The sequence below is a fragment of the Virgibacillus profundi genome (assembly GCF_002287375.1).
GTDB lineage: Bacteria > Bacillota > Bacilli > Bacillales > Amphibacillaceae > Virgibacillus_K > Virgibacillus_K profundi.
Genome location: NZ_NPOA01000003.1, coordinates 172,738 through 230,408 on the forward strand (window position 1 = coordinate 172,738; position 57,671 = coordinate 230,408).

The 57,671-nt window shown below is 38.0% G+C and carries 61 protein-coding genes and 1 other annotated feature (2 of these 62 only partly in view); of the genes, 49 read left to right on the forward strand and 12 right to left on the reverse strand.

Going from position 1 to position 57,671, the window contains the following annotated elements; all coding sequences use genetic code 11:
- Positions 1-930 carry the 5' portion of an ROK family transcriptional regulator gene (locus CIL05_RS05780; protein ID WP_095654575.1) on the reverse strand. Its footprint begins 270 nt before the window's first position, so only the first 930 of its 1,200 coding nucleotides appear in the window; the start codon lies at positions 928-930; its stop codon lies beyond the left edge, outside the window.
- Positions 931-1,129: 199 nt separating this feature from the next.
- On the opposite strand from CIL05_RS05780, the gene larC reads away from it, so the two are divergent.
- The 13 genes from larC (at position 1,130) to CIL05_RS05845 (ending at position 15,175) form a co-directional block, all read left to right on the forward strand.
- Positions 1,130-1,933 (forward strand): nickel pincer cofactor biosynthesis protein LarC, encoded by an 804-nt coding sequence (gene larC / locus CIL05_RS05785; protein WP_095654576.1) that lies wholly within the window; start codon positions 1,130-1,132, stop codon positions 1,931-1,933.
- Positions 1,934-1,957: 24 nt separating this feature from the next.
- Positions 1,958-2,368, forward strand: coding sequence for a methylglyoxal synthase (gene mgsA, locus CIL05_RS05790; RefSeq protein ID WP_095654577.1), 411 nt, complete (start codon positions 1,958-1,960; stop codon positions 2,366-2,368).
- 247 nt (positions 2,369-2,615) lie between these two features.
- Positions 2,616-3,764 carry a Gfo/Idh/MocA family protein gene (locus CIL05_RS05795; RefSeq protein ID WP_206207750.1) on the forward strand — a complete coding sequence of 383 codons (1,149 nt, stop codon included), beginning with the start codon at positions 2,616-2,618 and terminating at the stop codon, positions 3,762-3,764.
- Positions 3,765-3,837: 73 nt separating this feature from the next.
- Positions 3,838-4,848: a Gfo/Idh/MocA family protein gene (locus tag CIL05_RS05800; RefSeq protein ID WP_095654578.1), complete on the forward strand. Its 1,011-nt coding sequence runs from the start codon at positions 3,838-3,840 to the stop codon at positions 4,846-4,848.
- Positions 4,845-5,705 (forward strand): sugar phosphate isomerase/epimerase family protein, encoded by an 861-nt coding sequence (locus tag CIL05_RS05805; RefSeq protein WP_095654579.1) that lies wholly within the window; start codon positions 4,845-4,847, stop codon positions 5,703-5,705. The genes CIL05_RS05800 and CIL05_RS05805 overlap by 4 nt, the downstream gene beginning before the upstream one ends.
- Before the next feature lie 28 nt (positions 5,706-5,733).
- Complete coding sequence (locus CIL05_RS05810; RefSeq protein WP_095654580.1) at positions 5,734-6,807, forward strand: Gfo/Idh/MocA family protein; 1,074 nt, start codon at positions 5,734-5,736, stop codon at positions 6,805-6,807.
- Positions 6,808-6,887: 80 nt separating this feature from the next.
- A complete protein-coding gene (locus CIL05_RS05815) occupies positions 6,888-7,811 on the forward strand; it encodes an AEC family transporter (RefSeq protein WP_095654581.1) in 924 nt (307 codons plus the stop codon).
- A 231-nt stretch (positions 7,812-8,042) separates the two neighbouring features.
- Positions 8,043-9,311: a nickel pincer cofactor-dependent isomerase, group 22 gene (locus CIL05_RS05820; RefSeq protein WP_095654582.1), complete on the forward strand. Its 1,269-nt coding sequence runs from the start codon at positions 8,043-8,045 to the stop codon at positions 9,309-9,311.
- Between the two features lie 26 nt (positions 9,312-9,337).
- Entirely contained in the window at positions 9,338-10,108 is a 771-nt protein-coding gene (locus tag CIL05_RS05825; protein WP_095654583.1) for an SDR family oxidoreductase, read from the forward strand.
- Between the two features lie 228 nt (positions 10,109-10,336).
- Positions 10,337-11,812 (forward strand): gluconokinase, encoded by a 1,476-nt coding sequence (locus CIL05_RS05830; RefSeq protein ID WP_095654584.1) that lies wholly within the window; start codon positions 10,337-10,339, stop codon positions 11,810-11,812.
- A 237-nt stretch (positions 11,813-12,049) separates the two neighbouring features.
- Entirely contained in the window at positions 12,050-12,796 is a 747-nt protein-coding gene (gene larB, locus CIL05_RS05835; protein ID WP_095654585.1) for a nickel pincer cofactor biosynthesis protein LarB, read from the forward strand.
- A gap of 28 nt (positions 12,797-12,824) precedes the next feature.
- Positions 12,825-13,295, forward strand: coding sequence for a nickel pincer cofactor biosynthesis protein LarC2 (gene larC2, locus CIL05_RS05840; protein ID WP_095654586.1), 471 nt, complete (start codon positions 12,825-12,827; stop codon positions 13,293-13,295).
- A gap of 386 nt (positions 13,296-13,681) precedes the next feature.
- Positions 13,682-15,175: an MFS transporter gene (locus tag CIL05_RS05845; RefSeq protein WP_095654587.1), complete on the forward strand. Its 1,494-nt coding sequence runs from the start codon at positions 13,682-13,684 to the stop codon at positions 15,173-15,175.
- Between the two features lie 79 nt (positions 15,176-15,254).
- Here CIL05_RS05845 and CIL05_RS05850 read toward each other — a convergent pair whose 3' ends face one another.
- Complete coding sequence (locus CIL05_RS05850) at positions 15,255-16,460, reverse strand: helix-turn-helix domain-containing protein (RefSeq protein WP_095654588.1); 1,206 nt, start codon at positions 16,458-16,460, stop codon at positions 15,255-15,257.
- Between the two features lie 318 nt (positions 16,461-16,778).
- Here CIL05_RS05850 and CIL05_RS05855 point away from each other — a divergent pair, with 318 nt between their 5' ends.
- The 8 genes from CIL05_RS05855 to proS all read left to right on the forward strand — a co-directional run bounded on the left by CIL05_RS05855 (position 16,779) and on the right by proS (position 22,558).
- A complete protein-coding gene (locus tag CIL05_RS05855) occupies positions 16,779-17,147 on the forward strand; it encodes a zinc ribbon domain-containing protein (protein WP_095654589.1) in 369 nt (122 codons plus the stop codon).
- 61 nt (positions 17,148-17,208) lie between these two features.
- Entirely contained in the window at positions 17,209-17,823 is a 615-nt protein-coding gene (locus tag CIL05_RS05860; protein ID WP_095654590.1) for a glycerol-3-phosphate acyltransferase, read from the forward strand.
- A 23-nt stretch (positions 17,824-17,846) separates the two neighbouring features.
- The gene (locus tag CIL05_RS05865; protein WP_095654591.1) at positions 17,847-18,332 is read left to right on the forward strand and encodes a DUF456 domain-containing protein; all 486 of its coding nucleotides are present in this window, start codon (positions 17,847-17,849) and stop codon (positions 18,330-18,332) included.
- 30 nt (positions 18,333-18,362) lie between these two features.
- The gene (gene thiD, locus CIL05_RS05870) at positions 18,363-19,196 is read left to right on the forward strand and encodes a bifunctional hydroxymethylpyrimidine kinase/phosphomethylpyrimidine kinase (protein WP_095654592.1); all 834 of its coding nucleotides are present in this window, start codon (positions 18,363-18,365) and stop codon (positions 19,194-19,196) included.
- A 70-nt stretch (positions 19,197-19,266) separates the two neighbouring features.
- On the forward strand, positions 19,267-19,557 hold the full coding sequence (locus CIL05_RS05875; RefSeq protein WP_095654593.1) for a hypothetical protein: 291 nt from the start codon (positions 19,267-19,269) through the stop codon (positions 19,555-19,557).
- Between the two features lie 11 nt (positions 19,558-19,568).
- Positions 19,569-20,120 (forward strand): cysteine hydrolase family protein, encoded by a 552-nt coding sequence (locus tag CIL05_RS05880; protein ID WP_095654594.1) that lies wholly within the window; start codon positions 19,569-19,571, stop codon positions 20,118-20,120.
- 134 nt (positions 20,121-20,254) lie between these two features.
- A complete protein-coding gene (locus tag CIL05_RS05885) occupies positions 20,255-20,785 on the forward strand; it encodes a GNAT family N-acetyltransferase (protein WP_240510127.1) in 531 nt (176 codons plus the stop codon).
- Positions 20,786-20,832: 47 nt separating this feature from the next.
- Positions 20,833-21,060 (forward strand) — a binding site (T-box leader).
- Positions 21,061-21,118: 58 nt separating this feature from the next.
- Entirely contained in the window at positions 21,119-22,558 is a 1,440-nt protein-coding gene (proS, locus tag CIL05_RS05890; RefSeq protein ID WP_095654595.1) for a proline--tRNA ligase, read from the forward strand.
- A gap of 249 nt (positions 22,559-22,807) precedes the next feature.
- On the opposite strand, the gene CIL05_RS05895 is transcribed toward proS, so the two are convergent.
- The gene (locus CIL05_RS05895; protein WP_095654596.1) at positions 22,808-23,287 is read right to left on the reverse strand and encodes a glutathione peroxidase; all 480 of its coding nucleotides are present in this window, start codon (positions 23,285-23,287) and stop codon (positions 22,808-22,810) included.
- 88 nt (positions 23,288-23,375) lie between these two features.
- Positions 23,376-24,347, reverse strand: a complete 972-nt coding sequence (trhO, locus tag CIL05_RS05900) for an oxygen-dependent tRNA uridine(34) hydroxylase TrhO (protein ID WP_095654597.1) — start codon at positions 24,345-24,347, stop codon at positions 23,376-23,378.
- Positions 24,348-24,646: 299 nt separating this feature from the next.
- On the opposite strand from trhO, the gene CIL05_RS05905 reads away from it, so the two are divergent.
- From CIL05_RS05905 to yxiS, 5 genes are all read left to right on the forward strand, one after another.
- A complete protein-coding gene (locus CIL05_RS05905; protein WP_095654598.1) occupies positions 24,647-25,807 on the forward strand; it encodes a hypothetical protein in 1,161 nt (386 codons plus the stop codon).
- Positions 25,808-25,833: 26 nt separating this feature from the next.
- The gene (locus CIL05_RS05910) at positions 25,834-26,958 is read left to right on the forward strand and encodes a 5,10-methylene-tetrahydrofolate dehydrogenase (protein WP_095654599.1); all 1,125 of its coding nucleotides are present in this window, start codon (positions 25,834-25,836) and stop codon (positions 26,956-26,958) included.
- Positions 26,959-27,179: 221 nt separating this feature from the next.
- Positions 27,180-27,377: a cold shock domain-containing protein gene (locus CIL05_RS05915; protein WP_095654600.1), complete on the forward strand. Its 198-nt coding sequence runs from the start codon at positions 27,180-27,182 to the stop codon at positions 27,375-27,377.
- A 113-nt stretch (positions 27,378-27,490) separates the two neighbouring features.
- Complete coding sequence (locus CIL05_RS05920) at positions 27,491-28,177, forward strand: class I SAM-dependent methyltransferase (RefSeq protein WP_095654601.1); 687 nt, start codon at positions 27,491-27,493, stop codon at positions 28,175-28,177.
- Between the two features lies 1 nt (position 28,178).
- On the forward strand, positions 28,179-28,478 hold the full coding sequence (gene yxiS, locus CIL05_RS05925; protein WP_095654602.1) for a protein YxiS: 300 nt from the start codon (positions 28,179-28,181) through the stop codon (positions 28,476-28,478).
- Positions 28,479-28,750: 272 nt separating this feature from the next.
- Here yxiS and CIL05_RS05930 read toward each other — a convergent pair whose 3' ends face one another.
- Complete coding sequence (locus CIL05_RS05930) at positions 28,751-29,626, reverse strand: NAD(P)-dependent oxidoreductase (protein WP_095654603.1); 876 nt, start codon at positions 29,624-29,626, stop codon at positions 28,751-28,753.
- A gap of 274 nt (positions 29,627-29,900) precedes the next feature.
- On the opposite strand from CIL05_RS05930, the gene CIL05_RS05935 reads away from it, so the two are divergent.
- The 3 genes from CIL05_RS05935 to CIL05_RS05945 all read left to right on the forward strand — a co-directional run bounded on the left by CIL05_RS05935 (position 29,901) and on the right by CIL05_RS05945 (position 31,309).
- Entirely contained in the window at positions 29,901-30,254 is a 354-nt protein-coding gene (locus tag CIL05_RS05935; RefSeq protein WP_338066924.1) for a GNAT family N-acetyltransferase, read from the forward strand.
- Positions 30,255-30,322: 68 nt separating this feature from the next.
- Entirely contained in the window at positions 30,323-30,997 is a 675-nt protein-coding gene (locus CIL05_RS05940) for a TraR/DksA C4-type zinc finger protein (protein WP_095654604.1), read from the forward strand.
- Positions 30,998-31,102: 105 nt separating this feature from the next.
- Positions 31,103-31,309 carry a zinc ribbon domain-containing protein gene (locus CIL05_RS05945; protein ID WP_095654605.1) on the forward strand — a complete coding sequence of 69 codons (207 nt, stop codon included), beginning with the start codon at positions 31,103-31,105 and terminating at the stop codon, positions 31,307-31,309.
- A 279-nt stretch (positions 31,310-31,588) separates the two neighbouring features.
- On the opposite strand, the gene CIL05_RS05950 is transcribed toward CIL05_RS05945, so the two are convergent.
- Both CIL05_RS05950 and CIL05_RS05955 read right to left on the reverse strand, forming a co-directional pair.
- Positions 31,589-32,365, reverse strand: coding sequence for a zinc ribbon domain-containing protein (locus tag CIL05_RS05950; protein ID WP_095654606.1), 777 nt, complete (start codon positions 32,363-32,365; stop codon positions 31,589-31,591).
- Between the two features lie 200 nt (positions 32,366-32,565).
- Complete coding sequence (locus tag CIL05_RS05955; protein ID WP_095654607.1) at positions 32,566-33,855, reverse strand: S1C family serine protease; 1,290 nt, start codon at positions 33,853-33,855, stop codon at positions 32,566-32,568.
- Positions 33,856-34,194: 339 nt separating this feature from the next.
- On the opposite strand from CIL05_RS05955, the gene CIL05_RS05960 reads away from it, so the two are divergent.
- From CIL05_RS05960 to CIL05_RS06040, 17 genes are all read left to right on the forward strand, one after another.
- Positions 34,195-34,881, forward strand: a complete 687-nt coding sequence (locus tag CIL05_RS05960; RefSeq protein WP_095654608.1) for a response regulator transcription factor — start codon at positions 34,195-34,197, stop codon at positions 34,879-34,881.
- Positions 34,881-36,224: a sensor histidine kinase gene (locus CIL05_RS05965; RefSeq protein ID WP_095654609.1), complete on the forward strand. Its 1,344-nt coding sequence runs from the start codon at positions 34,881-34,883 to the stop codon at positions 36,222-36,224. The genes CIL05_RS05960 and CIL05_RS05965 overlap by 1 nt, the downstream gene beginning before the upstream one ends.
- A gap of 112 nt (positions 36,225-36,336) precedes the next feature.
- Positions 36,337-38,166, forward strand: a complete 1,830-nt coding sequence (gene typA, locus CIL05_RS05970; RefSeq protein WP_095654610.1) for a translational GTPase TypA — start codon at positions 36,337-36,339, stop codon at positions 38,164-38,166.
- A 695-nt stretch (positions 38,167-38,861) separates the two neighbouring features.
- Positions 38,862-39,164 carry an urease subunit gamma gene (locus CIL05_RS05975; RefSeq protein ID WP_095654611.1) on the forward strand — a complete coding sequence of 101 codons (303 nt, stop codon included), beginning with the start codon at positions 38,862-38,864 and terminating at the stop codon, positions 39,162-39,164.
- Between the two features lie 116 nt (positions 39,165-39,280).
- A complete protein-coding gene (locus tag CIL05_RS05980) occupies positions 39,281-39,601 on the forward strand; it encodes an urease subunit beta (protein ID WP_095654612.1) in 321 nt (106 codons plus the stop codon).
- Positions 39,598-41,316 (forward strand): urease subunit alpha, encoded by a 1,719-nt coding sequence (gene ureC / locus CIL05_RS05985; protein ID WP_095654613.1) that lies wholly within the window; start codon positions 39,598-39,600, stop codon positions 41,314-41,316. The genes CIL05_RS05980 and ureC overlap by 4 nt, the downstream gene beginning before the upstream one ends.
- A gap of 10 nt (positions 41,317-41,326) precedes the next feature.
- A complete protein-coding gene (gene ureE, locus CIL05_RS05990; RefSeq protein WP_095654614.1) occupies positions 41,327-41,782 on the forward strand; it encodes an urease accessory protein UreE in 456 nt (151 codons plus the stop codon).
- A complete protein-coding gene (locus tag CIL05_RS05995) occupies positions 41,775-42,461 on the forward strand; it encodes an urease accessory protein UreF (protein ID WP_095654615.1) in 687 nt (228 codons plus the stop codon). Before ureE ends, CIL05_RS05995 begins: the two co-directional genes overlap by 8 nt.
- A gap of 637 nt (positions 42,462-43,098) precedes the next feature.
- Positions 43,099-43,719, forward strand: coding sequence for an urease accessory protein UreG (ureG, locus tag CIL05_RS06000; protein ID WP_095654616.1), 621 nt, complete (start codon positions 43,099-43,101; stop codon positions 43,717-43,719).
- Positions 43,712-44,536: an urease accessory protein UreD gene (locus CIL05_RS06005; protein WP_095654617.1), complete on the forward strand. Its 825-nt coding sequence runs from the start codon at positions 43,712-43,714 to the stop codon at positions 44,534-44,536. The genes ureG and CIL05_RS06005 overlap by 8 nt, the downstream gene beginning before the upstream one ends.
- Positions 44,537-44,627: 91 nt before the next feature.
- Positions 44,628-46,232, forward strand: a complete 1,605-nt coding sequence (locus tag CIL05_RS06010; protein ID WP_095654618.1) for an ABC transporter substrate-binding protein — start codon at positions 44,628-44,630, stop codon at positions 46,230-46,232.
- A gap of 15 nt (positions 46,233-46,247) precedes the next feature.
- Positions 46,248-47,240 (forward strand): ABC transporter permease, encoded by a 993-nt coding sequence (locus CIL05_RS06015; protein WP_095654619.1) that lies wholly within the window; start codon positions 46,248-46,250, stop codon positions 47,238-47,240.
- Positions 47,237-48,085, forward strand: coding sequence for an ABC transporter permease (locus CIL05_RS06020; RefSeq protein ID WP_095654620.1), 849 nt, complete (start codon positions 47,237-47,239; stop codon positions 48,083-48,085). Before CIL05_RS06015 ends, CIL05_RS06020 begins: the two co-directional genes overlap by 4 nt.
- A gap of 26 nt (positions 48,086-48,111) precedes the next feature.
- A complete protein-coding gene (locus CIL05_RS06025) occupies positions 48,112-49,098 on the forward strand; it encodes an ABC transporter ATP-binding protein (RefSeq protein WP_240510128.1) in 987 nt (328 codons plus the stop codon).
- A complete protein-coding gene (locus CIL05_RS06030) occupies positions 49,091-49,705 on the forward strand; it encodes an ABC transporter ATP-binding protein (protein ID WP_095654622.1) in 615 nt (204 codons plus the stop codon). Before CIL05_RS06025 ends, CIL05_RS06030 begins: the two co-directional genes overlap by 8 nt.
- Before the next feature lie 166 nt (positions 49,706-49,871).
- A complete protein-coding gene (locus CIL05_RS06035; protein WP_439144826.1) occupies positions 49,872-50,309 on the forward strand; it encodes a DUF5342 family protein in 438 nt (145 codons plus the stop codon).
- A gap of 190 nt (positions 50,310-50,499) precedes the next feature.
- Positions 50,500-51,732, forward strand: a complete 1,233-nt coding sequence (locus tag CIL05_RS06040) for a PQQ-dependent sugar dehydrogenase (RefSeq protein ID WP_240510134.1) — start codon at positions 50,500-50,502, stop codon at positions 51,730-51,732.
- A gap of 177 nt (positions 51,733-51,909) precedes the next feature.
- Here CIL05_RS06040 and CIL05_RS06045 read toward each other — a convergent pair whose 3' ends face one another.
- The 5 genes from CIL05_RS06045 to CIL05_RS06065 all read right to left on the reverse strand — a co-directional run bounded on the left by CIL05_RS06045 (position 51,910) and on the right by CIL05_RS06065 (position 55,096).
- Entirely contained in the window at positions 51,910-52,389 is a 480-nt protein-coding gene (locus tag CIL05_RS06045) for an SRPBCC family protein (RefSeq protein ID WP_095654624.1), read from the reverse strand.
- Between the two features lie 305 nt (positions 52,390-52,694).
- Positions 52,695-52,874 carry a hypothetical protein gene (locus CIL05_RS06050; protein WP_095654625.1) on the reverse strand — a complete coding sequence of 60 codons (180 nt, stop codon included), beginning with the start codon at positions 52,872-52,874 and terminating at the stop codon, positions 52,695-52,697.
- Between the two features lie 76 nt (positions 52,875-52,950).
- Entirely contained in the window at positions 52,951-53,904 is a 954-nt protein-coding gene (locus CIL05_RS06055) for an ABC transporter permease (RefSeq protein WP_095654626.1), read from the reverse strand.
- On the reverse strand, positions 53,897-54,823 hold the full coding sequence (locus tag CIL05_RS06060; RefSeq protein WP_095654627.1) for an ABC transporter ATP-binding protein: 927 nt from the start codon (positions 54,821-54,823) through the stop codon (positions 53,897-53,899). The genes CIL05_RS06055 and CIL05_RS06060 overlap by 8 nt, the downstream gene beginning before the upstream one ends.
- A 117-nt stretch (positions 54,824-54,940) precedes the next feature.
- Positions 54,941-55,096, reverse strand: coding sequence for a YfhE family protein (locus CIL05_RS06065; RefSeq protein WP_095654628.1), 156 nt, complete (start codon positions 55,094-55,096; stop codon positions 54,941-54,943).
- A gap of 290 nt (positions 55,097-55,386) precedes the next feature.
- Between CIL05_RS06065 and CIL05_RS06070 the strand changes: the two genes are divergently transcribed.
- The 3 genes in view from CIL05_RS06070 to CIL05_RS06080 are tightly spaced (at most 12 nt apart) and all read left to right on the forward strand, a layout consistent with a single transcriptional unit that may run on beyond the window.
- Positions 55,387-56,538 carry a thiolase family protein gene (locus CIL05_RS06070; protein ID WP_095654629.1) on the forward strand — a complete coding sequence of 384 codons (1,152 nt, stop codon included), beginning with the start codon at positions 55,387-55,389 and terminating at the stop codon, positions 56,536-56,538.
- An 11-nt stretch (positions 56,539-56,549) separates the two neighbouring features.
- Entirely contained in the window at positions 56,550-57,320 is a 771-nt protein-coding gene (locus CIL05_RS06075) for an SDR family NAD(P)-dependent oxidoreductase (RefSeq protein ID WP_095654630.1), read from the forward strand.
- 12 nt (positions 57,321-57,332) lie between these two features.
- Positions 57,333-57,671, forward strand: the beginning of a protein-coding gene (locus CIL05_RS06080) for an acyl-CoA dehydrogenase family protein (RefSeq protein WP_095654631.1). It continues 810 nt past the right edge of the window; the window shows 339 of its 1,149 coding nt (coding positions 1-339); its start codon is at positions 57,333-57,335; the stop codon falls past the right edge of the window.

Below are 57,671 nucleotides of genomic sequence, written 5' to 3' on the forward strand. Positions count from 1 at the left end.
TAATCCGATTGCCAGGTATTCGATATATTGTTTTAAATAAGCACAAGTCACAGTGTCTTGTTCATCTATTAAAGTTTTCAGGTCATCGAAGTTCAGGTCTGGCATATTCAGCTGTTTTGATAATTGTTCAAATAACGACGGCTCAGAAGCATAGCGTTCCCAGCAACCATTATTGCCGCATTTGCAAGCTTTGCCATCTGGAGAAATAATCATGTGACCCATCTCTCCGGCATAGCCGTGGTAGCCTTTGTGAATTTCGCCGTCAATCATAATACCTGCACCAATCCCGGAGCTTAAGATAATGTTTAATAAATTATCACTATTATGATACTTAAATACTCTTTCCGCATAGGAAGACAGGTTAGCATTATTTTCGATTGCAATATTGATATTTAATTCTTTTTGCAAATCCGCTTTTAAATTTTTATGATGCCACTGATATTTAGGTACGAATAAAATACTTTCATCTTTATTAACTGTTCCATGAATACCGATAACGACATTTACAAGGCCATAACGGCTGTTTGAACATTGGGCATTATATTTCTGAATTTCCTTAATCAGCATTTGAACGATAACATCATAATCATGATTTTCCAGTTTAATCGTATCACTTTGAACAGATTCACCCTGTAAATTGGATAATGTATATTGGACATGGTGGTAATCAAAATCTATTCCTAATACATATCCTGCTTTACTATTTAAGGTAAGCATGATTGGTTTTCTGCCAACGGAATTATGTTCATGCTGGGTTTCATAGATCAATTCTTCTTCTAATAGATTTGCAACCTGAACGGAAATAGTTGCTTTATTTAATCCAGTAATTTTTGATAAATCAGCACGTGAAATCAGACCATGTTCAATAATCTTTTGCAGGAGTAAGCTTCTATTTATTTTTTTTATGTAAGCACCGTCACCTGTAACCATGTAAATCCCCCTTTAATCTAATGGAATGCTTAAATAATTTGTTAACAGAACAAACTAAACAAAAAGTCTAAAAAGTAGATCCAGTTGAAATACTGAAAGTGTTTTCATTATTAATTAAATGAAAGATCCAAGGAACTGGCAGATTTAGAAATTACATTCCATATATAATTACATTATAGCAAAAAAAGGAGCTGATGAAATGAAAATTCTATATTTTGATTGTTTTTCAGGAATTAGCGGGGATATGGTTATAGGTGCTTTAATCGATGCAGGTGGTGATCCTGCTCATTTGGAAGAAGAATTAAAAAAGTTACATATGGATGATGAGTATAAATTAGAATGGTACAAAGTTGTGAAAAATGGAATCACAAGTACAAAGTTTAATGTTTTATTAACGAATGAAGAACAGCAACACCATACTCATGCGCACGATCATCACACACATGACCATCATTCACATGATCATACCCATAGTCACCATCATCATGGACATGACCACCGTTCTTACCAAGATATTGTGAGGCTTATTGAATCTTCTGATCTTAGTGATGTTGTGAAAAAAAACGCATTAAATATCTTTAAGAAAATTGGTGAAGCAGAAGGCAAAATTCATGGAGTTCCTTTGGATGACGTTCATTTTCATGAGGTGGGGGCAGTTGATTCGATTATAGACATAATAGGTGCTGCAATACTAATAGATCAGTTGGAAATTGAAATGATCAAATCATCGCCTATTCCGGTAGGTGGAGGAAAAATTCATATTGACCACGGTGTTTACCCAGTGCCGGCACCTGCCACGCTGGATATTTTAAAAGGTGTTCCTATTGCAGAGAGTGAGTTAAAAGCAGAATTAACTACACCAACAGGAGCTGCTATAGCGGCAGTACTTGCTGAAGAATTTAGTTCATTGCCTGCTATGAAAGTAACCGCTGTCGGTTATGGTGCTGGAACGAAGACATTCAAGGATCACCCTAATGTTCTGCGTGTAATTATTGGTGAATGATTTTTACAGGAAAGGAAGAAAAGTATGAAAATTGCTTTGATAGCTCATGATCTCAAGAAAGATGATATGGTTCGGTTTGCCCAGGCTTATAAATATAGCCTAAAAAAACACGAACTCTATGCTACAGGAACGACTGGTCTGAGAATAGCTGAAAATACCGGTTTATCACTTTATCGATTTCAATCAGGTCCACTTGGTGGAGATCAGCAAATCGGTGCTTTGATTGCTGAGAATAAAATGGATATGATTATTTTTTTCCGTGATCCATTAACTGCACAGCCACATGAACCGGACATCTCGGCATTGATGCGTCTTTGTGATGTTTATTCTATACCTTTGGCAACAAATATGGGTTCAGCAGAAATTTTTATACATGCACTGGAACGTGGGGATTTGAAGTGGCGTGATATTATTCATGATCTTGAAAAGGAATAAAACATGTTAAATTAATCCTAACTATGCTATTATAATCCTTTTTAATCTAGATGTAAGCGTTTATAATTTTATATGCAAGCACTTACATTAGAAAGTAGGGAAGCTGCTTACTAAAATATCATCTATGAGTAAGGCAAAAGGAATATGGAATTGAAAGCGTTCCCCATTTCAGTCAGTATTTCGGAATGCAACAGTATGGAAATTTCGCCTTACAAGGCAAAAATATATGTAGTGAGGAGAATTGATTATGAAAAAGGTTAGATTAGGTATTGTAGGCTTAGGTGCACAAGGTGGCGCTTATGCAGAATTCATCAAAGAGGGAAGAGTAAATAATATGGAGGTCGGAGCAATTTGCGACGTTGATCCAGAGAAGAAAGCAGTTGCAGAAGAAAAGTATCCGGATGTTCCATTTTATGATAATTATATTGAAATGATGGAAAGTGGAAATGTGGATGCAATTGTTACATGTGTCCCACATTATCTACACCCAGAGATGGGCATTGAAGCATTAAAGAGAGACATTCATGCGTTAGTAGAAAAGCCTGCCGGTGTTTATACGAAACAGGTTAAAGAACTAAATAAATTTGCAGCAACCAAGCCTGAAGTAACGTTTGGAATTATGTTCAATCAAAGAACCAATGAACTTTATCAAAAGGTAAAAGAAATTATTGATAATGGTGAAATTGGTGAAATTCGTCGTACAAATTGGATTATTACAACATGGTGGAGACCACAGGGCTACTATGACCAAAGTGCATGGAGAGCAACATGGGAAGGTGAAGGTGGCGGTGTACTTGTTAACCAGGCACCACATCAGCTTGACCTGCTTCAATGGATTGCAGGAATGCCGAAAAAGGTTTATTCCAATGTGAAATATGGTTATCAAAGAGATATTGCAGTAGAAGATGAAGTTACGGCAATGTTTGATTATGGCAATGGTGCTACTGGAGTATTCATTACCGCTACACATGACGTGATGGGAACTGACAGATTCGAAATTCTAGGTGACAATGGAAAAATTGTGGTTGATGATAGTAAAACTGTTACGATAAAACGCCTGAAAAAACCTGAATCTGAAATGAGTGCAACAATGAGTATGCAGGATGTAATGGAGATCTTTATGGGCAAAGGTCCTGGAGAAATGTATGATGAGGAAGTTATTGAATTTGAAAGTGTATGGGGCGCACAGCATACAGCTGTAATGGAAAACTTTGCAGCTAATGTATTGGATGGAACGCCATTACTTGCACCAGGCAGTGATGGTATTAATGGTGTAGCACTTGCAAATGCCATCCATTTATCAAGCTGGTTAGGCAAAGAGGTAGAACTTCCACTTGATGAAGATTTATATTTGGCAGAGTTAAATAAAAAAATCAAAGAAGAAAAATCTGAATAAACAGATCAAGCTAACCCAGTTCATTTGAAATGGGTTAGCTTTTAGAACATCCATTTTAAGGGAGGTTGGACCAATGTTAAAAATTGCGGTTATCGGCCTTGGTGATATATCGAAAATTCATATCCCGGTCATTCAGGATAATCCAAATGCAGAGCTAGTTGCAGTTTGTGATATTGATGAAACATTAAAGGATACCGTGTCTGATGCAACTTTTTATACTGATTATCTTGAAATGCTGGAAAAAGAAGCATTGGATTGTGTTCATATTTGCCTGCCACACTATCTTCATTACGCTGCGACCAAAGCTTGTGTTGAAAGAGGAGTGCACGTATTTCTGGAGAAACCATTGGCCAGAAGCGCGGAAGAAGGTATGTTTTTAGTTGATTTGGAAGAAACGTATAAAGACATTAAAATATGCGTTTCATTTCAAAACCGCCTAAATGAAACCTTTGAAAAGTTGCTGGAAGTTGTTGAAAGTGGAGAATATGGTAAGGTCACCGGCTTAAAAGGACTGGTTACATGGTTCAGACCAAAATCCTATTATGATGAAAAGCCATGGCGAGGAACGATGAAACAGGCCGGTGGTGGTGTTGTGATCAACCAAGCAATCCACACCCTGGATCAAATGCAGTTGATCGGTGGGGAAATTAATACTATTAGAGGATCGATTGATAATCTATTTGACTATGGTTATGAAGTAGAGGATACTGCTACAGCAAATATTCAGTTTCAAAATGGTGCAACTGGTTTATTTTTTGCAACGGTAACAAATGCAACAAACTCATCTGTAGAATTTCAGGTTATCCTGGAAAAAGGCAAATTAACCATAAAAGATAGTATTTTGACGAAAACAAATGATAAAGGTGAGAAGGAAAGAGTTATTGAAGATGCAAAGCTTCCCGGAGCAAAATTCTATTACGGGGCAAGCCACTCTAAACTAATCAATCATTTTTATACATGTATCGAAAATAATAGCCAGGATTATATCCATACAAGGGATGCGCAAAAATCTATGGAAATTATCAGTGCAATTCGTAGATCTTCTGAAATAAAAAAAGAAATCAAAATGGAGGTATATCAATGAATAAAGGTAAAATCGGCGTGCAAATGATGATGCTTAAAGGAAAAGTGGAAGAACTAGGAGCATATGAAACAATGAAAAAGCTGCATGAATTGGGGTATGGTGCGGTAGAGGTCTCACAAATTCCTATGACTGAAGAGAATGTTGCTGAATTAAAAAGAGCCAGCAAAGATTTTGAAATTAAAATCGCAGCAATGTCAGCACCATTAGAACCAATGCTTCCAGGAGCTCCAGGCGAAACGCTAACAGATGATTTCGATAAGATTGTTAATGATTGTAAAACACTTGATTGTAATTTCTTGCGTATTGGTATGCTTCCATTAAATGTGATGGGTGATAAAGAGCAAATCATGGCATTTATCGAAAGAGCAGAAGCAATGGCAGATAAGTTGTTCGAGCATGGAATCGAGCTCTACTATCATACACACCATATCGAATTCCAAAAGTATGATGGTGAATATTTACTGGACATCATAAAAAATAATACTTCCAAGCTCGGCTTTGAATTGGATGTTCACTGGATCCAACGAGCTGGGGTGAATCCAGTTGAATTTATAAAAGAGTATAAGGGACGCATTTCTCTGTTACATTTAAAAGACTATCGTATTGGCAAACTGGATATTAAAGAAGAAGATTTGAAAGATATGGGTAAATTCTTTGGAAAGTTCACGAACTTAATCGAGTTTGCTGAGGTTGGAGAAGGAAACTTAGATATGAAAGCAATTATTGAAGCGGGCCTTGAAAGTGGTGCACAATACTTCCTTATCGAACAAGATGATACGTACGGAAAAGATCCATTTGATTGTTTGGAAACATCGGCAGATAACTTAAGAAAATTAGGATATGCAGACTGGTTTTAATCAAAATTAATGGAACGGGGTGATAGTGATGAGCAAGGATGGAATGACATATGCGCCAAAGGGTAAGCCAAACCCAGTAGTAAAAGAAGGTGAATTTCCAATTGCAGCAGTTGCACTTGATCATGGTCATATTAATGGCATGTGTAATGGATTACTCGAAGCTGGAGCTACACTAAAATGGGTTTATGACCCAGATCAGCAAAAGGTTAAGGATTTCATTGAACAATTTCCAGGCGTTCGGCCTGCAGAATCATTAGAGCAGGCTTTAAGTGATGAATCAATCAAGTTGGTAGCAGCGGCTGCAATCCCTTCAGAACGAAGTGCATTAGGGAACAAGGTAATGGAAGCTGGAAAAGATTACTTTACAGATAAAACACCTTTTACAACGAAGGAGCAATTGGAAGAAACAAAACGTGTTGTAGAAAAAACTGGACAAAAATATATGGTATATTTCAGTGAACGGCTACATGTTGAAGGAGCGGTATTCGCAGGAGATCTTATTAAAGATGGGGCAATTGGCAGCGTTATTCAGGTTACCGGTTTTGGCCCACACCGTTTAAATGCTCCAAGTCGCCCGGATTGGTTCTTTAATAAAGAACAGTATGGTGGTATTTTATGTGATATCGGGAGTCATCAGATTGAACAGTTCCTATATTATGCAGGTTGTGAGGATGCAGAAATCCTTCACAGCAAAGTGGGGAATTATAATAATCCTGAACATCCCGAGCTTGAAGATTATGGTGATGCAACTTTACGGGGTGATAATGGTGCAACGCAAATCTTTAAAGTGGATTGGTTCACACCAGATGGATTAAGTACCTGGGGGGATGGACGTACATTTATTACCGGAACAGAGGGAACAATAGAAATTCGTAAATATGTAGACGTAGCCCGGGAAGAAACAGGCGATCATTTATTTCTGGTAAACAAGGATGGCGAGAAGCACTATAAGCTGTCAGGAGAAGTAGGCTTTCCTTTCTTCGGTGAATTTATAAAAGATTGTATAAATCGCACAGAGAATGCAATGACACAGGCACATGCATTTAAAGCTGCTGAATTATGTTTGAAAGCACAGGAACAGGCAGTAGTGGTTTCAAAATAAGAAATTCCCATGCTGTCTAGGAGCTCAGTAACTGACTGGTCCCCAGACAGCATTTTTGTCTTTGGAAAGGAGGATACGGCTTGACTGAGTTATTCACGATTCTTAAAGATATTATTCTACCAATCTTTATCATCATGGCTATCGGGTTTTTTATGCAGAAAAAATTTGACTTGCATATTCCGACATTGGCGAAATTGAATATTTATTTTCTTGTTCCAGGCTTTATATTTGTTAAATTATACAGTACGGCCTTTTCAGCCAATTTATTTATGAAGATATTATTCTTTTTCTTATTATATGTTGCTGTTCTCTACGTTTTATCTATTATCGTGGCAAAATGGATAGGATTAGATAAAAGGAAAAAGATTACTTTTTCAAATAGTGTCATGTTTTTTAACTCAGGAAATTATGGTGTACCGGTAAATGATTTAGTTTTCAAGAGTGATCCGTTTGCGATGTCAATTCAGGTTATTGTATTAACCCTGCAAAATATATTTACATTTTCTTATGGTATTTTCTCTTTACAGTCTGTAAATATAGGAAAGCTAAAGGCGTTGCTCGGTTACTTTAAAATGCCAGTATTATATGCCATGCTGTCAGGGATTCTGTTAAATATATTTCAAGTTCCGATTCCAAATTTCATCTGGGTTCCAGCCAATTATATTGCAGATGCCATGATCTCGCTAGCCCTATTGACACTCGGTGCCCAAGTTGCAAATATTAAATTTAAGTCCGGGCTATCTTCTGTATATTCCAGTATCATAATCCGACTATTAATAGGTCCTATTATTGCTATAGGAATAATTTTTATATTTGGAGTGGAAGGGATTGCGGCACAGGCATTATTAATCGCCTCAGCAATGCCAACATCTGTAAACAGTGCGGTTATTGCACAGGAATATGATAATCATCCTAATTTTGCAGCTCAAATTGTCTTGTTTTCAACGTTAGTAAGTGCCTTTACAGTAACAATTGTAATCTATTTGGGCAGGGTTTTATTTTAGGTGTGATTTACCCTCAATACGACAGCGCTTTCACTTGACGAAAAATACGTAAGCTGATATTCTTAAAGTAATAATTTGTTTAGTAAACAAATTAAAAGGAAATGCATGTTATTTATACGCAATTACTGTTATAAACAGGTTGTTAAGAAGAATTTTTAAAGGAAACAATAATATAATCATGTGTTAAAAAAGAACTGAAAATTTTAGTATAGAAAAGGAGTGAGATAATTCATGGGTATTCTTCAGGAATTATTACGGGATATTCCCGTTCCTAAAATGGCGAATGTGAGACAAACATTTGATGCTACCGAGGTAGAGGATTTTGCTTTGGGTTTACAGACTGAATTGGAGAAAGAACATATAAAGAAAACGGTTAAGCCTGGTATGAGTATTGCAGTGGCAGTAGGTAGCCGAGGGGTAGATCGTCTGGTAGAAATGACAGCGATTACTGTAAAGTATCTGCAGGATCTAGGTGCAAAGCCATTTATTGTACCTTCGATGGGAAGTCATGGTGGTGCAACTGGCGAAGGGCAAAAAGCAGTACTGGAACATCTCGGTGTAACTGCGGAGAGTGTTGGTGCAGAGATCCTTTCTTCCATGGAAGTTGTTAAAGTTGGAGAATTACCAAATGGCTTGCCTGTATACATTGATAAATATGCCTCAGAAGCCGATGGTATCGTAGTTATTAATCGGGTAAAGCCACATACTGCTTTTCGTGGGCCAGTAGAGAGTGGAATCATGAAAATGATTAGTATCGGGCTGGGCAAGCAAAAGGGTGCTGAAGCATGCCATCAATTAGGATTTAAACATATGGCAGAGCATGTTCCGGCAATGGCGAATCTGACGATGGAGAAGATGCCGATTCTTTTTGGCGTTGCAACGGTGGAAAATGCATTCGATAAAGTAGCAAAGGTAGAAGTACTTGCACCAGAAGAAATAATGGAAAGAGAAACAGAATTGCAAAAACTGGCGAAACAGTGTTTGCCAAAACTTCATTTCGAACAAATTGATGTTCTGATCATTGATCAAATCGGCAAGAACATCAGTGGGGATGGAATGGATCCTAACATTACAGGACGTTACCCAACACCATATGCTTATGGAGGACCTGAAGTAGTCAAGATGGTTGTGCTTGATTTAACGCCGGAAACAGAAGGAAATGCGAACGGTGTTGGAACAGCTGATTTCACAACGAAACGTCTTGAGGATAAGATGGACCGCGCGGCAACCTATGCAAACGGATTAACATCAACTGTTGTAGGGCCAACACATATATCAACAACATTGCCAAATGATAAAGAGGCAATCCAAGCAGCTATTAAAACCTGCAATATACTCGATTTCACACAGGCGAAAGTAGTTCGAATTAAAAACACACTGGAATTAAGTGAAATTGAAGTTTCTGAGGCCTTACTGGATTATGTAAAAGAACATCCAAGTATTGAACAGACTTCAGAGCTTTATGATATTAACTTTAATAAAAATGGAAACTTATTTTAAATATAACTTACACGGGGGAAGTAAACATGACAAATTTATTCGATTTAAAAGGAAAAACAGCAGTAGCAATTGGTGGTAATAGTGTATTAGGCGGTTCAATGGCAAAAGGGCTTGCCGCGCAAGGTGCAAAGGTAGCAATTGTTGGGCGAAATATGGAAAAAGCAGAAGAGGTAACAAAGGAGATTGAGGCTAACGGTGGTACAGCAAAATCCTTCGTGGCAGATGTGAGTGACCTTAAAACAGTTGAAAAAGCAGCCAAAGAAATTGAAGCATGGACTGGTGGCTGGGACATTGTTTTAAATGCACCTGGTAAAAACAGCTCTACACCATTTCTTGATCTAGATACAGACGAGTGGGATGACATTATGGATGTTAACTTAAGAGGTCTTGTATTTACAACACAAATTTTCGCAAAAAGAATGATTGAACAGGAAAGAAAAGGAAGCATCATTAATATTTCGTCTGTTTCATCAACAACACCGCTATCAAAAGTATTTACGTATTCGGCTTCAAAAGCAGGTGTGAACAATGTTACACAATTTCTTGCTAGAGAATTCGCTCCACACGGTATTCGAGTAAATGCAATTATTCCAGGATTCTTCCCTGCTGAGCAAAATCGCAAAATTCTTAGTGAAGACCGTATTGCATCAATTATGGGTCATACTCCGATGGATCGCTTTGGAGAGCCTGAGGAACTGCAAGGGGCAGCTATTTATCTTGCTTCCGATAAAGCATCAGGCTTTGTAACAGGATCCCTTCTTCGTGTAGATGGCGGATTTGGAAATATGACAATATAAAAATAAAAGCGTAAGCGCCCGTTTAGCAACGTACAAACTAGAGCACTTCGAAATGAGATAAAGGAAACACGGTGAGCTAAAAGCGAACCGATGTTGACTTATCGTAGTGGAGGAGTGTGAAGTTTGCTAGTTGCTGGGCGCAGGAGCTGGATATAATAATGAAAAAAGGCTTTGGAGTGATGTTCCAAAGCCTTTTCTAAAGAAGTTATGCTAAAGGAAGAGGTAGCTATGGGAAAAGAATTAGTCATAGGACTTGATATTGGAACAACTAGTGTGAAAGCAGTCATTTTTTACCTAAAGGGAGCTTTGATCGCAGAAGCGGAAGCATTAATTAACACATATTATCCGCATCCGGAATGGGCGGAACAGAATCCGGTGGAGATTGAACGTTCATCTGTACTTGCAATGAAGGAAGTTATCTTAAAAGCTAAGGTACAAAAGGATGAAATACTTACTGTCGGAATATCCTGTGGGATGCATTCTCTGATATGTGTGGATGAAAACAGTGACCCATTATCACAAATGATTATTTGGTCTGACGGAAGAAGCAGTGCTCAAGCTGAAAAATTATCACAATCCACAGGAAAAGAAATCTACTTAAAAACAGGAACACCAATTCATCCAATGTCACCATTGATCAAGCTAATGTGGATGAAGGAAACGAATAATGAAGCATATCAAAAGGCAGCATATTTCATGTCGATGAAAGAATACTTATTGCAAAAATGGTTTGATAAACGTGTAATTGACTATTCGATGGCCTCAGCAACAGGGTTGTTTAATTTAGAAACATATAAATGGGACGATAAAGCATTGGAAATTGCCGGTATTAATAAAGATCAGCTTTCAGAAATTGTTCCCCCAACAGAAATTTTAACAGATATTAATGAAAAGATTGCAGAAGAAATGGGATTATCTTCACAGGTTCCCTTTGTCATTGGAGCGGCAGATGGGCAACTAGCGAATCTCGGTAATGGGGCAATTTCTCCGGGAGAAGTGGCTGTTTCAGTTGGTACAAGTGGGGCTATCAGGCAGTTTACTAAAGGTGTTCCAGTAAATGAAAAACAGGAAACATTTACGTATGCATTCACGTCGGATACATCCATTATTGGTGGTGCTACTAATAATGGCGGAATTGCTTTACAATGGTTAAAAGACTTGCTTGAGTTCCAGGGAAGTCATGATGAGCTTCTGGCAGGGGCAAATGATGTAGAACCAGGATCGGATGGTATTCTTTTTCTTCCATATGTAAATGGAGAAAGAGCGCCAGTTTGGAATCAGCATGCAAAGGGAAATTTCTATGGATTAAGTATCGGACATAAAAAAGAACATTTAGTACGTGCCGTTCTTGAAGGAATAACCTTTAATCTTTATCAGATTGGTAAATCCTTAGAAGAAATAGCGGGAAAGCCTGAAAAAATTAGTGTAAATGGCGGGTTAACTAAATCATCCCTATGGGTGCAAATAATGGCAGATGTATTCGGAAAAGAAATACATCTTTCGGATACACATCATAATGCTGCATGGGGTGCAGCCTGGACTGCTTTAGTAGGAATCGGCAAGGTAGGTTCCTTTGAAGAAATCAAAAAGAATCTGCCGGCTGAAAAGGTTGTTCAACCGAATAGGCAGAACCATGAAGTTTATTTGAAGGTATACGAAAAGTATGAAGCTATTGCCAAGAATCTGGCAGTGTATTTTGAATAAGTTGCTTGGCAGTAAAGAAAGTATATCCATATTTTCTTTCTGGGGCTCCGATTACTCGCCCCACCGTAAAGATTTGCATAAGTGCATAAGTAATACTTCGAAGCATTATCATCGCAGACGAAAAGTATTTTTCGTTGAACTAAGGCAATTCGCCTAACCTAAAGCGAATGCCAAGTTTTCTAATAATCGATCATCAGACAGGTGATTTTTGCAAATGAAGATTTAAGGTGAGTGGAAATGATGGAAGATATTTTAAAACAAGTCCAGGAAGGTACAGTAAGTGTTGTAGAAGCAAAAGAAAAATTAGCCGGATATGAAAATTTGGGTTTTGCCAAAATAGACCATCATCGAAAAAAGCGTCAAGGTTTCCCGGAAATTATTTATGGGGAAGGAAAAACCGCTGAACAAATTACAGCTATTATTGAAGCAATAAAAGCAAATGGAGAAGATGTTTTAGTAACCCGGATTTCTAAAGAAAAAGCAGCAAGTATTCTTAATGAACACCCAGAGTTAACATATAATGAGACTGCCAAGATATTATTCTGGAAGCAAGAAACAGTTCCTATTAAAGAATCAAATGGATATATAGCAATTATTTGCGCAGGAACTTCTGATTTGAAGGTTGCTGAAGAAGCTGCTGTTACTGCAGAAGTGCTTGGCAGTGAAGTACGTCGTATCTATGATGTTGGTGTTGCGGGCATTCACAGGCTACTAGATAATATGGAAGAGATTCAAAATGCCAAGGTATCAATAGTGGTAGCTGGTATGGAAGGTGCGCTTCCAAGTGTAGTTGGAGGACTTGTTTCACATCCTGTAATAGCTGTTCCAACAAGTGTTGGTTACGGTGCGAATTTTCAAGGGCTGTCAGCATTACTTACCATGTTAAACTCCTGTGCATCTGGAATTAGTGTCGTTAATATAGATAATGGGTTCGGTGGAGCGTATAATGCTGTATTAATTGATCGCCTGGCACAGAAGGAATAGATTTATACTTTTGAGAGGAGTATGTCATTTGGTTTCCAATCCCCCTCCTAATAATGAACATATCGATGAGCAGATGGTTAAAATGGAAGTGAATCTCGATGATATTTCCGGTGAATGGCTGGGCTATGTAATGGATGTATTATTTGAAGCCGGAGCAAATGATGTTTTCTATACTCCTATATACATGAAAAAAAATCGGCCAGGAATATTGCTTCAGCTACTATGTTCAAATAATAATATAAACAAGATGAAGGAAATCTTGCTCAAAGAAACAACGACATTGGGCGTTCGCTACTATCCCTTAACAGTTCATCGTTCTGAACGGATTTTTACAAAAGTAGAAACCCGGTGGGGAACTGTTACGGTTAAGCAAGGGGTTTCCAATGGAGAAGTTTTCCAAAGCTCGCCTGAATTTGAAGACTGTAAAGCTATTGCTGAGCAACATGGTATTCCGTTGAAGAAGGTTTATGAGCAGGTTTGGAAGGCATTGGAATCATAATTGATGATTTTTAATCTAAAAAACTCTTATCTTTATTTATTTTTAAATAGATTTTGTATGCTTTTGTGTAATATGAGCAGACAAAGTCTATTTTGCATTGCTTATTTATTTTCAAAATCTATAAAAAAGAGTAATTTTTATAACTCGTTAAAGGTGATGCAGACAAGACTAGAGATGGTTCTTTTAAAATGAGTCTATTTTTTGATTAAAATTTCTAAAAAAAGCTTGCTTTTTGAACCGCTTACATATATATTGAAAGTACAAAGAGTTTGTTTGGTCAACAAAGTAATTATAATATATAAATTTCACAGAATTCGCCAATATATTCCAAGCGACTTGTAGTAATCAACTAAATGAAAGCGATTTAACGCTAAGGAGGAATTAACATGTCAAGTGCAGCAGTAGAAAGTGGTCAAAAATATAATAAGGCAAAGTTATGGCAGATTGGCTTTTTTGCATTAAATAATACTGCAACAAATATTTATATGTTTATTTTAACATTTGTTTCTTATTATGCTGCAGGGGTAGCGGGACTGACCGTTGCAGTAGTGAGTATTGTGTTGACAGCAATGCGTGTATTCGATGGTATTACAGATCCAATTGTAGGTTTTATCATTGATAAAACAGAATCGAAGTTTGGTAAGTTTCGACCTTTAATGATTTTAGGAAATGTACTCTTGGCTACTTCAGTTATACTAATGTATGCGATTACGCATACCTTGCCATTATCACTTCAATTAATTTTCTTTGTATTGACTTATGGTTTATATGTTATTGGATATACTTTTCAAACAGCTGTTACTAAAGCTGCGCAAACAGTATTGACAAACGATCCAAAACAAAGACCTTTGTTTTCTGTTTTTGACGGCGTTTATAATACGGGAGTGTTCACGGTAGGACAAGTTTATGTGGCGTCCTATTTGATTGGGAAACACGGAGACTTTAATATCGGATTATTTTCTGAACTGAACACCCTTGCAATTATTCTTGCTGGAATATTTACGGTTCTTGCTGTTATTGGTATATCAGGTAAAGATAAAAAAGAGTTTTATGGTTTAGCAGATTTAACGGTAAATACGAAATTTCGCGATTACTGGAAAATATTAAAAGGAAACAAGCCATTGAAGTTTCTAATAACGGCTGTTACCGCAGATAAATTAGCTTTCAGTCTCTTAAGACAATCTGTTGTTATGGTAATGATCTTTGGTATTTTAATGGGAGATTATGAGCTAAGTGGTACAGTCTCCATGATTACGGTTGTACCCATCTTGTTAATTACTTTTATTGCAGTTGCTATTGCTAGAAAACGAGGTATGAGAAATTCATTTATAAAGTCAACGTGGATTTCCTTTTTATCATTAGTAGGTTTAGTTGGTCTGTTTTTAGTTATGAATGACCCAACCTCCATGTCTGGTAACATAGGTATCGCAATTGTATTATTTGTTATTTTGTATACGCTCGCAATGGGATTTGGTGCCATTCCTTCTACATTGGTAAACCCGATGATTGCAGACGTTTCGGATTATGAAACTTACAAATCAGGACGCTATGTACCGGGGATGCTAGGGACGCTCTTCTCCTTTGTTGATAAGTTAATTACATCATTGGCTCCAGCTATTGTTGGATTTGGAGTAGCACTTATTGGATTTACAGCCGAGTTTCCAACCGTTAGTGATCCACTAACAACACCATTATATGGGATGACATTGTTATTAGGATTTGGTCTACCAGCACTAATGTTAATCGTGTCACTTGTGGCTATGAAGTTTTATAATCTGGATGATAAGAAGATGGAAGAAATACAAACGGAATTAGCTAAAATGAAAGCGGAAGGTAAAGTAGAAGAGTCAGAATTAGAACCTGAAACTAATGCAATATAATTTTATAAAAAGATGGCAACCGACTTTTGACAGCGGTTGCCATCTTTGGCATTAATAGTGCTATATGAATTTCTTTGGCTTATATTTTACTATTCCTAAATTGGGATGGGGTACATCCAGTTTCTCGCTTGAAAACCCTTGAAAAATAAGAAGAATCCTCGTAACCGACTAACCATGCAATTTCTTCTATCGAAATAGCTTCATTTTTTAGTAAATGCTTTGCTTTATTTATTCTAATCATTTGCTGATAATCAGTTATTGTCATGTTTGTTTCCTGTTTAAACTTTCGTGATAAATGACTAGGGTGTGTATAACAAAGTGCAGCCAGTTCGCTTTTATCTATTTGTTTATCATAATAACTCATCAGAAATTCGATAGCTTTTTGTGTAACTTTAGAATAGCTGGATAAAGAGTTTGAGATAACCAAATCAGTATATTCGATAATCATATCATCGTTTAATTGCTGCAGTTTTGATAATAGACTCGTATTTTCAATTTCATAGGCGTATTTTTCGGATACACGATGTACAAGGATAGCGGGAACGTTACTTCTTATCGCTGCAGAGCGTAGTAGTGTACTTAAAACTATTGCTAGATTTTTCACTCGCCTTAATGGTTGATTGGGAAAGCGTTCAGAAAAGGAAAGCAGCATTTCATTAGAGTTTATTAGTTCCATTGCCTTAGACTTATTGCCTTGTTCAACAGCATGAATGAAATCCCCTTCAATCTTATATCTCATTTTCACAATTTGGGCATCTTCATCCGTATTATATCTTTTATTCCCTCTCTTATAGTTATGATTTCTTTTATTCGCGACTATTCTATTTGGTGTATTATCCTTCTCCAATAATACTTCGAATGACTGGAGAATACTGGAAAAACTATTCGCCTTATCTGTGGGAACTACCTGAATTCGGTTACAGATACTTCTAAGATTCTCACTTTCATTATGGTTAAGGTTATATTCTCTGGTAATACTGAATAAATTTGGAGTCAATTCCAGGAAAGGACCAATAATAACAGCATATGATTCATCTCTGGGAAAACAATAACCGAAATAGTGCAATCCCCATTCATTTGTATAGGAATACAGTTCGTTGGTCGCTAGGTTAATTTGATTATAAAAATATAATATATCCTCATCTTCGGCTCCTGGCATAAAGGAGGGTATTGAAATTACTTCATGATGAAAGATGAAATTCCCACGGCTATCTAAAACATATGTATTTAAATTTGTAATCAGATTTATTTTTAAAGCTGTGGAAATAAGATTCAGCTGTTCCAATTGTAATCACACCCTTAACAGCATTTTATAAATATTTAAATAGAAGTGCAATACCTATCCTCGAATTGTTAAAATAATCCTTGAAAATTGCTGTTTAGTAATTATGAATTTATGAATCATATTGTGAAAAATGTGTTCGTGATTTAAAAGAAATGTTTAGTTGTTCTATTTTTGTTCTGAGATATGAACCAATTCAGCCTAGAATTAGGATTCTTTTCAATCGTTTTTTGCGATATACTAAAAACAAGGGGGTTTGAAACAGTTTCATTATATTTGTTCAATTTTATTTAAACTTCGTTATTTTGACAGTTCCGCAAAATATTAGATTGGGTGCAGGTGAAAAATAATAAGCATTACACAAAAGTAGACGAAACAAATACAACGAAAGAGTGCTGTGTTTGCGGACACAAAGAAAAGAAAAAAACCGATGTCCGTATTTTCACTTGCAAAAACTGTCAAACAACACTTTATCGAGATATGAATAGCGTTGTCAACATTGGCAAAAAAGAAGGAAAGTTATTGCCTCGCTTGGGCTATGTAGGGGTGAAAAACCCTATGTATACAGTTTGGTGGGAGTGGAAACGACAAGCAATTGTTCGGGGAAGATTCCGTCTACTGGCTGGTGGAAATGAGTCGCCGGGAGAGAAAACAAAGAGAACCCTTCAATTGACGAAGAGTTCCTCTTAAATATTAACTAATGATACTCAATTTGAGTAGAATTAAACAATTTAAGGAGAGCGGGAATCGTATGTATTTTTTGATTGTAAGTTTAATCGGCTACCTGTTTGGCTGTCTTCACGGTTCACAGCTGGTCAGCAAATTTAAGAAGATTGATATTAAAAACTCCGGGGTAAAAAATTCCGGTGCATCGAATACGACAATATTATTAGGATGGAAGTATGGGGTTTTAGTTGCACTTATAGATATTTTTAAGGCTACTTTGGCAATCATGTTAGTATTATATATTTTGAATCAATATGGGATTACAGGTGAGGAGAAGAACCTGCTTGTGTATCTTACCGCTTTATTCGTAATCATCGGTCACAATTATCCGATCACAATGAAATTTAGTGGTGGAAAAGGAACGGCATCTCTTGTTGGGGTACTGCTCGCAATAGATTGGAAAATAGCGGTGATCGGGATTGGTATCCTGTTCATTTTTACGTTTGCTACAGATTACCTCGTAGTTGGTGTGCTTTTTATGTATTTATCATTTTTGGTCACAACCTATTTCTTCTTTGGAATTGAGCCAACGATGATCGTGTTGTTATTATCTGTACTTAGTGTTATGAAACATATGGAAAATTATAAACGTATATTAACAAAGGAAGAAACAAAACTTTCAAGTATGTTCGGTAAATAAAACTGAACTAATCGGAGGACAATATGCTGGATATCATCATATGGATTGTTATTATTGCATTATTTATCATTAGTTTTGCCGGAATAGTCTTTCCAATCATTCCATCAGTACTGGTGCTATGGGTAGGTTTTATACTGTATCACTTTGTTATTAATTCGGACGAGCTGAATTTTATCTTTTGGCTTGTTATGGGTGTGTTTACAGTAGTTCTTATCGTTGCAGACATTATCGCCAATAGTTATTTTGTGAAAAAATTTGGTGGGAGCAAATGGGGAGAACGGGGTGCAGCTGTTGCGGTAATTGTAGGGTCATTTATAATTCCGCCATTTGGCATTCTGATCATTCCTTTTGCGGTTGTGTTTATTATTGAAATGCTGCAAAAAAGAACTACGAAGGAAGCTTTCCGGGCATCTATTGGATCACTTATGGGATTTTTAGGCGGGGCATTTGCAAAAGTAGTGATTCAAATTGTTATGATTGTGTGGTTTTTTATCGTAATATTATTATAGAAAAATTTTTCGAAGAGAGGTATTGCTATAATGAATTATCCATCACGAGTTATCACGATTGCGGGTTCGGCAGCAGGTGGAAGTGCCGGAATTCAGGCAGATTTAAAAACATTTCAGGAATTGGATGTATATGGAATGAGTGTTGTTACAGCTATTGTTGGAAGACATCCTGAAACAAATAAAAATGTACATCCTCAAACGTTGGAAGCAATTGAGGCGCAGTTTTCTACAGCAATGAAACAAGTTGGTGCAGATGGTTTAAAAACGGGGATGTTGTTTTCAAAAGACGTTATCGAAATGGTAGCAAAGTTAATAAAACATGCATCGATTGATAATATTGTTGTTGATCCTGTTATGGTTGGAAAACTGGATTCAAAACTTCTGGAGGATGATGCAATCGAAGCATTAAAAAACAACCTAATACCACTGGCTACCATCATTACACCAAATATTCCCGAAGCATCCTTTTTATTGGATGGGAGAGAGTTGAGTAGTGTCGATGATTTAAAACAGGCCGCTATTGATTTGCATCATTTAGGCGCAAATTATGTTTTGGTCAAGGGTGGCAGACTTCAAGGACCTGCAGTTGACGTGCTGTATGATGGTGAGACGATAACAGTTTATGAAGCACCAAGAATTGATACAGTTAATACAAGTGGAGCTGGATGTACATATTCAGCAGCAATAGCTGCGAACTTAGCCAAAGGCAAGCCTGTTACTGAAGCTGTACTCCTGGCAAAAAACTTTGTAACAACAGCGATTGAACATGGATTTTCCTACACGGAAATGGTTGGACCTACTTACCATGCGGCAGAACGGAAATACGGAGAAGCACATAAAATTAAAGTGAATAAACTTACTTAATTTTGGAAAAACTCGAGCTCAATCTGTTACACTGTAATTGAAAGCGATTAATATTCTAGGAGGTATATGCGTGGATCACGAACATGAACACGAGCATGATCACCGTCATGATACAGTTACAAAAGCCGAAAAGGAAGATTTATTAGGTTTAGTTCACATGCGATTTGGTCATTTATCAGATGAAATCCATGAGAAAATTATGGGGATACAGGATCTGGATGTATTGGATCGGTTATTCTTAATTGCAGTAAATGCAGCGAATTGGGATGTTTTTGTGGCAGAATTAAATGAAGGAAATGAATCCTTTAAAATGACAGGCGATGGTTTTGATCCATTAGCGCAAAAAAGAAAAGATGAATAAGGTGATCTAATATGGGGAAACGGGCATTACTTAATGTTGATTACACATATGATTTTGTTGCGGAAAACGGAAACCTTACATGTGGTGAACCAGGACAGGCCATCGAAGATAAAATCGTTTCGATAACAAAAGAATTTGATGAAGCGGGCGACTATGTTGTCTTTGCGATTGATGCACACGAAAAAGGAGACAGGCTTCATCCTGAATCCGCATTATTTCCACCACATAATATTATAGGTACCTCAGGCCGTGATTTGTACGGAAAGCTTGCTGATGTTTACGAGGAAATTAATGGTCATGATAATGTCTATTATTATGATAAAACTCGTTATAGTGCATTTGCCGGTACCGACCTGGAGATTAAACTCCGGGAACGTGGAATAAATGAAGTTCATATTATAGGGGTTTGCACAGATATTTGTGTACTGCACACGGCAATAGATGCATATAATAAAGGATTTAAGATTGTTATTCATAAAGATGCAGTTGCAAGTTTTAATAGGGCAGGGCATGAATGGGCATTGGGACATTTTACGAATACATTAGGTGCGACAGTAGTATAGATAATAAAAGCTTGTAGAGGAAAATGCTATTTTCTGCAGGCTTTTTAGCATGAGAAGAGAGATGCTTGGAACAATTAGAGGTTGTGGAATTGTTACAAGTGGTACGTAAAAAGAATAATAGAGGTGAATAAGTTTTGGAACTTTTTATGAATCATACATTTGAAAATTATAAAGTAAGAAAAGCAGTAACCTCAGATAGCTCTGCCGTTTTTCAAGTTTTGCGTGATGCTGCGGTTTGGTTGCGGGGCAAAGGTATTTCCCAATGGGAGCACTTGCATAATGAAGTGGAAGTTGGGGAAGTTTTGGAAGATATACAGGATGGCATAACCTATGTCGTTGAAAATTTGGAAGGTGATTTAGTAGCTACTTTTAATTTCACCGGTGTACAGAATGCCTGGGATGTTGCCATGTGGGGAAAAAGAGATGATAATGCGTATTACATCCACAGATTAGCTGTACATAAAGCACATCATAACAAGCAAATCGGCAGGAAAGTTCTGGTATGGATGGATGAAAATATTCAACTGAAGGAAGGCTTTCTAAGATTGGATTGTATTGCCAATAATTCTTTTCTAAATAAATTTTATGATAAAGCAGGTTATACATTCTCCGGACATGTTGGTGAAGGAGAAGATGCTTTTTCCATCTATGAAAAGGCGTTTTAGAGTCAAAGTTGACTTTACTTTGATATCAATATATATTAAAGAATATATAGGAAACGTTGATGAGGATTAGTATAATTTGTTTGTCTTTTTAAGAGAGGAAATGGCTGCTGGGAATTTCCAAAGACACAAATTGGAACCTGCCTTCTGAGTTCGCCATCGGTAAAATGCTTTTTACTATAAGATGTGCGCGGTTTATTACCGTTATCAAGCTAAGTGTGCAAGGATTATATGTTCCCTGCAAACAAGGGTGGTACCACCAGACCTCGGTCCCTTTTAGGATGCGGGGATTTTTTGTGTTTAAAAAAATAATATTATTATAAAGAGGTGTTTCGTATGGGTAAGAAAAACAAGCAATTTGTCGAAAAAATTACAGCGATGGAAGATGATTTTGCCCAATGGTATACAGATGTGGTCAAACAGGCGGATTTAGTTGAATATGGATTAGTCAGAGGAACAATGATCATTAAGCCATACGGCTTTGCCATCTGGGAAAACATTAAGGATGAGTTAGACTATAAAATTAAAGAAACTGGACATTCCAATGTAGCATTCCCAGTATTTATTCCGGAAAGCCTTTTGCAAAAAGAGAAAGATCATGTGGAAGGATTTGCTCCGGAGGTGGCTTGGATAACTCATGGTGGTGATGATAAACTTGCAGAACGTCTTGCATTCCGGCCAACATCTGAAGTGCTTTTCAGTGATTACTATTCGAAAAATATCCATTCTTACAGAGACCTGCCAAAGCTGTACAACCAATGGACAAATGTGGTGCGCTGGGAGAAAACAACCCGTCCGTTCCTGCGTTCTTCTGAATTTCACTGGCAGGAAGGACATACAGCACATGCAACGGATGAAGATGCGGCCCAGGAAACGGATAGAATGCTTGGCGTTTATGCAGACTTAGTAGAGGATTATTTAGCAATTCCTGTTCTTCGTGGACGTAAAACGGAAAAGGAAAAGTTTGCAGGTGCCAAATACACATTAACTATTGAGGCCTTGATGCATGATGGAAAAGCGTTACAATCAGGAACTTCACATCATTTTGGCTTAGGATTTGCAGAAGCATTTGACATTACCTATCTGGATGAAAATGGTGAAAGTCAGTTTGTACATCAAACTTCGTGGGGATTCTCGACACGTATAATGGGGGCTTTGATTATGGTGCATGGCGACAATCGAGGCCTGGTGGTACCACCAAGGATTGCTCCAACGCAAGCGATGATTGTACCAATCGCACAGCATAAAGAGGGAGTTCTCGATAAAGCCTATGATTTGCGTGACCGATTAAAGGATCTTGTTCGAGTTGATATCGATGCAAGTGATAAAATGCCTGGTTGGAAATTCAATGAATACGAGATGAAGGGTATTCCTGTACGTGTTGAAATGGGACCTAAGGATATCGAGAAAGAACAGGTAGTACTGGTACGTCGTGATACAGGAGAAAAAGAATTTGTTGCATTGAATGATCTTGAAAATCGCCTGCCAGCTCTGTTGGATGAAATTCAGCAGAACTTATTTGATAAAGCACTGGCGCATCGCAATGAGAAAACCTCAGTTGCTAAGAATATGGATGAATTCAAACAAACGCTTGAACAAAAAACAGGATTTATCAAAGCAATGTGGTGCGGGGATAATGCATGTGAAGAGAAGATTAAAGAGGAAACAACAGCAACATCACGTTGTATCCCGTTTGAACAGGAAACAGTAGCTGATACATGTGTATGCTGTGGAAAAGAAGCAAAAGAATTAGTAATTTGGGCAAAAGCATATTGATTTTTAAAAACGAGCGCCGGTAGATGCGCTCGTTTTTTATGTGAAAGCTGATCAGGAATTGAAAAAGTTGAGAGATAAAAGCTCAAGTTGAGAGATAAACTAATAAAGTTGAGAGATAAACAAACAGATGCACTTATCTCTCAACTTTCGGAAGCTGTCTCTCAACTATTCTAAATTATCTCTCAAGTTCAGCAGCTCTTCTCTCAACTCCATCACATCTTGCGCTAAAACTGCTCAGTAATTAAAAAATTATGATTGTAAAGCCTTTTCAATATCCTTTTCAATACTTTCCGGTTTCGTTTGCGGTGCATATCTATTGATAACTTCACCATCTCTATTGATTAGGAACTTTGTGAAATTCCATTTGATCTGATCTGTTAACATTCCTTTGGCTTCACTTGTCAGATAAACAAACAGAGGGTGAGCATTTTCACCTTTTACATCTATTTTACGATACATTTGAAAAGTTACACCATAGTTGTTTTGACAAAAATGAGAGATTTCCGCATCTGTACCGGGATCCTGATGATTGAATTGGTTGCAGGGAAACCCAAGTACTTCAAATTCCTGATCCTTATACGTTTCAAAAAACTTTTGTAAACCTTCAAATTGTGGAGTAAACCCGCATTCGCTTGCTGTATTCACAATTAATAATACTTTTCCTTTGTGTTCTGCGAGTGATTTTTCATCACCCAGCATTGTTTTTGCAGAAAAATCATAAACACTCATGTGAATATGCCTCCTTTAAGAAAAGAATAGCAACGGAAGCCTTCCATGTCAAAATAAAAAGACGACCACTGAAGGGTCGTCTTCCATTTTATGCTTCTTGTTTCATGCTTTCACCAAGCAGTTCAAGCCGTTCTTCTATTTCTGCCTGTGATAAATCATGTTCTTTTACATACATATTCCGTGGGCTGACGCGACATCCATGGGTGCAGCCTCGCATATATTTATGCTCATTTTCCTCAGAGCAGAGTATTTGTTCGTTACAATCCGGGTTGGCGCAATTTATATAACGTTCGCATGGCTGTCCATCAAAATAATCTACACCGACTACAACGTGTTCTTTTCGATTGATTGGTACAGAGATACGCTCATCAAATACATAGCATTGCCCATCCCATAATTCACCCTGAACTTCCGGGTCTTTTCCGTATGATACGATACCACCATGTAGCTGACCGACATTTTCGAAACCCTCTTCAAGCAGCCAGCCTGAAAACTTCTCACAGCGGATTCCACCAGTACAGTATGTCAAAACTTGCTTACCATTGATTTGATCTTTGTTTTCCCTGATCCAATCCGGTAAATCACGGAATGTTTCAATGTCTGGACGAATTGCTCCACGAAAATGACCTAAATCATATTCATAATCATTCCGGGCATCAATAACAACAGTATCATCGTCCTGCATTGCCTCGAAAAATTCCTTTGGAGATAAATGTTGTCCAGTTGTCTGTAAAGGATTGATGTCATCTTCCAGACGAAGTGTCACTAATTCCTTACGTGGACGTACGTGCATTTTCTTAAATGCATGACCATCATGATCATCAATTTTAAATACCATGTCAGCAAAACGCGGATCGTTGTGCATTGCTTCCATATATTTGGTTGTCTGTTCAACCGTTCCGGAAACGGTACCGTTGATTCCTTCACGGGCTACTAGAATCCTGCCCTTTAATTCTAAATCCTTGCAAAATTGAAGATGTTCTCCCGAATATTCTTCAGGATCATCAATATGCACATAGTTATAATACAATAAAACCTGATAATTTTTATTGCTTTCCATGTTGTTTACCACCTGTCATTTATATTTGCAAGATACAAATGTTTGGGGTTTGATATTAATTTATAATCTTGCACAAAGGATATTATATCAACTTTTACAAGGTATATCAAAAGGAAATTTATAGCGTAATTTCTTCTTGAGGCTTGGATTAATCTAAAATAAAATATTTCTCAGGAATTCTTGACTGGAAAAGTAGATGAAATATTCGTTTTCCAAACTTAAAAACAGGGAATACAAATTCGAGTAAATACATTATTCAACAAATATTTTCTCCATATAGATGATTGGAGGCAGGATATATGGAATCTGTGGCTGTAGGCATTATCTCTGCACCAAACTTACCAGCTGATATTGCTCAGGATCTTAAAGGTGAACTATCTGATTTCCTGTCTGACTCCATTGATAAGAATGTATCATGGAAGATTGAAACACTTGTGGATCCACTTATTGGAGTTGCTGAAAATACAAATGAAATTCTGGGGAAAGTAGGAAATATAAAAAAAGAAAATGACTGGAACTATGCTATATGCCTGACAGATCTGCCACTTTATTCCGGCAAACATCTGGTAATGGCAGATGCCAGTGTGAAAAATAGTGTGGCTCAAATCTCCATTCCTACATTTGGTTGCATGCCAATGCGAAGAAGAATTAAACAGGCTATTATCAAAATGATGGCAGAGTTGTATTGTCAGTTTTCTCCAGAGAATTCATTTGCAGCAGATGTTACTCAACTGAAGCCTGTCCGCAAAAAAAGTAATTTAATTAAAAAAATGAAACAATCCTCTTTATCTCTGACGAAACGAGTAGATACATCTGCAGAAAAAGAGCATGTGGATATTCGATATATGATGAAATCACCTGTACTTAGTCGCCTTAGAGTGCTTTTGGGAATGACATTTGCGAACCGTCCATGGACAGCTTTGTTTTCGTTTAATAAGTTAACCACACTTTCCTTTGCAACAGGATCATATATTGCAATTTTTTCAACACCTTGGAAGCTAAGTATTGCATATACACCTTACCGATTTATTGCTTTAATGATGTTAGCTATTCTTGGAACAATTATCTGGGTAATTTTTTCACATGATCTATGGGAAAAGGCAACTGAAAAAGGGGAAAAACGCTGGCGCGATTTATATAATTGGACAACATTTATTACCCTTGGTGCAATAGTTGTGATTAACTATTGTCTATTATTTTTCTTCTTTTTAATTGCGATTGCCCTATTTGTCCCGCCAGAGCTTTTCAAGGCATGGACTGGATTAGATGAAGATCCGTCCCTTGTATACTATTTTGGGTTAGTCTGGCTGATAACTTCACTTGGAACACTTGCCGGTGCTATTGGAACAGGTGTTGAAAACAAAGAAAAGATCCGTGATATTACCTATTCCTATAGACAAAAACAACGCTATTATGAAATAGAAAAAGAAGAAGAGAAGTCTGAGCAGAAAAGCTATTAGTTTTAAAAGAGAAGGAGACAGCGGGAATGGAAAAAGAAATATCTGTCGGGCTGATTGCCGCACCAGAATTGCCAGCTGAAATTGCCAAAAACTCAATGGACAAGTTAGCTGCTTTATTTGCTGAGAAAATCGATGAAACAATCTCCTGGAAAATTGAAATGATCATTGATCCGCTTTCCGGTTCAGCCGAAGATGTTGATGATATTCTGGATGAAGCAATGATAATTCGAAACGATAAGTCCTGGGATTTCGCCATATGCCTAACAGACTTGCCAATATTCTATGGAAAAGAAGTTGTTGCCGCAGATACTTGCTATAAGAATAACATAGCCCAGATTTCCATTCCTGCGTTTGGCTGGCTGCCCTTTCGTAGTGCAATTAAAAATGCCATCGTCCATATTTTGAAAGAGCTGGTTTATTATTCTAGTAATGTCCATGGCAAAAACCCTGAAAAAGATGAGCGGTTGCAACAACACAATCAGCTCGAAAAACAATTTCCGTTACTCATGGTAAAACGAATCAAACCCTCCGAAATTCCAAAAGATGTTGATTTCCGCTACCTGGTTATACCAAGGATTAATGGGAAAATCCGGCTGTTAATTGGGATGACTCAATCCAATCGGCCAATGAGTATCATGACATCTTTCAAAAAGGTTATTGCGATTGCTTTTACCACTGGTGCTTTTGGCCTTATTTTTACTACGATGTGGAAATTAAGCATCATCCTGAGTACTGGAAGGCTAAGTGGTTTAATGGTTGCGGCAATCAGTTTATTGATTACCTGGATTATCGCTACACATAATTTATGGGAACGGCCATCTACAAGAAATGAAAAAGGTCTGAGGCATTTGTATAATCTGACAACATTTTTCACTTTGTTTTTCTCAGTAATAACTTATTATTTCATTTTGTTAATCCTATTTTTAATAGTGACCCTTGTGTTAATCCCTCCTGAAGTTTTTAAGAGTGCTCTTGAATTTACAGAGAACCCTGGAATCATCCAGTATTTAAGACTTGCCTGGCTGGCCACTTCCATATCCACAATCGCCGGCGCAATTGGTGCAGGAATGGAAAATGAGGAATTGGTAAGGGATATAACTTATGGTTATCGGCAAAAACGGAGATATAATGAAATTAAAAAACATGAATAATCCACTGTTTTATAGGAATAAACATGGTTTTTTGTCCTTATTCCTATTTTAATAAAAATAAATTCGGATTTACTTGCATTTTATTTCATAAAAGGTTAAAGTTAAAGAAGCAAAAGGAAATTGAAGTTTGAATAATACTTTACGATCTCTTTATCAAAGTGGTGTAAAAGTATTTATGATTCAATTACTTTGCACGATATTTGTATAAGGAGGTCATTTTAATGACTGGTAAAGTAAAATGGTTTAATGCAGAAAAAGGTTTTGGTTTCATCGAGCGTGAAGATGGCGACGATGTATTCGTACATTTCTCAGCTATCCAATCTGAAGGTTTCAAAACGCTTGAAGAAGGTCAAGATGTTGAATTCGAAATCGTTGAAGGTAACCGCGGACCACAAGCAGCTAACGTTACTCGTCTATAATAGATGATTTAAAAGGTTTATCTCAATTGAGGTAAACCTTTTTTTGTTATCATAGAGGTTTTTCAAGTGAAGTGTCGAAATTGTTAAGAGCTTTATCGTTGGAGGAGATTAACATGTCAACATCGTTTAATTGGAAAAATGAAGCTGAAACTAAGTGGGATAATCGGGCAGACTTTTGGAATCGAAAAAGCAAGAATATGTGGGATAATGGAAGTAGGAAGGATATCATCCCATTTATTGAAAATCATCTGGTAAAGGGAAGCAGGATTCTGGATGTTGGCTGTGGTGACGGATATGGATCCTATAAATTGCATGGTTCAGGTTATGATGTAACAGGTGTTGATCTATCCGGTGAGATGATTTCCCTTGCGAAAAAGCAACCAGGTAATGAACAGATTTCTTTTCTTCAGGGAGATGTGTCAGAGTTGCCATTTGAAACTGGGAGTTTTGATGGAATAATGTCTATTAATGTCCTGGAATGGACAGAGAATCCTCTTGTTGCAATAAAGGAATTGCGGCGTGTTGTGAAAAAGAATGGACTTCTATGTGTAGGGTTATTGGGTCCAACAGCAGGGCCAAGAACAAATAGTTACCCGCGTCTATATGGAGAAAGTTCTATTTGCAATACGATGATGCCATGGGAATTTGGTAAGCTTACTAAAGAAAACAATTTGGAATATATGGATGGTTTTGGTGTTTATAAAGAAGGCGTAAAAGAACATCATAAGGATTTGCCTTTAGAGCTGAAGCAGGCATTGACATTTATGTGGGTATTTATGCTGCAAAAAGTTGGTGAATAGAATGGATAAGAAGGAAATGGAAAAACAAGTAATTGAGAACTATCAAAATGATGAGAGAATGATGGTATTAATTTATGCGCAATGGTGTATCAATAATGACCTCGATCCTACTACACTTTATGAAAAGGCATATCCGGGGCAGTCGAAGAATGACACTTTAACAGAAGCACTGGAATTAACTGTTCCTAAAAAGGAATCAGATGAAATCCCTGATCAAACTGTGCTTCATGTATTGCAGCTTTTTGGAAATGATGATTTGGCTTTTGTTGTCCAGGAAATGATAGAAAATCGGGATAAGTAATTTTTCCAGTCTGATTCGTGAGGTGATGGATGATTTCGGCAGCATATGTTAAGAATCAGTCAAAGTTGAGAGATAGCTACAAATAGTTGAGAGAGAAATTCACATAGTTGAGAGACAAATGCAAATTTCAATGTTTTCTCTTAACTTTTAACTATTCTCTCTCAACTTTTAACCACTTTCTCTTAACTTTGTTGCTTTAGTTGCTTTATCTCTCAACTTTTATAATTACCCCCTCAACTGAGCTTACCTTTTCGTATAGTGTATACGCAAATTTATTTTTCAAAAAGTTTAATCAAGGCCTGAGTCCCACTGTCATTTTCTCCATTTTCTGCAACCTCTTTATAAAGCTTTAAAGAAAGTGAAAGTCCGGGAGTCAGTAATCCCATTTCCTGGGCAGATTCTAGCGCAATCGCCATGTCCTTTATAAAATGTTTAACATAAAACCCTGGTGCATAATCACCCTTAATCATTCGGGGTGCAAGATTTGATAAAGACCAGCTTCCGGCTGCTCCTGTAGTAATGCTGTCAAGGACAAGCTCAGGATTTAATCCTGCATTTTTGGCATAAGTAATTGCTTCACAAACCCCGATCATATTTGATGCAATTGTAATTTGGTTAGCGAGCTTTGTATGCTGGCCTGCACCTGCTTTTCCCTGGAGTATAATATTCTCCCCAAGAGTTTTAAATATCGGTAAAACTGTTTCAAAAGCTTGAATTTCGCCACCTGTCATAATTGCTAATTTGCCACTTTTTGCTCCAATATCCCCACCTGAAACAGGCGCATCCAGTGCATGGATATTTTTATCCTTCGCCTGCTTGTAGATTTCCACTGCTAAAGAAGGATTGGATGTTGTCATATCAATGACATAAGTGTCTGGCTTCGCATTTTCAAGTATGCCATCTTTTCCAAAATATACTTCTTCAACATCTGCTGGATAGCCAACCATTGTAATTATAATATCAACTGATTGCGCTAACTCGGCTACCGAACTTTTCCAGGATGCTCCATTGTGTATCAGGCTTTTGGCTTTTTCCTTTGTCCGGGTATAAATGGTTAATGGGTAACCTGCATTTTGTAGATTTTGTGCCATGCTTTTTCCCATTACACCAGTTCCAATGAAGCCTATTTTTGCGTTTTCTGTAAGCATTATATCAAATCCTTTCACTATATTCATTTCGACAATATCACTGCAAAATCCTTTTCATGGTATAGTAAAAAATAAAAAAGGGGAGAGTTTTTAAATGGAATGGTACATAAAGTCATTTGATGAACTTTCTAATAATGAATTATATCAGCTATTGAAGGAAAGGGTAGATGTTTTTGTTGGCAGTTAAGAAGCATAAAATACTTTCTTACTGCATAAGTGCAACTAAAGCTGTCACCCAAAGGCTTGGTGACAACCAAGTTTTCTAATAGAACAAATGTGCCTTTATCCTGAGTTAGATAATTATGATCAGTCGTCCATGCATTATTTTTTAATAATAAATGGAGAGATAGCTGCAAATGTCCGTATTTTACCAAAGGATTTAAAGTATCCGGAAGCTTCCATCGGCCGTGTCATGGTAGTGAAGAAATTTCGAGGGAATGGCTATGCAAGGCAAATCATGCTAAAAGCAATTGAATATGTAGTACAGGAATGGAATGAAAATCAGATAAGAATTCAGGCACAGGTACATCTCGCAAAATTTTATTCTTCTTTGGGATTTATGCAGATTTCAAATACTTATTTAGAGGATGAGATTCCCCATATTGACATGATTTGGGAGAGGAAATAAGGAATCATATATCGGCTTTTACACATAGTATAATTACACATTTAAACTTAATGGAGGTTGACCTTAAAATGATCACGAACGAGCAACTATCCCAGTGTAAAGCTACTTTATTAAAGCGCCAGTCAGAACTAATCGATCGAATGCAGGATCATTTTGATTTATCAGAGGAGTTCGCAAAAGAGTCGATAGGGGAGCTGTCGAATTACGATAATCATCCAGCCGATCATGGAACAGAGTTATTTGAAAGAGAAAAGGATGTTGCTTTAAATGAACATGCTGAGAAAGAGCTGGAGGAAATAAATAAAGCCCTTCACGCCATTGAAGAGGGAACTTATGGAATTTGTGGTAAATGTGGGGCAGACATACCCATCGAACGATTAGTTGCAATGCCAACTTCCGATCGATGTATAGATCATGCCAGTAATAATACTTTTGAGACAGATCGTACAATTGAGGAAGAAGTATTCAGTCCAAATATAAACCCGGATGAGGTAACAAATGAGGAACAGGTAGGCTATGATGCAGAGGATGCCTGGCAGGAAGTGAGCCGTTACGGAACTTCCGAGACCCCATCAGACTTTTATGGTGATCGTGATAATTATGATGAAATGTATCCAAATAGTGATGAAAATATAGGTATTGCTGAAGATGTGGAAGGATTTATATCAGCAGATATAGATGGAAAATACAATGGTGTTGCACCGAATCATAATAAATATGAAGACGAGTTAGAAGATAATTGAGTGGTCAAAGTTTGAGGGTGTAACTTGGAATTCACGATAAAAACTCCTGGTGGTATGAAACTATTTTGACTTTTGTTTCGTATTTAACACTGGGAGGGAAGAAATATGAATGAAAAAAGTGGCTGTCTAAAATGTGGAAGTACGGAAGCTGATTCCAAGGAAGTTGCAATGACCGGAACTGGCTTATCAAAAATGTTTGATGTGCAAAATAATCAATTTATTGTCGTCTTTTGTAAAAACTGTAGGTATTCCGAGTTCTATAATAAGAAAAGCTCAACGGGCAGTAACATATTTGATTTATTTTTCGGCTAAACCTAAAATACCGGCTGTCCTGGAAGTGTATGAAACCCTTTTAGAACAGCCGGTATATATTATTTCTTGGTAATTGATATTATAGACGACTCAGTGAAAATTCCTTTATGTGAATTGTTCAATCATGCGAATGTGGTTGAGTGCTAAAACTCGCTCCGTCAGAATAACTTCACGGACCTTAGGGCACGGCCTTAGCCTCCTCGAGAAACCCACTCTGCGGGGTCTTCGGACACATGCTGGGACTGCGATTACTCGCCCCACCGAAAACCTTTGCTCCCCCTAAAACATGCTATCAAAAATTCCACCCATAAACATCCCCATCATACTTTCGATAAGGAATCCGGAAATGAATATAGAAATAATATATATTCCAAGCAATACATAAATTCGGTCGAAACCATTTGCTGGTTGCTCAAGGATAATGAAGGTAGGTACAATTAAAATTGGACCAATTAAACCTAAAATAATAATGGTTCCAGCAAAAGAAAGACCAATTAATCCTAGCAAAGCTCCAATTACAGCCAATACTAAAAAGGGAACAGTGTAAGCTCCGAATTTGGCGACAACATCTTTGAATGTTAAAGATTGTGCCGCAAGCTTGTTACCTCCAAAGGTGAGTGCAGTTAAAACTGCAAACAAGATAATAAATTGAAGGAAAGGAATTATAAAGCCATCAAGGAAGGAAATGTTTGCAAATGGCATTTGATTTGCAATAAGATATCCTCCCAGTGATATAAGTAAAGAAAAAATAACCATTGTAATTATTCCTGATATTAGTTCATTGCCGGTCATTTTCTGGCCTTCATCAGGGCCTTTCAATAGTCTGATGAAGTAGTTCCCAAAATTGGAGGCCTCCTTTTTTAGATTCTCCATTGCCGGATTTTGTTCAGTTTGGGATGCTCCATCCTGTGAGCTTTCCATTTGGGACAAATCCGCTTGTTTGGCATTACCGGTCGGATCTGAAGCAGCTGCTGTTTCCTCCTGTGCTAGTTGTGCTCCGCAACTAGTACAGAACTTTCCGGGTTCGGTTTGCTGTCCGCAATTAGGACAATGCATGTAATCACTTCCTCTATAATATTTTGGATAATAACATTTTCATTATTATCCATACTTTGTTAAAGATACTTTCGACAAATTATTTGAAAACCCTTGTTTTTTTGCAGGAAAGTTTTTAAAAGAATTTGGAAGGTATCTCCAGATAAGTATATCTATAGAGTCAAAAAAATAGAAGGGTACTTTTGACCCTTCTTTGAAAGTTATTCTCTTGCCTGTAATTCCAGGTCTGCTGTTTGTATCTTACCATCACGATAAAACTCTATTTCTATCGTCTCACCAATGGCAGTTTCGGAATATAAATATTTTCGTAATTCCAAAATGGAAGTTATTTCATTGCCATTGATTTTTGTTATTACATCAAATTGCTGCAGTCCTGCTGCATCAGCCGAGGAACCTGATTGAACTTCTGCTATAACCATTCCGCCTTTAACTTCTTCAGGTAAGCTGATTTCACTTCGAAATTGTGGTGGTACCTGATTTAAGGAAGCTGTGCTAATACCAATGAGTGGTCGTTCAATTTCACCATTTTTTTCAAGCTGCTCCATTATTGGTAATGCTGAATCCATTGGGATCGCAAAGCCGATTCCTTCCACCTCTTGTCGTGCAATTTTCATGGAGTTAATTCCTATTACTTCACCATTATTATTAACCAATGCCCCGCCACTATTACCTGGATTAATGGCAGCATCAGTCTGGATTACTTCAGTTATCCAATCAGGCTGTCTGTCCCCATTTGTATCGATGCTAACAGACCGATTTAATCCACTAACAATTCCCTTTGTTACAGTATTGGCAAAGTTCATTCCTAAAGGATTACCAATAGCGATTACTGTTTTCCCTACTTTTAAATTTTCAGATGAACCAATGTTGGCAACGGTATCTATTTTTTCACCATTAACTTCCAATACGGCTAAATCTGTTAATTCATCTGTGCCTAAAACCTGGGCCTGAACTCTTTCATCATCGTTTAAAACAATTTCCACTTCCTGTGCATCTTCAACTACATGCTGATTTGTTACGACATAAGCTTTACCATTTTCTTTTTTATAGATAATCCCGGATCCGGTACCTGCTTCTTCACTTTGCGTCCAGACGCTTTGTTTTTGAAGATTAATAACTCCAACTACTGCTTCTGATGTTTCTTCTATATTTGTAGAAACATCAGCACCTTCTGTGGACATTGTTTTTACAATATCCGGCGTATTACTCTCTGAAGAGCCTTGAGAACTACTATTGTTAGAACTATCTAATGGGATAATATTGCTGGTAAAAAGCAAAACGACAATAATAGCAGGAATAATCCCTCCGACAATTCCTCCGAAGAATCCGCTGCTTCCTTTTTTACTTTTTTTAGGTTTTTCTTTTACTGTATCTGCATTTGATAATTCATTGTCTAAGGTTTTCTCTTGTTGTTCTTCATCGGTATTGTTTGTTGTCATTTCCTGTTTTTTTGTATGATTAAGTGATTGATTTTCTTCATTATTTTCCATGATATCACCCTTTATATAAAAATATTTAATTCAGGTTTAACGGGAAATAAGTACCAACACAGGGCATCAAGGGGGAATAAGGGGGTCTCCCTGTGAGGTACATCCCGAAACCTGATAAGCAAAAGCTTCTTTCCGGCAGAACCATTTATTCTGTGAAATGAAGTATCGCTCTATAGTTACATTGTAAACAGGCACTTTGGGATTGATTTGGGATAATTGTGGAATAAATGTGTAAATAATATTTATTTAGGGATACCAGGTATAAGCTCTACTGAACGAAGCTTCTCCTTATGGTAAAATAAATATTATAACCAGTCGGAAAAGAAGGGGATTATTATGATGCGTTATTATATTGGGGTCGTGGAGGATGATCTGAATATACAGAATATAGTTTCTGCTTATTTAAAAAAGGAAGGGTTTGAAGTTGCCATTTTAGAATCTGCAGAAAAGGCATGGGATTTATGGGAAACGGATCCACCGGATATGTGGATCCTTGATATCATGCTTCCGGGGATGGATGGGTATGAATTTTGCAGGAAAATACGTAATGAAAGTGATGTACCTATTATCATCATTTCAGCGAAGGATGATGAGATCGACAAGATTCTTGGTCTAGAGTTAGGCGGGGATGATTACTTGACGAAGCCATTTAGTCCAAGAGAATTAATCGCACGCGTGAAACGATTGTTTAAACGATCACGGCCAATGAAAGAAGCCGTTGAACCACAGGATAAAATAAAGATTGATCATTTACTAATTTATAAAAATGAACGGCGGGTTTTTTGGGATGGTCAGGAACAGGAAATAACGACAAAGGAATTTGATATGCTTGAGCTATTTGCTGAAAATGCGAACAGGGCATTTTCCAGAGAAGAATTATTAGTAAAAGTATGGGGAGAAGGTTATTTCGGAAGTGACAGGGCAGTGGATGATTTAATCAAAAGAATCAGGAAAAAGTTTGTAAATATTCCGTTGGAAACGGTATGGGGCTTTGGATACCGCTTACGAATTAATGAGGGTCAGTAATGAAACTTCAATCACAGTTAAATGCTGCATTTACGACATTGCTTCTTATTATTATGGCGGTTACCGGTTATGTCATCTATTCCATGATTTTGGACATGCTAATTCAGGATGAACAAAGGCAATTGGGGCAAAAGGGTGACATCCTTGTAGATGTATTAAATGAACAATATGGTACAAGATTGGACCTGCAGGAATTTAGCAATTTTCTGCAGGATCAGGATTTGCAATTGTTTATGTATGATAGGAATCAGGATACCGTTTTCTTTTCAACCATGTCCAGTGTTGTTGCTAATGGATTTTTCCAAAGTAATGATTTTTCTGATGAAAATGAGAACCTTTGGGAGTATCAAAATGATAAATATGTAACTTCACGAATCATGGTCTATCCAGAAAGTACAGGGCTGGAGTTGATCCTATTAACGCCAATGAATGATTTGCAAATTGTCCAGCAAAACTTTTTCCTTCGCTTGCTTGTTGTTTTCCTTTTCGGGGGAGCGGCAGCAGTTCTGTTAAGTTATTTCTTAACAAATAAGTTAGTTACCCCACTTTCCCAATTAAAAAGACAATTAAAAAAGATCGAAAAAAGACAATTTGATGATATAGAGCGAATTAAAGCAACTGGGGAAATTAAAGAAGTGGAACAAAGTGTGTATGATATGGCCCAGGAACTGCAACGCTACATGAATTCTCAGCAAACCTTTTTTCAGAATGCGAGTCATGAATTAAAAACGCCATTAATGACGATCCAAGGCTATGCAGAGGGGATAAAGGATAAAATATTCGATGAGAAAGATGAAGAAAAGGGCTTGGAAGTAATGGTTTCGGAAGTGAAACGACTCAAGATGATCATTAATGAAATGATTTTATTGGCCAAGCTGGATAGTGAAGCTAATGCTTATCAGCCGGAACATATTGACGTGTCATTGCTTATCGATCAAGTGGTGGACAGGGCATTGCCATTAATAAATGAAAAAGATATCGTGCTTGGGTCTAAGGTAGATAGTGATATTAATCTGGTTGCTGATAAAGAAAAACTACTGAGGGCATTATTGAATTTAACCTTTAACGGTATCCGTCATGCCAAAAGTCAGGTTAACATTATTACTTATCGAAAAGACAGACTGATTACAATTAGGATTGAGGATGATGGAGATGGTATTCCCGAAGAATTAATTCCACATATTTTTCACCGGTTTGTAAAAGGTAAGAATGGGGAAACTGGTCTGGGACTGGCCATTGCACGTGCAATTATTGAGCAATCCGGTGGAAAAATATCCGTTGGTAAATCAGAGCTTGGTGGTGCCAGCTTTGAAATTACTTTTACAAGTAAGCTTCAAAATTAATCTCAAAATCAATCTTTATAAAAAAAGTCATGAAAAAATTGTAAAATATACACCTTTTGTGATACAATAGGATGGTTTTCATGTCGTTATTATTATAGAGGAGCTAAAGTTTATGCAATTAAGAGAAGATATTCGTAACATCGCCATTATTGCTCACGTTGACCATGGTAAAACAACACTTGTGGATCAGCTGTTGAAATACTCAGGAACCTTTCGTGAGAACGAACAAGTAAATGACAGAGCAATGGACTCAGGCGATATCGAAAGAGAACGTGGAATTACGATTTTAGCAAAAAACACAGCCGTTAAATATAAAGATACAGCCATCAATATTCTTGATACACCAGGACACGCAGATTTTGGTGGTGAAGTGGAACGTATTATGAAAATGGTTGATGGTGTAGCATTAGTAGTGGATGCATATGAAGGAACAATGCCGCAAACACGCTTTGTATTAAAAAAAGCATTGGAACAAAAATTGACACCAATTGTGGTTTTAAATAAAATTGATCGTCCGAATGCACGTCCGACAGAGGTAATTGATGAAGTATTGGATTTATTTATTGAGCTTGGTGCAGATGATGAGCAGCTTGAATTTCCGGTTGTCTATGCATCTGCATTAAATGGCACATCAGGTCTTGAGCCTGAAGATCAGCAGGAAACAATGGATCCGATCTTCACTACAATACTTGAGCATATCCCTGCACCTGTTGATAATCAGAATGAACCTTTGCAATTTCAGGTAACATTACTTGATTATAACGACTATTTGGGACGTATCGGAGTTGGCCGGATTGTCCGGGGTACGATTAAGGTAGGACAGCAAGTTGTCGTACTGAAGAAAGACGGATCACAAAAATCGTTCCGCATTAGTAAACTTTTTGGGTTTAATGGTCTGAAACGCATAGAGATCAAGGAAGCAAAAGCCGGTGATATTGTTGCGATCTCAGGGTTGGATGATTTGAATATCGGGGAAACGATTTGCCCGCAGGATCATCCGGAAGCTTTACCAATGCTGCGGATTGATGAGCCAACATTGCAAATGACGTTTGTTGTTAATAATAGTCCTTTTGTAGGTAAAGAAGGTAAATATATTACTTCCAGACGAATTGAAGAAAGATTATTAAAACAGCTGGAAACAGATGTTAGTCTTCGCGTTGATCCAACTGACTCACCAGATGCCTGGATCGTTTCAGGCCGTGGCGAATTACACTTGTCGATTTTAATTGAAAATATGCGCAGAGAAGGTTTTGAGCTCCAACTCTCCAAACCAAAAGTTATTATTAAAGAAATTGATGGTCAAAAATGTGAACCAATGGAACGTGTTCAAATTGATGTTCCTGAAGATTATACTGGACCGGTAATGGAGTCCCTTGGTGCACGAAAAGGCGAAATGCTGGATATGGTAAACCAAGGAAATGGGCAGGTACGCCTGGAATTTAAAGTGCCATCAAGAGGATTGCTTGGATATACAACTGAGTTTATGACACAAACACATGGTTATGGTATCTTAAACCATACTTTTCATGCCTATGAACCAGTTGTGAAAGGACAAGTTGGTGGCAGACGTGAAGGTGTTCTTGTAGGTTTGGAAAATGGTAAAGCTTCGACCTATGGTATTATGCAGCTAGAAGACCGTGGGGTTATTTTTATCGAACCTGGAACAGATATTTATGCTGGTATGATTGTTGGAGAGCATAATCGTGAGAATGATCTAACAGTTAATATTACGAAAGAGAAACACCTAACGAACGTCCGATCAGCTAACAAAGATCAAACATCAACTATTCGAAAAACAAGAAGTATGTCACTAGAAGAAGCGATCGAATACCTGGATGATGATGAATACTGTGAAGTAACACCGGAATCCATTCGTTTGCGTAAAAAAATCCTGAACAAAAGCGAACGGGAAAAAGCAGCGAAGAAAACTAAATTAGTTTAAAGTAGAAGGAAGCATGGGAGAGGATCCTATGCTTCCTTTTTTTTATAAGATGAAAGCTCAGATCTCAATTCATCCGGTTAGAAATAAAAAGTGTGTAATGCTTGATTTCCCCCACCAATTATGTAAAATAGGGTAGAACTATTAAAGCGTGTCCATATTTATTAGGATACCTTGATAGTTAACCTAACCTCTTTTCGCATCGGTTAATCTACCAAATGCAAAAGAGAACTCCCTCTTACACCAGTCGTTCAGGAGAACCACCGTCTTTATCAGCAGAGCCTATGCTGTAAATGGATGACACATTGATTAAATTTTATGTAGAGAATAACCATAGAAAAGTGAAACATGTTTTTACACTGATAGGAGTATAACTTTTTTGGAAATCAGTATAAGTGCAACTAAGGCTTTCGCCATTAAAGCTTGGCGATAAGCCAAGTTTTCTAAAAGAAAAATATTTTGTGATTTGTTTCACAATTGGAAGTAAAGTAGTTGATGAAAAACAGTCACATGATGATCAAAGGCTATACATGCCAGCATCTTGGTTACACGACTAGCACGATACGAAATTTTAAACTCATCAAAGTATTTTAAAAATTCGTTATTATTTTTTATAATGGGTGTAACAACGTTTCCAAAACTTAATAATTGGGAATGCTCTTTATATACTTAAATTCTTATTTGAGGAGGTTATTAACATGCAATTATTGCCGCGGGAAATGGACAAGCTTCTTATTGTGGTTGCTGCAGATCTTGCAAAACGAAGAAGGCAAAGAGGCTTAAAATTAAATCACCCTGAAGCAATGGCACTTATAACATACGAGGTTATTGAAGGTGCAAGGGATGGGAAAACTGTTGCTGAATTAATGGAGTATGGGGCAAAAGTATTATCTCGAAGCGATGTAATGGAAGGGATTCCGGAAATGATTGATGATATTCAAGTGGAAGCTACTTTTCCAGACGGAACCAAATTAGTGACAGTGCATAATCCGATACGCTGATCCAAATCAATGAAAAGCGCACTCGGTGGTGGCGCTTGATCCGGGCGTGGTCAACTTGGCTAACAAGTTATCCAAGTCCCGAAAATTTCCTAGACAATAAGAAAGAGGTGATTCTGGTGATCCCAGGAGAATTTATTTTAAAGGAAGAAGAGATCGTTTGTAATAAGAACATGCCCATAACAAAGCTTAAGGCCATTAATATTGGTGACAGGCCAATACAGATTGGTTCCCATTATCATTTTTATGAAGTGAACAACGCATTGGAATTTAATAGGGACGAGGGTTATGGTAAACGGCTGAATGTTCCGGCGGGAGCGGCAGTGCGTTTTGAACCAGGTGATGAAAAAGAAGTGGAATTAATTGATTATGTCAGAGGAGAAGTCTATGGTTTTCATAATAAGGTAGATGGACCATTGAAAGGTCGGGATGAAAAATGAGTTTTAAGATGTCAAGAGACCAATATGCTCAAATGTATGGCCCTACAACTGGTGATTCTGTCCGTTTGGCAGATACCGATTTATTTATTCAGGTTGAAAAAGATCATGCAACGTATGGAGAAGAAGTTGTATTTGGTGGTGGAAAGGTCATTCGTGATGGAATGGGGCAACACCCATTAATCACACGCGAAGAAGATGAACGTGTTCCGGATACGGTTATTACAAATGCTCTTGTCCTTGATTATACTGGTATTTACAAAGCAGATATCGCCATTCGTGATGGTAATATTTCAGGGATCGGCAAGGCAGGTAATCCATTAGTTCAAGGTGACGTTGATATTATTATTGGTTCTGCAACAGAAGTTATTTCCGGGGAAGGTAAGATTCTAACTGCAGGCGCTATCGATACCCATGTTCATTTTATTAATCCTGATCAGGCTGAAGTTGCACTTACCAATGGAACGACAACATTAATTGGGGGAGGTGCTGGTCCCGGTGCTGGATCACGTGCGACAACGGCAACACCTGGTCCATGGCATATCGGACGGATGCTGGGTGCCCTGGAAGACTTTCCGGTTAATGTGGGCTTAACAGGAAAAGGTCATGCTGCTTCAGAAAAGCCTTTAGTTGAGCAAATTTTGGCTGGTGCAATCGGACTAAAAGTTCATGAAGACTGGGGAGCAACACCTTCTGTCATCGATTACGCATTACGTGTTGCTGATAAGTATGACGTGCAGGTTGCGCTTCATGCCGATACATTGAACGAAAGTGGTTTTTTTGAGGATACTATGAATGCCATCAATGGTCGTGCTATCCATATGTATCATACTGAAGGAGCGGGTGGCGGACATGCCCCGGATTTAATTAAATCTGCCGGGATGAATAATGTATTGCCAGCATCAACAAACCCAACGCTTCCATATACAGTTAACACGATTGATGAACATCTTGATATGGTCATGGTTGCACACAATTTAAATCCATCTGTTCCTGAAGATATTGCGTTTGCTGATTCGCGTATTCGCTCTGAAACAGTAGCGGCAGAGGATGTGTTACAAGATAAAGGTGTGTTTAGCATAATGAGCTCAGATGCACAAGCGATGGGAAGAATCGGGGAAGTTGTACTTAGAACTTGGCAAACGGCCGATAAAATGAAAAAGCAACTTGGCACAATGGAGGGTGACAGTAAGCATTCGGATAATAATCGTGCTAAGCGCTACATTGCTAAATATACGATTAACCCTGCCATAGCACATGGGATATCCGATTATGTTGGTTCGGTTGAAATTGGCAAAATGGCTGACTTGGTTCTTTGGGATCCGAAGTTCTTTGGAGCAAAACCCGATATGATTATTAAAAATGGGATGGCAGTCAGTGCCTTAATGGGAGATCCAAATGCAACAATCCCGACACCGCAACCGATGATTTATCGTCCAATGTTCGGGGCGATTGGCAAGGGATTGACGAACAGTTCGATCACATTCGTATCACAAGCAGCCTATGACGATAACATCAAGGAAAAATTGGGTCTTGAGAAGATTGTTCTGCCGGTACACGGTATTCGCCAACTAACCAAAAAAGATATGAAACTTAATGCTGAAACACCAGATATTGATGTTGATCCACAAACGTATGAAGTGAAAATTAATGGTGAACTCATCACCAGTGAACCGGTTGATACAGTACCACTAGGTCAACGTTATTTCTTATTTTGAGGTGAAAGCTATGATTATTGAGGAAATTTTAAAAAATATAAATGATATTAGTCCAGATGAACGAAATAAACGGCATATAGAAAAGGTATATTTGGAGAGTGCAGATTTAATGAAACGCATTCAGCGGGTAGAAACAGATCACGGCAGGGAATTAGGAATACGTCTTAAAAATCCCCGTGATTTAGAAGCTGGCGATGTATTGTATATGGATGATCAGAATATCATTGCTGTTGAAGTTATGAGTGATGATTTGTTAATTATTCAACCGCGTAATATGTTTGAGATGGGAACAATTGCTCATCAATTGGGCAATCGTCACCTTCCTGCCCAATTTGAGGGGGATGAAATGCTTGTGCAATATGATTATCTCGTGGAAGAATTGTTAGTGGATCTAGATATCCCTTTTGTACGTGAGGAGAGAAAAGTTAAACAACCTTTCCGTCATATAGGACATAGTCATGGATAACAATGTGTTGTCGTTATTCCAACTGTGTGATTCTAACTTTCCGAACGGTGCATTCAGCCATTCGTTCGGTTTGGAAAGCTATATTCAGGCAGATCGTGTGCATAACCCGGAAACATTTGCCGACTGGCTGGAAATTTATTTGATGGAGCAATTGGTATATGTTGACGGACTTGCAGCGAGAATTGTTTATGATGCATTAAATGATCAAAATCTTGATGAAATCTGGAAAATGGATCGTTTATTGACCGTACAAAATACTGCACGGGAAACACGGGAAGGAACGCAGCAAATGGGAAAGCATATGCTGAAGATTGCGGATTCAATTTTTGATTCTCCACTACTGTCACTGTATAAGAATCGCATCTATCAAAAAGAAGCATTTGGACATTCGGCCATTGTGTTTACAATGACCGGACATTATCTCAACATCCCAAAACAAACAACTATTTTATATTATTTATATTCATCGATCGTTAGCCTTGTCCAAAATGCTGTACGAGCTATTCCAATAGGTCAAACTGCCGGGCAAAAAATCATTTATTCTTTTCAAGCAAAACTGGAAGCCGCAATTAACAAAATTGAACAATTAGACGAAATAGATTTCGGGGCAATTTCACCCGGAATTGAGCTATCACAGATGCAACATGAGCGGGTTAATGTCAGAATCTTTATGTCCTAGTAATATATCCTGGATCTTTTCCATAGATTGGGACTGCGCACTGCTCGTCCCACGAAGTGATTTGTTGTTATCAGCCACAGTACTAGATGTAAAAGACGACACATGCGGTCGGTTGTTTTCCGCTACGGACCGTTGCTTTCCGCGGGCACGGCTTCAGCCTCCTCGAGAAAACCACTCTGCGGGGTCTTCAGACACGTGCTGTTCCCGCTGGAGTCAACGGTCCTCCGCTCCAAACAACTGCAATGTAAGCGGATATCAAATGTTCTTCCATCAAGAAGTAAATCACTTCTTGAAGTTGAAAGCACCGTCCTAGCGTAGGAAATATACGTAGACTCCTGCGGGAAAGCGAAGACGATGAGACCCCACAGGAAGCGTTCTTTGCGACCGAGGAGGCTCATCGCGAGCCCGCGGAAAGCGAAGTATACTTCGGAGCGAATCCACGCACTCAACCAGTATTTGCAAGAGAGAGTAAATCACGCAAGAGAACTGTCATTACGTCGTCTTTTATAGAAATTGCGAAGGTTTAAAAGCAACAGTATTTTGGTGGGGCGAACGAAGTGCAGTCCTAAAGTTTACGAAAAGAGCCTAAATCTTTAAACATATGTCTCTAAAATAACCTATAAGGAAGTGAATTACCATGGAATCAATCAAAATAGGAATCGGTGGTCCTGTAGGAGCAGGTAAAACAGAGTTGGTGGAGAAAATAACTCGAGCGCTGAATGATGAAATCAGTATGGCAGTTATCACGAATGATATTTATACAAAAGAAGATGCGAAAATATTAAATGAAAATGGAGTTTTGTCAGAAAACAGAATTATTGGAGTGGAAACAGGAGGATGTCCACACACAGCAATTCGTGAAGATGTGTCGATGAATGCCGAGGCGGTTGAGGAATTAGAAGAAAGACATCCAGATGTAGAGCTTATTTTTATTGAAAGCGGTGGCGACAATCTATCGGCAACATTCAGTCCGGAACTGGTCGATTTCTCATTTTATATTATTGATGTTGCTCAGGGAGAAAAAATTCCACGAAAAGGTGGACAAGGGATGATCAAATCAGATTTATTTATTATCAATAAAATTGATTTGGCTCCATATGTTGGCGCAGACCTTGAAGTGATGGAATCTGATACAAAAGTATTTCGCGGAAATAAACCATATGTGTTTACCAATCTAAAAGATAATACTGGTCTCGATGAAGTGATCGATTGGATAAAACGTAATGCGTTGTTAAGAGGCTTGGAAAAGAATGCCTGATTGGACAGGAATTCTTGAACTTGATGCAGAGGAGCGTCAAGGAAAAACAGTGACTAAAAACCTGTACTTTCAAGGTGCCTTTAAAATCATGCGCCCTGTTTACCATCAAAATTCCAACCAGCCCTGTTACTATATTTTAAATCCGGGCGGCGGGTATTTAGATGGCGACACATACAGAATGAGCGTGACATTAGGTGAAAAGGCGAAAGCAACCGTGACGACGCAATCTTCAACAAAAATTTATAAAACTCCTAATACACAAGCCTATCAGGAAACAGAGCTATTCCTGAAAAAGGGCAGTTATCTGGAATATTTGCCTGATCCGCTTATTGCCTACAAAGATGCTCGTTATCTCCAAAGGAATATCGTTCATATGGAGAAAGGAGCGGCACTGCTTTATACTGATATATTGACACCAGGATGGTCACCAGAAGGAGAGCACTTTAGCTATGACTCCCTTCGTCTGATTAATGAAATTTATCTGGATGAAGAGCTGGTTGCTTTTGATCATATTAAATTAAATCCAAATGAGCAAGATATGGATAGGGTCGGTATGATGGAAGGCTATACACATCTAGGCTCATTTATGGTAGTATCTGAGAAGGTAGATTCCCAGTTGCTTGATCTCTTATATGAACGGATACAAAAAGAAGCGGGAGATTTTAAGGCAGGATTGTCCGAGCTTGCTACACCTGGATTTACGATTCGCGTATTGGCTAACTCAACACAGGTAATTGAACGAATATTTAAGGAGTGCCATCATATAATAAGTCTGGAATGGTTTCAAAAAGAACCGAGTTTTCTAAGAAAATATTAAATTTTAGAGCCCGGCAAACTCAGGTGGATTGTCGGGCACTATTTTATTGGAAAAGAAAACTATAAAGTTTACAGGTTGTGAGGGATTATGGATGAAACAATGGAATAAGCTGATGATTTTAGGTGTGGTTATTGTTTTATTAAGTATATTAAGTGCTTGTTCAGAACAAGACAAGGAACCACCAACAGCAACAGATACAAAGACAGATGAGTTGGTTTTAGCTATAGGCGGGGAGCCTGACGAAGGATTTGACCCGACAACAGGATGGGGACAGTATGGATCGCCCTTGTTTCAAAGTACACTGCTAAAATATGATGAGAATTTTAATGTGCAGAATGATTTAGCCAAGGATTATTCTGTAAGCGATGACGGCCTGGAATGGACGATTAAGCTTCGTGACGATGTGAAGTTTTCAGATGGTGAAGATCTAACTGCCGATGATGTTGTTTTTACATATAAAACAGCGAAAAAGAGTGGATCCATCATTGATTTGAGCAATATGGATCGTATAGAGATGCTTGATTCGCATTCGGTGAAGATCACCTTGAAAAAACCCCAATCCACGTTTATCTATCTGCTTACTACTATAGGTATTGTACCAGAGCACGCATACGATGATTCCTATAATGAGAATCCAATCGGCTCAGGCCCATTTCAATTGGTACAATGGAGTAAAGGTCAGCAGCTGATCGTGGAAGCGAATCCTTATTATTATGGCAAAAAGCCTTACTTTAAAAAGTTAACCTTCTTATTTTTATCAGAGGATGCTGCGTTTGCTGCCGCTAAGTCAGGTGAAGCTGATGTTGTATCCGTACCACCAACCTTTGCTAATGAAGATGTAGCTGGAATGCATTTGGTTGAACTGGAAAGTGTAGATAATAGAGGTATCATGTTTCCATATGTACCTGCAGGCGAAGAAACGAAGGACGGTTATCCTATAGGTAATGATGTAACATCTGATACAGCTATAAGAAAAGCCATCAATATCGCAGTGGATCGAGAGGCTCTTGTGGATGGTGTACTGGAGGGTTATGGTACTCCAGCATATACAGTAGCAGATAACTTGCCCTGGTGGAATCCGGAAACAGTAATAAAAGATAACAACACGGAAAAAGCAAAACAGATGCTGGAAGAGGCGGGATGGACTGAAAATGAATCAGGCGTTAGAGAGAAGGACGGATTAAAAGCAACATTTACTTTACTCTATCCGGCAGGGGATCAAATTCGTCAATCATTATCGATTGCATTCGCAGATATGATTAAGCATTTAGGAATAAATGTAGAAACGAAAGGGGCAAGCTGGAATGAATTAGAAAAATTAAAGCATAGCAACCCCGTGATGATGGGTTGGGGAAGTCACAATCCACTCGAAATATATAATTTATTCAGCAGTAAAACAAGAGGACAGGGATTCTATAATTCTAATTATTATTCCAATCCCGTTGTAGATAAATATATGAGTAAAGCAATGCATGCAACATCACAGGAAGAAGCAAATACGTACTGGAAAAAAGCCCAATGGGATGGAAAAACAGGATTTTCAGCCAAAGGAGACGCCTCGTGGGTATGGCTTGTAAATCTAACCCATTTATATTTCGTGCGTAATGATTTGGCGATCGGTGACCAAAAAATTCAGCCACATGGACATGGTTGGCCAGTGACGGATTTTATTGAGAAGTGGCATTGGAAGGAATAGAAAGAAGGGTAGAAATTGCGTTTTAAGCGAATTAGTTTATATGTCGTAAAAAAAATTGTAAAACTAGTATCCTTACTTCTTACAATCTGCATTCTATCCTTTTTGCTCGTAAGCTACTCTCCGATTGATCCAGTTCAAACCTATGTGGGAGCTGACATGATGAGGGTTAGCCCTGAGCAACAGGAAAATATTGCCACGTACTGGGGATTGGATGAATCGAGGACAGAACAGTTTCTCAGCTGGGGAAAGGCTGTCCTGGAAGGCAATCTTGGAACATCGTTAATTTATCGTGATTCCGTTGCTGATGTAATTGCCGAGCGATTCCTTGCATCCCTTGTCTTAATGGGGTTTGCCTGGGTATTGTCCGGTATCTTTGGTTTCCTATTGGGAATAGTTGCTGGAATGCGTGAAGGAACAATAGTTGATCGAATCATTAAAGGTTATTGTTTTTTACTGGCATCTACACCGGCTTTTTGGCTAGGACTGTTATTATTAATGTTATTTTCAGTATCACTTGGCTGGTTTCCAGTTGGACTTGCATCACCAGCAGGCATACTTGCTGAGGACGTAACATTTATAGAAAGAGTGAGACATTTATTTCTGCCTGCATTAACACTAAGTATTGTAGGTGTAGCTAATGTAGCATTACACACAAGACAAAAATTAATTGAAGTTCTTCAGAGTGAGTTTGCCCGGTTTGCCAAGGCCAAAGGGGAAAATGGCTTTTCCTTATTATGGAGGCATGGGTTGCGTAACATTTCACTCCCAGCAATTTCATTACATTTTGCATCATTTGGGGAGCTATTTGGAGGAGCGGTATTAGCTGAACAGGTATTTTCCTATCCAGGTCTTGGTCAGGCTGTCGTACAGGCAGGTCTTGGAGGGGATGTACCATTGTTGTTAGGAATTGTTTTATTTAGCACCTTGTTTGTTTTTGCTGGTAATCTGCTTGCAGATCTATTGTATAAGCTAATCGATCCAAGGATGAGAAAGGGAGAAGTCCAATGATCGAGAGAACAGTTAAACAGAGCAACAGCTGTAATTTAAGACAGCGGACGCTTGTAACTATAATTATTGCATTCATACTGCTTATAGGAATAATACTAAGTGGTGCATTGATTGGACCGGAAAAACTAGGGGTGAATTTACAGCTTAGGAATATCCCGCCATCATTTGCGCATCTGTTTGGAACCGATTGGCTGGGAAGGGACATGCTCGCCCGTACGTTTAAGGGTCTTGCTTTAAGCTTTGGTGTTGGATTGACAGCCGCATGTATTAGTACAATTATTGCGCTCGTCTTGAGTCTGCTATCTTCAGTGAATAAAGCAATGGATGCTGTGATTACATGGTTGATTGACCTTTTTCTCAGCATGCCGCATATCGTCATTTTGATTTTGATTTCATTTGCAGCAGGTGGTGGATTTAAAGGTGTAGTTATCGGACTTGCTTTAACACACTGGCCCAGTCTGACACGTTTGCTCCGGGCAGAGGTTTTACAGTTGAAAAACATGAATTATGTGGCGGTTTCTAAAAGCTTGGGGAAATCCCGTTTATGGATTGCCAGACATCACATACTCCCACATCTTATTCCTCAGCTGATCGTTGGCTTTGTTTTATTATTTCCACATGCTATTTTGCATGAAGCAGCAATTACTTTCTTAGGGTTTGGTTTATCTGCTGAAGCGCCGGCAATTGGAATTATATTATCAGAATCGATGCGCTATTTAGCAACTGGAATGTGGTGGCTGGCATTTTTCCCTGGTCTGTCATTGTTAGCTATGGTAGGTATTTTTGACTTGTTGGGTCGCAATATTCGCAGATTAATCGATCCTTTTCATAGCCAGAAATTATAAAGAGGTAGTTCATGAAGGAGAATTAGATGATGGATATAAATCAGGTTGAAAAATCGGATCACACATTGCCAAATTCACTAATAAAAGATAAAACTCCGCTGTTTGAAGTGAATCATCTCTCTCTTACATTTCGACAATATAAAAAAGGATTGCGTGAATCAAGCACACAGGTGATCCGTGACTTTAGCTTAAAAATTCATCAGGGAGAGATTGTTGCTGTAGTGGGTGCTAGTGGTTCTGGAAAAAGTCTGCTGGCAGATGCTATTTTAGGAATATTACCGGAAAATGCCGATGTAAAAGGAGATCTAAAATTTGCAGGTGAAGAACTGACAATGGAGAAACAAATGCTTCTGCGTGGAAAAGACATTTCGCTAATCCCACAGTCAACGAATGCACTTGATCCGTTGATGAAAGCTGGAAAACAGGTTCAATCTGTTATAAAAAGAAAGAACAAAAAGTCGATTCAGGAAAGAATATTTCATAAAGTTGGCTTATCAAAAAAAGCGGGAGAGATGTATCCATTTGAGTTATCAGGAGGAATGGCGAGAAGAGTGCTGGTTTCTACTGCAATGGTAAGTGAGGCAAAACTTGTAATTGCCGATGAACCAACACCTGGGCTAGATGAGCATGCCCGTAATGAAACGATTCATTATATCAAACAGCTTGCAGATGGCGGAAAGAGTATCATGTTTATTACCCATGATATTACAGCTGCCCTGGAAGTTGCTGATAAAGTCGCTGTTTTCTATGCAGGAGAAACAGTTGAAATTGCCAATATAGATGATTTTACTGGAAAGGGCGAAAACCTGCGCCATCCATATACAAGAGCACTGTGGAATGCATTGCCTCAAAATGACTTTATCCCATTGAAAGGTTCACAGCCCTTGCCAGGTGAGACTATTAATGGATGTGCTTTTGAGAGTCGGTGTCCAATTGCTGTAGAATATTGTGCCCAAAAACCACCACAGAATAAATCAGTTTCGGGTGGAATAGTAAGGTGTTTTCATGCTTGAAGTAAATGGAGTCAGTTATAGATATCAAAATAATCCATGGTTATTCAAGCAATTAAATTTGGTCATTCATCCAGGAGAAGTAGTTGGTCTGTACGGCAAAAGCGGTACTGGCAAAACGACTTTGGCAACTATACTTGCTGGGTTAAAAAAACAGGCGCAGGGAGATATTAAAGTCGATGGCAATTTATATCCTATCAAAGGCTTCCAACCTGTTCAGTTAGTCTGGCAGCTTCCGGAAAAGGTTGTTAATCCAAAATGGCGGATGGAAAAGGTTCTTGCTGAAGGTGGAGATTTGGATCCTGAACTTTTAACTGCTTTAGGAATTAATGAGGAATGGTTAAACCGCTACCCGGGCGAGCTTTCAGGTGGAGAGCTGCAGCGGTTTTGTCTTGCACGTGCACTTGGACCAGAAACCAGGTATTTGATTGCTGATGAAATGACTACAATGCTTGATGCTATTACGCAGGCTCAAATTTGGCATACAGTTTTACAGCTTGTTAAACAACGTAATATTGGAATACTGGCAATCAGCCATGACCCACATTTGCTCAAGCGTGTTTGTGACCGTATCATAAATTTTGATGAGCTGGTTGGAAATGTATACTAGTGAATTATCCCATCCTCTGACAGCCAGTTAAGGTTTATCGTGTTTTCACTTGAAAAAACGAAAACTTTCGCTGATAATAGATTTCCATTATTCTACAAAGTGGAGAATAATAAGACAGGAATTCGGGAAAGAAGTAAGTAACTATTAAATCAGCGAGGTGATTATATTGGTTGATAATTTTGAAGTGAAAAAGGTTTATAAAAAACGTACGTATGAGCGTAATCGGTTCAGTTTTTCGTTAGAAGGAAAGGAATACAAAGGGAATTACCATGAAGATGAAATTCAATGGCTTAACCCACATCCGAAGCAGGATCTTGATAGCAGTCAATTAGACTGGATTGAATCTGAGGTTCGCCGCTTGTTGGGTGAACATGACGTGATTGAGGATTTAGATGAAATTGAAGTCACACCAGTTCTCAAGGATCAATCATATGATGCCCATCAATTTAAATTAAATATAGATGGTGAAGTATTTAAAGGTATCGTTCGAGACGGAAAATTAGAGTGGTTTCACCCAAAACCGAGGAGAAAGCTGAAGGATGAAAAAGTTGAAAAGGTTGAAAAAAAAGTTCATGAGAAAATGAAAGAACACTTGAATGAATAGTATAAAGCAAAAGTCCTGGTAGCACTATTAGTGCGAACAGGACTTTTTTATTTACGACTGGAAGTGGATTCCTTCCCTTGCTTTCTTAAAATGAAAACTAGATTTCAATATATTTGGAATGGTGATTTGCTCGGTTTTATCTGTGTAAACAAACGCTGTAAAAGCTTCACAGTTGTACTCACTGTTGAAAATGGGTACACTGAACCCAACAAATCAGAGTGAGGTGTTTTCCATTCGATATGTATTGCTGACCGGTATGTTGTTACTAATTGTTTTTGCCACTGCATGTTCGAACACAACTGATCAGGAAACAGAACAGGATAATGGAGATGAAAATACAGAAGAAGGTAAATCTGAAAAAGATGAAAACAGGACGGCTGACGATTCGGGAAATGAAAAGGGTGCTAACAATGAATCTGAAGAAACCAGCAAAACGAAGGAACCCGATGTGATGAATGAGCGGAAAGTTATTGCGAAAAAACTGGAACAGCCCTGGGAGATTGCTTTTGTTGATGATACGTTCTATATCAGTGAACGAACTGGTTCAATCGTAACAATCCAGAATGAAGAGCTTATACGAAAACCGGTTGAATTTAATCAGAATCTTTCCAGTCAGCCGGAAGCGGGTTTACTAGGAATAGCCATACCTGACGACTTTAAAGAAACAAATACTGCCTTCGCTTACTATTCCTATCAGGAAGATGAGCAGTTTTTTCAGCGGGTGGTTACGATTGAAGAAGCAGACGATAGCTGGATAGAAACATCCATTCTGCTAGATGAAATTCCAGGAGGTCAATACCATCAGGGTGGACGAATTGAAATTGGACCGGATGGAAAATTGTATATTACAACAGGTGATGCCGTTATGCCTGAATTAGCTCAGGATTTGGATAGTTTAGCAGGGAAAATTTTGCGTATGAATTTGGATGGAACAATGCCTGATGATAATCCATTTAATGATTCATATGTTTATTCCTATGGACATCGAAATCCACAAGGGCTCGCTTGGGGACCAGAGAATGAGTTTTATGCAACGGAACACGGCTCAAATGCGTATGATGAAGTTAATCATATTAAGCCTGGGAACAACTACGGCTGGCCGGTTATTCGAGGGGACGAAACTGCAGAGAATATGAAGATACCTGTTGTCCATTCAGGTGAAGATACCTGGGCTCCTTCCGGGATGACCTATTATCGTGGTAACTTTTATTTCGCTTCATTAAGAGGAGAGGGTCTAAGGAAATTTGATCCCATGAATGAAACTGTTGAATTGATTGTTTCAGACGTAGGGCGCGTCCGTGACGTTTATGCAGCTGAGGCGGGACTTTATCTAATTACAAATAACACAGATGGGCGTGGGGAACCAGCTGTGGATGATGATAAACTCATTTTCATACCAATTCCAAAGAACCAGCTGCATTAACTTAGATTATAACTATGCTGTAGGGAGTTTAGTATGTCCAATATGCTTTACCATTTTACAATTAATGGACCGATCTCCACTACTATTTTGCTGTGTCTGTATCTATAAAAATGACTACAAATTAATGTGCAATTTTGTAGTCATTTTCTGATTGTGGCAGATTACTAAATCTTTTAACTATAGCCCAGCTTCTTTTATTTCCTCCTGATATTTTAAATACCATCTGTTCCAGAGGGATCTCCTGTTACGGATGGTGGTTCCGTCAAGCAAGGCTTGAATCACCTCAAGACAAACATGCCATCCTGCCAGATCCTTTGGCGTATGGTCGGTTACTTCATGAAGATATTCCTTGAACACAAGCTTACAGCCGAAAGAGTTCGCTTCCAGTTCGAAGCGTACGGAATTTTTATCCCATGTGAAAGCAAATATGCTTTTTGGTTCAACCTCATGTATCTCCATTCTTTCATAATTTCCATCCTGCATATCAAAAAGAATTTCACTGCCTTTTTTTAATTCTTGAATTTCGAGTTCAGAAAACCATTGTTGCAGTTTATTATTGTCTGTTAAATAGGGCCATACTTCATCAATTGTATAATAAAACTGCCTTGTAAATACCGCAACAGCAACTTCACCGGATTTGTCTATTTTGGCTAGCATTTAATCTCCTCCAAATAAATGTCATCTATTCATAGAATAAATGACATTTATTTTCTTTACAAGATTAGCCCACTATAGGAGAGGGAATAGTAAAAAAATGTAAGCGATCGTAATTACTTGTATATGTATTTTAAAAAAGAATTGAAACTGAATATTGGTTTTGCCAGAAGAATTAAGTTATTATTAACAGAAAAAATGCACCTCATTTCAAGGTGCATTTTGTATTGCAGTTTAACTTACAAATAATGTATATAAACTGCAGGTGGTTAACGGAATCCGTTGCAATTTCCGGAATTCCTTTTAGATTATGACTTCTTACTTTTCTTCTCATTGGGAATGTATTTTGTAAAATATGCAGCAAATATTAAACAAATCAGCGCCAGCCCCCAGGATACAATCCCATTCCATTCGAAATTAATACGTAAGCCAACAAATATGATGACTCCACTTAGCGCAATAAAGAATGCTGTTAAATATCGCTTCAAGGTAAACACTCCAAAAATTCAAGGTGGTATATAATACTATATACTATTATAGTATATGTGTTTTTGCATTTCTATATTATTGACCTGCCACATCTCTCTTGGCAAAAAACACCCATGATAGGAGCATGAATATCACATAATAAATCAGTAGCATTGTTATGGAAAAGCCTAATGTCATATCCTCTATCCATGGCGTATTACCATTAACATATTGGCTTAAATCCGTATTTGCAAATAGGATATATTTTGCCCACGTGCGCTCTGCAAAAAATCCAACAATTTGATTACCTGCCATCATTAGGAAAATAGCAGTTCCGATGGCAAGTGCACTGTTTCGGAAAATGGTTGAAATCATGAATGCGAATGTTGTCATCATGACTAAATTAACCAGTTTGAAGCCATATCCTGAAACAATCTCATTGATAACAGATATATATTCAAGACCACTGCTCTTCTCCATTACAATATGAGGATCCATGCCATTTATTCCGAAGAAAATAGCTCCGATGATCCAGGAAAAGAGTAAGACAAATAGCAATGTAAATAAGGAGAACAATAGAACCGATGTATACTTTGCGAGCAGCATTTTTGTACGGGAAATGGGACGTATAAGCAATAGCTTGATGGTTCCCCATCTGAATTCATTGGCTACAATTCCGGCTGCAACAATGATTGTAAGTAAGCTGACCAATGATAGTAATAATTGATTTTCCATAACAAACTGCCATGCATCATAGCTTGATGGTTGAATGTCATTCTCAAGGTAGTAATTATTTTGAGCAATCATACCCGTATTCATGCCTTCCATGAATTCTTCCGCTTCCATTTCCTTCGTTAATTCTTGATTTTCCTCCTGTAATACTTCTCTCCAATTATCTTGTTCATACTTATCACCAGTTTCCTCAAAGGAATTTGTCAGAAAGCCTAAACCGATAATTATTCCCGCTAAAATAATATACATAATCCATGTTGACTTTCGTATGTATGTTTTTATTAATTCATTATAAATAAGCTTGAAAAAATTACTCAATCGTATTCTCCCCAATCAAATCAAAGAATTTATCCTCAAGTGTTGCTTTGGTTACCCCTACTTGATAAATTGCAATTTCGTGTTTTGCGAGTGTTTGAATCATTTTAGGAATACTTTCCTTTTCAGCTTGAAAGGCTAGGTTTCCATCCTCGAGAACAGCATCTATTCCGTGATGTTCCTTTAAAAGTTCGATTGCCTTATCGGCAGGAATTACTTCCATTTGCACCTGATTTTGATTTGTCTTTTCTGTTTCAACAGGTCCTTTTACATCTTGAATGGCAACAAGCTCCCCATTTTTAATAATACCAATACGATCACACATGAGCTCAATTTCTGATAACAGATGACTGGAAATAATAACAGCAACATTTTCCTCTTCCGCAAGCTTTCTGATATATTTTCGGATTTCCCGGATTCCAGCTGGATCCAGTCCATTTGTTGGTTCATCCAAAATAAGTACGGAAGGACTATGCAGTAAGGCTTGGGCAATTCCGAGGCGCTGCCGCATTCCTAATGAATATTTCCCCGCTTTTTCTTTGATCGGCTTCTCAAGACCGACAAGACGAATTACCTCATTTATTCGTTCTTTCGTTATTCCAGGAATCATTCTGGAATAATGCATTAAATTTTGCCAGCCTGTCATAAATGGATACATTTCAGGATTTTCAACAATTGCGCCAACTTCTCTTATCGCTTTTTTAAAGTCAGTTTTAATGCTGTTACCTAAAATACGTACATCACCATCTGTGAGCTGCATTAAGCCAACCATCATTCTTATTGTGGTTGTTTTTCCAGCACCATTTGGGCCAATAAATCCAAATACTTCCCCCTTATTAATCGTAAATGATAGTCCTTTAATAATTTCTTTCTTGCCAATAGTCTTTTTAACATCAACCAATTCCATGGCAACTTCTGACATATGTACTACCTCCAATTTGCAATCTGTTAATACTTACGGATATTGAAATAAAAAGTTTCATAAATATAAAAATCGCCTTACTTATTGAATAAGCAAGGCGATTTTTCAGAATATATTCTATTGTAAATTCGAATTCTCACTATTAGCTTCATTCACGTGTGGTTTGCGATAACCTCCGGCTATATCAGCGTGTTTAAACTCTTTTGAGTAATGTACTTCCTGTGCATCGGAAAGCTGTATATTTTTTGTTGGCTGGTATTGTTTATTGCTCATTATTTAAAAAACCCTTTCTTTAAAAAATTGTCGTTCTATATAGTATCTTCCCGAAAATTATAAAGTAAAACTTCTTAAGGATGCTTTAAGTAGTTTATCATTAAAGGTATACTTGAAGTAACTTAAAATTTTAGAAAACTTGGTTGTCACCATGTCTTTGGGTGACAGCATTAGTTCAACGAAAAATACTTTTCGTCTGCGATGTAAATGCTTCGAAGTATTACTTATGCACTTATGCAGTAAGAAAGTATTTTTACTTTCCTAACTGGCAAAAAAAGGGGGCAAGGATAATGAGAGAAGTTGTAATTATTGAAGGGTGTCGCACTGCGGTGGGTCGTCGCAAAGGGATGTATGCAAACTACCGTCCGGATGAATTGGCTGCGGTTATCTTAGATGAATTAGTGAAGCGGGCAAACGTAGATAAAAGTATGGTGGAAGACGTGATTTTAGGCTGTGTTACACAGGTGAATGAGCAGGGTGGAAATATTGCCAGAACAGCATCATTAATAGCAGGTTTTCCTACCCATGTTCCAGGAGTAACGATTGATCGTCAATGTGGATCGAGTCAGCAGGCAGTTCATTTTGGAGCCCAGGCAATTGCGTCAGGTGATATGGATATTGTTATTGCAGGTGGTGTGGAAAGTATGACACGCACGCCGATGTTTTCCAATATGGGAGATGTTAAACCGAGCAAGCAATTAACAGCTAAATACGACATTGTAAATCAGGGAATATCTGCTGAGAAGATTGCTGAAAAATGGGAGCTTTCCAGAGAGCAATTAGACGAATTTGCTTTACAAAGCCATGAAAGCGCTTTAAGGGCTATAAGTCAGGGGAACTTTGAAAAAGAGATTGTTCCTGTAGATGTAACCAGCGAGGATGGAGAAACCAATAGAGTCTCAGTAGATGAAGGGCCAAGGGGAAATTCAACACTGGAAACATTAGCAGGATTAAAAACTGTATTTAAAGAGGACGGAAGAATAACAGCAGGTAATGCCAGCCAAATGAGTGATGGGGCAAGTGCCGTATTATTAATGTCACGGGAAAAAGCAGATAAACTAGGCTTGAAACCAACAGCGAAAATTATCGCCAGAACTGTAGTAGGTTCAGACCCTACCTTGATGCTGACAGGCCCGATTGCTGCAACTCAAAAAGTTCTAAAAAAAGCAAACCTGTCCATTGATGAAATAGATCGATATGAGGTAAACGAAGCATTTGCATCAGTTCCGCTTGCATGGTTAAAAGATATCGGAGCTGATCCGGATAAATTGAATGTAAATGGTGGCGCAATCGCTTTAGGCCATCCTTTAGGAGCAACGGGGACAAAATTACTCGTTTCCTTAGTCAATGAGTTAGAGCGGATTGATGGAAGATATGGGTTGCTTGCAATTTGTGAAGGAATGGGAATGGCGAATGCAACGATTATAGAAAGAATAAAGTAGGGGGTATATAAGTGGAGCTGAATGAAGTAAAAGCGATTGTAACCGGTGGTGCATCGGGATTAGGTGAAGCAACCATTCGAAATATTGTTTCAGCAGGTGGAAAAGCAGCAATTTTTGATTTGAATCAAGAGCGGGCTAAAAAGTTAATAGCAGAACTGGGATCAGATAATGTCTTTTTCCTTGCAACAGATGTTACTAGTGCTGATCAGGTAGAAGCAAATACAAGAGAAGTTTTTGAAACACTTGGTTCCATTAATACACTAATAAACTGTGCAGGAGTAGCTACACCCGGAAAGATTTTAAGCCGAAGGGGAACTATGGAGCTTTCAGCTTTTGAAAAAGTTATTCAAATAAACTTAATTGGAACATTTAATGTAATAAGGGTTATGGCATCCTTTATGGAGAAAAATAATCCCAATAATGAAACGGAACGGGGAGTCATCATTAACACTGCTTCTGTTGCAGCTTTTGAAGGGCAAATCGGTCAGGCCGCATATAGTGCATCTAAGGGTGGGGTTGCCAGTATGACCCTTCCACTTGCCAGAGAATTTGCTCCGAAAGGGATCCGGGTGATGGCGATTGCTCCGGGACTATTTGAAACGCCAATGTTTGATGAACTTCCGGAAGCAGCAAAAGAAACTTTGGGAGGCTCAGTTCCATTTCCAAATCGTCTAGGTTTGCCATCAGAGTATGCAAAATTAGTGGAGGGCATTCTGACAAACCCGATGTTAAATGGAGAGGTAATTCGTTTGGACGGAGCGATTCGAATGCAAACGAAATAAGGGGTGTTTTACATGAGGAAATATCGTTTCGAAACAGAAGAACATGAGTTATTCCGCAAGTCACTGAAAAAGTTTTTACAAAAAGAAGTGGAACCATTTTATGATCAATGGGAAAAAGACCGAATGATACCAAAAGCATTATGGGTAAAATTAGGTGAAATGGGGTTTCTATGTCCACATGTCAAGGAAGCTTATGGTGGATTGGGACTTAATTTCAGCTATTCAGTCATTATTCTGGAAGAGCTTGAGCGAATAGGTACCAGTCTGACAGGGGTAGGTCTTCATTCTGATATCGTTGTACCATATATAGAGTCTTATGGAACAGCCGAACAGAAGCAGCAATGGCTGCCT

What these genes read in the sequence shown, in the direction of transcription:
- larC (WP_095654576.1), top strand. Translation starts at nt 1,130, where the DNA reads ATGAAAATTCTATATTTTGATTGTTTTTCAGGAATTAGCGGGGATATG.
- mgsA (WP_095654577.1), top strand. Translation starts at nt 1,958, where the DNA reads ATGAAAATTGCTTTGATAGCTCATGATCTCAAGAAAGATGATATGGTT.
- CIL05_RS05795 (WP_206207750.1), top strand. Translation starts at nt 2,616, where the DNA reads ATGAAAAAGGTTAGATTAGGTATTGTAGGCTTAGGTGCACAAGGTGGC.
- CIL05_RS05800 (WP_095654578.1), top strand. Translation starts at nt 3,838, where the DNA reads ATGTTAAAAATTGCGGTTATCGGCCTTGGTGATATATCGAAAATTCAT.
- CIL05_RS05805 (WP_095654579.1), top strand. Translation starts at nt 4,845, where the DNA reads ATGAATAAAGGTAAAATCGGCGTGCAAATGATGATGCTTAAAGGAAAA.
- CIL05_RS05810 (WP_095654580.1), top strand. Translation starts at nt 5,734, where the DNA reads ATGAGCAAGGATGGAATGACATATGCGCCAAAGGGTAAGCCAAACCCA.
- CIL05_RS05820 (WP_095654582.1), top strand. Translation starts at nt 8,043, where the DNA reads ATGGGTATTCTTCAGGAATTATTACGGGATATTCCCGTTCCTAAAATG.
- CIL05_RS05825 (WP_095654583.1), top strand. Translation starts at nt 9,338, where the DNA reads ATGACAAATTTATTCGATTTAAAAGGAAAAACAGCAGTAGCAATTGGT.
- CIL05_RS05830 (WP_095654584.1), top strand. Translation starts at nt 10,337, where the DNA reads ATGGGAAAAGAATTAGTCATAGGACTTGATATTGGAACAACTAGTGTG.
- larB (WP_095654585.1), top strand. Translation starts at nt 12,050, where the DNA reads ATGATGGAAGATATTTTAAAACAAGTCCAGGAAGGTACAGTAAGTGTT.
- CIL05_RS05845 (WP_095654587.1), top strand. Translation starts at nt 13,682, where the DNA reads ATGTCAAGTGCAGCAGTAGAAAGTGGTCAAAAATATAATAAGGCAAAG.
- CIL05_RS05860 (WP_095654590.1), top strand. Translation starts at nt 17,209, where the DNA reads ATGTATTTTTTGATTGTAAGTTTAATCGGCTACCTGTTTGGCTGTCTT.
- CIL05_RS05865 (WP_095654591.1), top strand. Translation starts at nt 17,847, where the DNA reads ATGCTGGATATCATCATATGGATTGTTATTATTGCATTATTTATCATT.
- thiD (WP_095654592.1), top strand. Translation starts at nt 18,363, where the DNA reads ATGAATTATCCATCACGAGTTATCACGATTGCGGGTTCGGCAGCAGGT.
- CIL05_RS05880 (WP_095654594.1), top strand. Translation starts at nt 19,569, where the DNA reads ATGGGGAAACGGGCATTACTTAATGTTGATTACACATATGATTTTGTT.
- proS (WP_095654595.1), top strand. Translation starts at nt 21,119, where the DNA reads ATGGGTAAGAAAAACAAGCAATTTGTCGAAAAAATTACAGCGATGGAA.
- CIL05_RS05895 (WP_095654596.1), bottom strand. Translation starts at nt 23,287, where the DNA reads ATGAGTGTTTATGATTTTTCTGCAAAAACAATGCTGGGTGATGAAAAA.
- trhO (WP_095654597.1), bottom strand. Translation starts at nt 24,347, where the DNA reads ATGGAAAGCAATAAAAATTATCAGGTTTTATTGTATTATAACTATGTG.
- CIL05_RS05905 (WP_095654598.1), top strand. Translation starts at nt 24,647, where the DNA reads ATGGAATCTGTGGCTGTAGGCATTATCTCTGCACCAAACTTACCAGCT.
- CIL05_RS05910 (WP_095654599.1), top strand. Translation starts at nt 25,834, where the DNA reads ATGGAAAAAGAAATATCTGTCGGGCTGATTGCCGCACCAGAATTGCCA.
- CIL05_RS05915 (WP_095654600.1), top strand. Translation starts at nt 27,180, where the DNA reads ATGACTGGTAAAGTAAAATGGTTTAATGCAGAAAAAGGTTTTGGTTTC.
- CIL05_RS05920 (WP_095654601.1), top strand. Translation starts at nt 27,491, where the DNA reads ATGTCAACATCGTTTAATTGGAAAAATGAAGCTGAAACTAAGTGGGAT.
- yxiS (WP_095654602.1), top strand. Translation starts at nt 28,179, where the DNA reads ATGGATAAGAAGGAAATGGAAAAACAAGTAATTGAGAACTATCAAAAT.
- CIL05_RS05930 (WP_095654603.1), bottom strand. Translation starts at nt 29,626, where the DNA reads ATGCTTACAGAAAACGCAAAAATAGGCTTCATTGGAACTGGTGTAATG.
- CIL05_RS05935 (WP_338066924.1), top strand. Translation starts at nt 29,901, where the DNA reads ATGTGCCTTTATCCTGAGTTAGATAATTATGATCAGTCGTCCATGCAT.
- CIL05_RS05940 (WP_095654604.1), top strand. Translation starts at nt 30,323, where the DNA reads ATGATCACGAACGAGCAACTATCCCAGTGTAAAGCTACTTTATTAAAG.
- CIL05_RS05945 (WP_095654605.1), top strand. Translation starts at nt 31,103, where the DNA reads ATGAATGAAAAAAGTGGCTGTCTAAAATGTGGAAGTACGGAAGCTGAT.
- CIL05_RS05950 (WP_095654606.1), bottom strand. Translation starts at nt 32,365, where the DNA reads ATGCATTGTCCTAATTGCGGACAGCAAACCGAACCCGGAAAGTTCTGT.
- CIL05_RS05955 (WP_095654607.1), bottom strand. Translation starts at nt 33,855, where the DNA reads ATGGAAAATAATGAAGAAAATCAATCACTTAATCATACAAAAAAACAG.
- CIL05_RS05960 (WP_095654608.1), top strand. Translation starts at nt 34,195, where the DNA reads ATGCGTTATTATATTGGGGTCGTGGAGGATGATCTGAATATACAGAAT.
- CIL05_RS05965 (WP_095654609.1), top strand. Translation starts at nt 34,881, where the DNA reads ATGAAACTTCAATCACAGTTAAATGCTGCATTTACGACATTGCTTCTT.
- typA (WP_095654610.1), top strand. Translation starts at nt 36,337, where the DNA reads ATGCAATTAAGAGAAGATATTCGTAACATCGCCATTATTGCTCACGTT.
- CIL05_RS05975 (WP_095654611.1), top strand. Translation starts at nt 38,862, where the DNA reads ATGCAATTATTGCCGCGGGAAATGGACAAGCTTCTTATTGTGGTTGCT.
- ureC (WP_095654613.1), top strand. Translation starts at nt 39,598, where the DNA reads ATGAGTTTTAAGATGTCAAGAGACCAATATGCTCAAATGTATGGCCCT.
- ureE (WP_095654614.1), top strand. Translation starts at nt 41,327, where the DNA reads ATGATTATTGAGGAAATTTTAAAAAATATAAATGATATTAGTCCAGAT.
- CIL05_RS05995 (WP_095654615.1), top strand. Translation starts at nt 41,775, where the DNA reads ATGGATAACAATGTGTTGTCGTTATTCCAACTGTGTGATTCTAACTTT.
- ureG (WP_095654616.1), top strand. Translation starts at nt 43,099, where the DNA reads ATGGAATCAATCAAAATAGGAATCGGTGGTCCTGTAGGAGCAGGTAAA.
- CIL05_RS06005 (WP_095654617.1), top strand. Translation starts at nt 43,712, where the DNA reads ATGCCTGATTGGACAGGAATTCTTGAACTTGATGCAGAGGAGCGTCAA.
- CIL05_RS06010 (WP_095654618.1), top strand. Translation starts at nt 44,628, where the DNA reads ATGAAACAATGGAATAAGCTGATGATTTTAGGTGTGGTTATTGTTTTA.
- CIL05_RS06020 (WP_095654620.1), top strand. Translation starts at nt 47,237, where the DNA reads ATGATCGAGAGAACAGTTAAACAGAGCAACAGCTGTAATTTAAGACAG.
- CIL05_RS06025 (WP_240510128.1), top strand. Translation starts at nt 48,112, where the DNA reads ATGATGGATATAAATCAGGTTGAAAAATCGGATCACACATTGCCAAAT.
- CIL05_RS06030 (WP_095654622.1), top strand. Translation starts at nt 49,091, where the DNA reads ATGCTTGAAGTAAATGGAGTCAGTTATAGATATCAAAATAATCCATGG.
- CIL05_RS06040 (WP_240510134.1), top strand. Translation starts at nt 50,500, where the DNA reads ATGGGTACACTGAACCCAACAAATCAGAGTGAGGTGTTTTCCATTCGA.
- CIL05_RS06045 (WP_095654624.1), bottom strand. Translation starts at nt 52,389, where the DNA reads ATGCTAGCCAAAATAGACAAATCCGGTGAAGTTGCTGTTGCGGTATTT.
- CIL05_RS06060 (WP_095654627.1), bottom strand. Translation starts at nt 54,823, where the DNA reads ATGTCAGAAGTTGCCATGGAATTGGTTGATGTTAAAAAGACTATTGGC.
- CIL05_RS06065 (WP_095654628.1), bottom strand. Translation starts at nt 55,096, where the DNA reads ATGAGCAATAAACAATACCAGCCAACAAAAAATATACAGCTTTCCGAT.
- CIL05_RS06070 (WP_095654629.1), top strand. Translation starts at nt 55,387, where the DNA reads ATGAGAGAAGTTGTAATTATTGAAGGGTGTCGCACTGCGGTGGGTCGT.